Raw genomic sequence first — 55,496 nt, 5'->3', positions numbered from 1 at the left:
GTGGAGGTCCGCCGCGAGGACTTCCCGGAGATCACCGCCACGGCCACCGTCTCGGTCAAGTGATGGATCTGTACGCCGCCCTGCGGCCCCTGCTCTTCCGCCTCGACCCCGAAACCGCACACAACCTGGCCTTCCGGCTGGGGGCAGCGGCCTGCGCCCTTCCTGTCCTGCCCCGGCCGGAGCATCCCGCTTCCCTGCGCCGGACGGCTTTCGGCCTGGACTTCCCCACGCCCCTGGGCCTGGCGGCGGGCCTCGACAAAGGTGCGACCCTGCTGCCCCTGTGGCAGAGCCTCGGCTTCGGCCACGTGGAGATCGGCACGGTGACCCCGCGCCCCCAGCCCGGGAACCCGAAGCCCCGCCTGTTCCGCTTTCCCGAGGCGGGCCTGATCCTCAACCGCATGGGCTTCAACAGCGAGGGCGCGGAGGTGGTGGCCGGGCGCCTGAAGCGCCGCCCCGCGGGCCTGATCGTCGGCGGCAACCTCGGCAAGAACAAGGAGACACCCGAGACCCAGGCCCTGGACGACTACCGCGCCGCCTACCGGCTCATCGCGCCGCAGGTGGACTACATCGCCCTGAACGTCAGCAGCCCCAACACGCCGGGCCTGCGGAACCTCCAGGCCCCCGAGGCCCTCAAGCCCCTGCTGGGTGGCATGCTCGACTTGCGCAAGGAGATGGGCCTGGAGCGCCAGCCCCTGCTGCTGAAGCTGGCGCCGGACCTCGCACCGGAGGACCTGGACGCCATCGTCGAAGTGGCCGTGGCCTCGGGCATTTCCGGCCTCATCGCCACCAACACCACGCTGGACCGCGGCGTGGTGCCCGAACCGCTCCGAGCCCTCGTCGAATCCAAGGGCGCGGGCGGCCTCAGCGGTGTTCCTCTCAAGTCCAAGGCCCGCGAAGTCCGGCGCCGCATCCTCGCGGCCCTGCGGGATCGGTTGCCCCTGGTGGCCTGCGGCGGCCTGGGGTCGGCGGAGGACGTCCAGGGGGCCCTGGATGACGGCGCCGTCCTGGCCCAGATCTACAGTGCCCTCATCTTCGAGGGGCCGCGTCTCCCCGGACGGATCCACCGGGGATTGGCTGCGGGGCGCTGAGCGCGGGGCCTACGCGAGTCATCAGGCCCTATACTGCCTCCATGGACCATGCCCTCCCGGAAGGCCCCGCCGCGCGCCGCTGGAGCCCCGCACTGATCGCAGGAACCGGTGCCGCGGTCCTGGCGGGTGCCGCGATCCAGTTCGGGCTCTCGGGCCGGCCACGGACCGCCGCCATCCTGGCCGGCCTTGTCGTCCTGGTCTTCACGGCTTCTGTTGCCTCGGCCCGGCGGGCCGGCCGCTTCCCGTCCGAGGCCCGGGGGTGGTGGATCCTCTCCCTGTCGCTGGCCATCAACGGGCTCATCCAGGCCACCCGCATCCCCGTGATGCTGGGCCTCCCGCTTCCGCCCGCGGCCCACAGCGCCTCCATTGCCCTGCAACTGGTCGGGACCTTCCTCCTGGTGGGCGCCCTGTTGAGCTGGCACCTCGGGCCCCGAACGCGGTTCCGGCGGATCCGCCACGGCCTGGACGGTCTGCTCTTCGCCCTGTCCGTGTTCTTCGTTCTCTGGGGCCTGGTGCTGGGGCCCGTCTTCCTGGGCGGCCAGTTCCCACTGGTGGACCGCCTGATGTGGCTGGGCACCTTCCTGGTCTACGACCTCCTGTTGGGACTGACCGTCTATTTCGGCATGGAGGAGCCGACCCGCTTCAGAGGGCCCATGGGCTGGCTCGCGGTGGCCTTCCTGCTCGCCAGCCTGCACAACTTCATCTGGCTCATGGACGTGCTCTCAGGCGCCGCCGTCTTCCACCTGGCCGTGGGTCCGCTGATCTGGGCCGTGCCCCTGGTCCAGCTCGCCGCGGCCCTGTCCCCCCGCCCCGTGGATGTCCCGCCCGGAAGCGCCGCGGTCAAGGAGCGCCTCGTGCCCCTGCTGCCCTACATCCCCGTCCTGGGAGCCACCTTCCTGGGAGTCTGGCTGCTGGCCACGGGTGGCGGACTGGGCCATCGGGTCGTCCTGGTGTGGCTCGCCTTCGGGCTGGTGGTGGTCCTCCTGGCGCGCCAGTACTTCGCCCTGAGGGACATCGCCTCCCTCTCGCGCCATCTGGAAACGCGGGTCACAGAGCGCACCGAGGCGCTGGAGAAGGCCCAGGCCATGCTCCTCCGCACCGAGCGCATGAACTCCATCGCCACCCTGGGCGCAGGCTTGGCCCACGACATGAACAACCTGCTGACCGCCGTCCTGAGCCGCGCGGAGCTCCTGGTCCTCCAGGTGGACGAAGGCCGGCCGCCGGATCGCCGCGACCTGGCCAAGCTGCAGGAGACGGCCCACCGCGCGGCCTCCCTGAGCGCCCGGCTCCTGGCCCTGGGCCGTCAGGTGCCCGACCCTCCGGGCCCCATGGACCTGGCTCATGAACTGCACGCCGTCCAGCCCCTCCTCCAGGCCCTCCTGCACCGGGGCCAGGTGCTGCGCCTGGGCTCGGCGGACGGTCCACTGCCCTTCCGGGGCACTCAGGGAATGCTGGAGCAGATCCTGGTCAACCTCATCAGCAACGCCCGGGACGCCATGCCTGGGGGTGGCGTCATCACCCTGCGGGCCCGGGCACCACAGGTCCACGAATCCGGGTTGGGCCCCCTGCTCGAGGTCGAGGACACCGGCTGCGGGATCCCCGAGGAACTCCAGGACCAGGTGTTCCAGCCCTTCTTCACCACGAAGGGCTCCGGCGCGGGCACGGGCCTGGGCCTGGTCTCCGTCAAGTCGCTGCTGGAGAAGGCCGGGGGCGACATCCGGTTCATCAGCGTCCCCGGGGCCGGGACCCTCTTCAAGGTCCGCCTGCCGCGAGCTTCCTGAGCGGCCCTCCGAATCCGGCCTCGGAGCCCAAGCCCCACGGCGCTACACTGGGGGTTCGAGGTTTCGATGTTGTCACTCCATTCGAAGATCCGCGACCCGCGCCTGCTGCCCCTGGCGGACAAGGTGCTGGGCGGCGAACGCCTGACCTTTGACGACGGCCTGCTGCTCTACGAGACTCCGGATCTCACGGGCGTCGGCGCCATGGCCCACCACGTGCGCCTCCAGAAGAACGGCCGCGCCGCCTATTACGTGATGAGCCGGCGGCTGTCCTACACCAACGTCTGCTTCACCCATTGCCAGTTCTGCGCCTTCCAGGCCAAGCCGGGCGATCCCCGGGCCTACGCCCTCTCGGCCGAGCAGATCATCGCGGAGCTGGAGAAGCCCGAGAATGCGGGCGTCCGCGAGCTGCACATGACCTCGGGCCACAACCCGAAGCTGAAGATCGACTACTTCGAGGACCTGTTCACGAAGATCAAGGCGCGCTTCCCGTCCATCCACCTCAAGGTCTTCACCATGATCGAGATGGACTACTACGCCCGCATCTCGGGCCTCAGCACCGAGGCCTTCCTGGACCGCTGCATGGCCGCGGGCCTGGAGAGCTGCCCCGGCGGCGGCGCGGAGATCTTCGACGAGGAACTCCGCGAGAAAATCTGCATCGGCAAGAAGGACGCCCAGGTGTGGCTCGACACGGCCGAGCTCTGCCACCGCAAGGGCCTGCCCACGAACTGCACCATGCTCTACGGCCACATCGAAGAGGCGAAGCACCGGGTGGACCACCTGCTGCGCCTGCGGGACCTGCAGGATCGTTCCCAGGCTGCGGGCTACCAGGGGTTCCTCGCCTTCATCCCCCTGGCCTACCAGAACGAGGACAACGAGCTGAGCGCCACCCACGTGATCCACGAGACCACGGGCACCCAGGACCTGCGGGAGATCGCCGTGGCCCGCCTGCTCCTCGACAACATCCCGCACATCAAGGCGTACTGGGTGATGATCTCGCCAGGCCTGGCCCAGGCGGGCCTGAGCTACGGGGCGGACGACGTGGACGGCACCGTCATCGCCGAGGAGATCGCCCATGACGCCGGCGCCAAGACGCCCCAGGGCCTGAAGCGGGACGAGCTGATGCGCCTCATTGAAGACGCCGGTTTCGAGGCGCTGGAGCGGGACAACCTCTACAACGTCTACGCCCACGTCTAGGTCGGCTGCCTAGTCCACCTTGCGCTTCTCGTAGGTCTTCACCGGGTCCAGCGGGAAGGCGTAGGGGCTGTTCCACAGACGCTCATGGATGCGCGCCGCCTGGGCGGCCAGGGGCGAATCCCGGAAGATGAGCTCGACGTTCCGCGAATCCGTGAAATAGCTCTCCTCCCAGTTGCTGGTGCCCAGGGCCAGGTGCATGCCGTCCACCACCAGGTACTTGCTGTGGACGGTGCGGGCGAAGGGAATGTGGCCCTCCTTGGCCTCGGGAATGGAGACCACCCTCACCTCCAGGTTGGGGATCAGCGTCAGGGCCTTGAGGTGCGGCAGGGCGCGGCCGCCCAGCACCCAGTCGGACACCATCAGGCGCACATGGACCCCACGCACCGCGGCGGCCCGCAGGGCATCGTCCAGCACGGGCCAGAAGCGGTCCTGCCCCGCGATGGGCGAATAGGTCAGCAGCTGCACCCGCACGCTCTGCCTCGCCTGGCCGATCAGCTCCACCAGGGCGTCGATGGCGGGCCGGATGTCCTTCGGCGTGAGGAAAGGCGGGCTGGCCACCAGCTCCGTGTCGGGCCGGAGGACGGGGACGGACCGGCCCGGAAGGTCCGGCAGTTTCCGGCTTCCGGCGAAGGCCCAGTCGAGGGCGAACAGTTCCGTGAGCCGGGTGACGATCCGGGGATCCGTGGTTCGGACACCCAGCTCATGGATCTGCTCCAGGGCCCTCCAGTCGAAGTTCTGGCTGCCCAGGGCCGCCTCACGGCCGTCCACCACGAAGTACTTGGCGTGGAGGATGCCCCGGGAGACGCCGGCCAGGTCGAAGCTCCGTACCTCCGCGCCGGGAATGGTCCGGATCCGGGCCACCGAGGCGGGGTCCTGGTCGAGCATCTTCGCCGAGAGCAAGAAGCGGACCTTCACCCCGCGGGCCCCGGCCTTCTCCAGCTCCGCCAGCACGGGCTCCAGGGCGCTGCCGGGGCGGTTGGTGACGTAGAACTCCGCGGCATCCACGCTGGTCTTCGCCTCGCGGATCATCGCCACCCAGGCATCCTTGGCGAAGGCCAGGGTGGGATCCGCCAGGCCCGTTTCGGCCGGAACGGACTGCACGAGGGAGGTGCTGGGGACCGGGCTCTGGTCCCCGGGTTGCGCCCGGGCGGGCTGGAAGGCACCGAAAGCCAAGCTGGCGGCGAGGGGCAGCAGCAGGGAACGTGGGGTCATGGCGGCGTCGCTCCAGGTGCGAGGATACTCCGTTGACGGGGCGGGCGCTGGTCTGGTGAGGTGAAGGCGTGGAAACCAAAGCCGAGTACCGCGCCCACCTCAAGGCCCGCCGGGACGCGCTGCCGGCGGAATCCCGCGCCGACTGGTCCGCGGCCATCGCCACCCACCTCGACCGCTTCTGCCGCGACCGCCGCCTGACCCGCGTGGGAGCCTTCTGGCCCTTCGGCTCCGAGATCGACCTGCGCCCCGCGGTGGCGGCCCATCCGGGCTGGCTCTGGTTCTTCCCGAGAGTGGCTTCAACCCAGCCCCCCCGGCTGGCCTGGGGCACGGAACCCCTGGAGAAAGGCCACTGGGGCCTCCTCGAGCCGGCCCTGGCCCAGCACTTCCTTCCGCCGGTACAGCTGCTGCTCGTCCCGGGACTCGCGTTCGACGACGAGGGTTACCGCATCGGCTACGGCCGCGGCTTTTACGACGCCCTCCTCGCAAAGCTGCCGGAGGAAATCCTGACCGTGGGCGTGGGCTTCGAGGCCCAGATGCACCTGCCCGTCCCCGTGGACCCCCACGACTGGCCTGTGCAGGCCCTCCTCAGCGAGCGCGGCTTCCGACAGCTGAGAGCTGAGAGCTGAGAGCTCCCCTACCCCAGCTTCAGGATGCTCGACCCGTCCGCATAGCCCTCCGTGGGCGTCTCCCGCATCTTCTGCAGCACCTGCACCAGGCTCTGGATGCGGTCGACCATCTCGCCAATCTTGGCGAGCTTGGCCTCCTCGGGGTATTTCCGCTGGAGCATCTCCACCTGCATCGAGATGACCGCCAGGGGGTTGTTGATCTCGTGCTTGAGGGTGCCAGCCATCTGGCGGAAGGATTCCAGGCGCTCGGCCGCCAGGGCCCTCTGCCTCAGCTCCGTGTGGCCCCGCAAAACCCGGAGGCGCTGGTGGAGCGTCTCCCAGCGGAATCCGTCGGCGAGCCAATCCGTGGCGCCGGCTTCCATGAGGCGCTGTGTGTCCTCATCCGAGCAGCGGACCACCAGAATGGGCGTGGTGGCGAAGGACGGATGGCGCCGGTAGGCCCGGATGGTTCCTTCGGGCTCCTGGTCGCCCTTGGCGTCGATCACCAGGAACCGGTACATCGGCTGGGGCGGGGCGGGCGGCTCGGCCTCCAGCGGGTGGAGCATCAGATCCCCCGCTTCGGCCACCGTCTGGAAGAGGCCCACCAGGCCCAGATCTTCACTGACCAGCCCCAGGAGAGGCCGAGCGGGCTCCTCCGGCATCTCCTCGGGCCCTTCGGGCAGGAGCACCTCCAGCGCCCGGTCCGTCCAGCGCCACCGGAGGCCCGCTTCCTTCAGGATCCGCTGGCTCCATCCGTCGGCAGGGCTCCGCCCCACGGCGGGGAGGCTGATCCGGAGCACGTGGTACCCCGGCTCGCGCTCCCACTGGAGGGCGACCTCGGCCCCGCGGGGCACTTGCATGATCAGGGGCTCGACCAGGCCGTCCAGGGCCTGGAGAAGCGGACCTTCCGGCCACCACGCAGCGCCGTCCGGCGGCGGGGCGACCCTCCACTCGACCTGGCGGAGGGCCAGGAGCGGGGCCCAGCGCCTGGCCAGCTCCTCCTGCAGGGCCGCGAGGGCGAAGGGATGGCCGCCCACTGCGCCGGCCGGGTCGTCGCATGGGCCCTGGTCCAGCAGAGTGAACAGCCGCTCAAGCTGGAACCGGATGACCCCGCCAGCCGCCTCGGGCAGTTCCTGCACGCAGCCCTGGATGCGCCGGAAGGACGCCGCCATGGCCGCGAACAGCTCGCCTCGGCATTCCTCGGCACGCTGCACCTGGCTCCGGAGGCGCAGCAGCTCCCCCTGCTGTTCCGCCTGGTCGATGGCCCGGCGCTGGAGCCGGGCCTGGTGGATCACCAGGGCCCCGCGGCGGGAGAAGGCCTGGAGGGTGGCCAGCTCGAGGCGGCTGAAGGGCCGCCCGCCGGCCTCGCGCTCCAGGTACAAGGCGCAGACGCCGTGGCCCTCCACCCTCAGGGGCGCGCACAGGAAGGGGCCGGGCCCGACCTCCAGCGGATCGGCCCGTTCGAACCTCGGGTCCGCCGAAGGCTGATTGGACAGGACCGCCGTGTGTTCCCTCGCCACGTAGTCCAGGACGGAAGGCGGCGGCACCGTCCCGGCCCCGTCTGCACCCACATGGTGGACGGCGCGCCAACCGCCCGGCTCGTGCCGCATGACCAAGGATCCACGGTCGCTTGCCGTCAGGCGGAGGGATTCCTCCAGGAGCGCCCTCTCCAGGTCGCCCGAATCCACCTCCGCCAGCAGCCTCTCGGTGGCGCGGTAGAGTTGCTGCAGGTCGGCGAAGCACCAGTCGCCCCGTTCCGGGTGGAGCCGGATCTCGTCGAAGAGGTCTCCCACCCGTTCCGCGAAGGTGACCCCATCCAGCCCAGGGAACCCCTCCGTATAGGACATCCGCCAGGAGCCGAGGACCAGCTCGTCCCCGTCCTTCAGGGGGCGGGCCTGGGAAGGGTCCACCGGAACCCCGTTCAGCATGGTGCCATTGGCCGATTCCAGATCCCTCACATGCCACACGCCACCCATGAGGGTCAGGGCCGCATGAGCCGGCGACACGGTGCCGAGGGCCGGCTGCGCGACGGCGCTAGCCACGGAATCGCGGCCCAGGACGCAGGGATCCTCCACCACGGCATGCCTGAAGGGCTGGCTCCCCTCCATCCATGACAAGTAGGGCATCGGAACTCCTCGGGCGGGCTCCTGGGGTGGATGGGCGTCGGACTCGGATCAGGCGGGCAAAGGATACCGCGTGTCGTGGGTGCGGCTGGGCCGGAAGAACAGCATGGTGTGGCCGATGGTCCAGACATGCTCCAGCCCCGGCACGGCGGCGCAGAGGGCCACGGCGGCCGAGGCTTCGTCCTCGAAGCTGTTCTGGTTGATCTTGATCTTCACCAGTTCGAGGCTGTCCACCATCACGTCCAGCTCCGCGGCCTGGGCCGGCGACACGCCGCCCTTGCCCACATGCATGACGGGCTTCAGGTGATGGGCTTCGGCCTTGAGGAACTGGCGCTGTTTCGAGCTGAGCATTTGGATCTCCACGGACCAGTCTATCCTCGAAGGCGAGGTGCCCCCATGATCCGTCGCCTGCTGCTCTCCCTCACGGCCCTGGCCTGCCTGGCTGCCCCGCCCCGCACCCTGCGGGTGGACTACGGCCACACCGGTGACGCGGCCTCGGAACGCTTCGGCGTGGACCGCGTGGTGCTGGAGCCCCTGCCCTGGCCCGGCGACCTCGCCAAGGCCGTGGACACCAGCAACCTCGGGAAGTACTGCTTCGAGGTGGCCGACAAGGCCACGGGGAAGCTCCTCTATTCCCGCGGCTTCGCCAGCATCTTCGGGGAATGGGAGACCACGGACGAGGCCAAGGCCCTCAGCCGGAGCTTCTCCGAATCCCTGCGCTTCCCCCAGCCCGACGCGCCAGTGCGCATCCAGGTGAAGAAGCGGGATGCCAAGAACGCCTTCCGGACCCTCTGGACCTTCGACCTCGATCCGAAGGACCCCCTCATCGAGCGGGCCCCGGCTCCCGAAGCCGGCGCCCTCCTCGCCCTCCAGAAGGCCGGCGATCCGGCGGACAAAGTGGACTTCCTCATCCTGGGCGACGGCTACACGGCCGCCGAGCGGGGCAAGTTCGAGCAGCAGGCGCGCAAGGTCATGGAGCTGCTCTTCCAGCAGACGCCCTTCAAGGAGCACCGCAACGACTTCAACGTCTGGGCCCTCTGCCCGCCCGCGAAGGAGAGCGGCATCTCCCGGCCTTCCACCGGCGTCCACAAGCGCTCTCCGCTCGGCGCCACCTATGACGCCTTCGGCAGCGAACGCTACGTGCTGACCTTCGACAACCGGACCTGGCGCGACATCGCGGCCCAGGCCCCCTACGAGTTCGTGGAGATCCTCACCAACTCCGAGACCTATGGCGGCGGCGGCATCCACAACCTCTACAGCACGGCCTCCGCGGGCAACAGCACCATCGGCTACCTGTTCGTGCATGAGTTCGGCCACCACTTCGCGGGCTTGGCGGACGAGTACTACACCTCCGATGTGGCCCTCACCAACAGCCCCGAGCGACCCGAGCCCTGGGAACCCAACGTCACCGCCCACCCGAAGCAGCCCAAGTGGGGCACCCTCCTCAGCCCCGGCGTCCCCCTGCCCTCCCCCTGGAAGAAGGATGAATTCGAAGCGCACAGCCACGCCTACCAGAAGGAGCGCCGCTCCATCCGCGCCGCGAACAAGCCCGAGTCCGAGATGGACGCCCTCTTCGCGCGGGAGAAGGTCTTCGAGACGAAGCTCCTGGGCACCGACGCCCACAGCGGGAAGGTGGGCGCCTTCGAAGGTGCCAACTACGAGGCCAAGGGCTACTTCCGAAGCCAGGAGGACTGCCTCATGTTCACCCGCGACGAGGTCGGGTTCTGCGCCGCGTGCCGGGCCGCCATCGAGCGGGTCATCCGGCAGTACGCAAAATAGCGGACGCGGGTCTGGAAGTTCGGCTTGGATTATTCTTTAATCAAAGCCACAATCTTCCCACTCCCATGCTCCCGCCCGGAACCCGGCTTGGCCCTTATGAGATCCAGTCTCCCCTCGGTTTGGGCGGCATGGGGCAGGTCTACCGTGCCCTGGATACCCGCACCCAGCTCCCCGTGGCCCTCAAGGTCCTGGGGCATGCCTCGGCCCAGGCCGACGAGCGGCTGGCCCGCTTCCAGCAGGAGGCGCGGACCCTGGCGGCCATCGAGCACCCCGCCCTTCCGGCGATCTACGGGTGGGACACGGAAGGCGTGACACCCTACATCGCCATGGAGCTCCTCGAGGGCGAGACCCTCCATGAGCGCTTGCTGCGCGGGGCCCTCCCGCCTGATGAGGCCATGGACCTGGCCCACCAGTTGGCCCTTGGCTTGGCCGCCACCCACGAGCGGGGGATCATCCACCGCGACCTGAAGCCGGGGAACCTGTTCATCACCACGGAGGGCCGCCTCAAGATCCTGGACTTCGGCCTGTCGAAGGCGCTCCCGACCCTACTGGATGAGCAGACCCTGATCCAGCGCCCCGAGACGAGCCACCAGACCCAGGTCGGAACCATGATGGGCACCGTCGGCTACATGGCTCCGGAGCAGATCCGGGGGCGGGAGGTGGATCCCAGGGCCGACCTCTTCGTCTGCGGCATTCTGCTGTACGAAATGCTGTTCGGCCGCCGCGCCTTCTCCGGAGAGTCGCCGGTGGAAGTGCTCAACGCCATCCTCAAGGATGAGCCGCCGATGCGGACCGCGTCCCCCAGCCCCTATTCGCCCGAGCTCATCAACCTCCTGAAGCATTGCCTGGAGAAGAATCCGGAAGACCGCCTCCCCACGGCCCAGCAGCTGGCGTCGCGCCTGGCGGCGCTGCAGCGCAAGGGGGTGACGCTCCAGGGGCTGGCCCGGATCTTCCAGGGCCGGGTGGGCTGGGTGGCCCTCGCGCTGGTCCTGGGAGGCCTGGGCTTCGGCCTCGGCCATCATCTGGACCACCGGGAACCGCCCACGTTCAAGCGGCTCACCTTCCGGCAGGGGCTGATCCGGAACGCGCGGCTGAGCCCTGATGGCCAGGAGGTGCTCTACAGCGCCGCCTGGTCCGGCGGACCGCTCATGGTCCACTCCACCCGCCCCGACAGCCCCGAGAGCCGCACCCTTGAACTGCCCGAAGCGGATCTCCTGGGCCTCTCCCGCACCGGGGAGCTCGCCATCGCCCTGGGCAGCCGCCCCATCCAGAGCTGGATGTGGCGGGGCACCCTGGGGGTGGTCCCCCTGGCGGGAGGCGCCCCGAGGGCCCTGATGGAGCAGGTGGTGGCCGCCGACTGGAGCCCGGACGGATCCGAGCTGCTGGTGGTCCGCAACGCGGACGGCAAGGCCCGCCTCGAGTTCCCGCTGGGACACCCCATCGCCGAATCCTCCGGATGGATCAGCCATCCCAGGGTCTCGCCCAAGGGCGATCGGGTCGCCTACCTGGAGCATCCGGTGTCCGGCGACGATGCCGGCTATCCCGTCGTGGTGGACCGGCAGGGGAACCGCCATCCCCTGACCGGCGCCTGGCCCAGCATCCAGGGGCTGGCCTGGAAGGGGAACGAGGTCTGGTTCACGGCCGCCACGCACGGTGTGGCCAGGGGCCTCTATGCCGTCGGCTCAGGCGAACCGCGGCTCGTCCTGAATGTGCCCGCCCCCCTCACGCTCCATGACATCTCCCGCGACGGGCGCCGCGTGCTCCTCGCCAAGGAGGTGATGCGCACGGGCATCCAGAGCCTGCGGCCCGGCGCCGACCGCGAACGCGAGCTTTCCTGGCTGGACTGGTCCCTGGTGCAGGATCTCTCCGCGGACGGGTCCACCCTCATCTTCAACGAGCAGGGTGAAGGTTCGGGAATCCAGTACGACATCTACCTGCGGAAGACGGATGGAAGCCCGGCGGTGCGGCTGGCCAAGGGCGCCTACCCCATCCTCAGCCCCGATGGACACCGGGTGGCGGCGCTCTCTCCCGGAACCCGCAACAAGATCCAGATCTTCCCGACGGGGGCCGGGGAGGTCCTGACCCTAGCCTCCTCCGGCCTGGAGACCATCCACCGCCTGCGCTGGTTCCCGGATGGCCGCCGCCTGCTCGTGCAGGCCAACCGCCCCGGCGAGGGAACCCGGCTCTTCGCCATCCCCCTGGACGGCCGACCGGCGGAGTCCCTGACCGCGCCGGGGTACCAGTTCTTCGGGCAGCCCATCAGCCCGGACGGGCGCCGCATCACCACCCGCCTCAGCGAACAGGAGGACCGGATCCTCTCTCTGGAGGACGGCAAGTCCCAACCCATCCCGGGCCTCCACCCCTTGGAACGGGTGGTCCGTTGGGCGCCCGATGGCAAGGGATTATGGGTGGTGGACCTGCACGAGATGCCCTGCACCGTGACGCACCTCGACCTCACCACCGGCGCCCGGAAGAAGCTTCTGGAGATCGCCCCGGAAGACCTCGCGGGGATGACGGTCAGCAACTTCCTCCTCACGCCGGACGCCAGGGGCTACGCCTACGCCTACCGCCGCGTGCTGTCCGAGCTCTACCTCTACGAAGGGCTTCGCTAGGCCTGCCTTCCCGCGGGAGAGCGGCCCCGGTCAGCGGAGCAGGCGACGAAACAGCAGACCCAGCAGGGCGGCACCCGCCGCCAGGCCGAAGGCGAAAGCGCCCGTGAGGGCCACCTCGAAGGGCCACAGGTTGTGCGAGGTCGGATCCTTCGCGGTATCCACGATCACCCGGATCATCACCGCCGCCGGCACCGCCGCGCCCGCGGCCAGGACGGTGCGGCCGAAGCCGAGCTCCGTCCCCCCGGCGAACCAGGCCGCCAGGACCACGAAAGCCAGAAAGCCGAGGATGGCCGCCGGATGGGAGAAGGTGAAGCGGTTGTAAGGCGCCAGCCACCAGGGAATCCCCGAGGCCAGGAAGGCCCCGATCATGCATGTCGCGAAAGTCCTGGAGGGCAGGAGGCCGCGGTCCATCACTCCACCACCGGCCCGGAAGCCATGGCCAAGGGCGAATCGCCGGTGCCCAGCAGCCGCTCCCGTCGGGCGTGCAGGATGCGGTCGCGGAGTGCTGCGGCATCCTCGAACTTCATCTGCGAAGCCAGCTCCTTCATGCGCTTCTCCAGCTTGGCCACCTCGCGCTCGAACGCCTTGTCCTCCAAGTAGAGCAGCGGCTCCTCGGCCGCCTGCTCCTCCTTGGTGACGTTGATGAACTCCCGCGCCAGGGCCTCGCCCATGACGTCGTCCAGGTTGCGCTTCACAGTCTCGGGCGTGATGCCGTGGGCGGCGTTGTGGGCCAGCTGTTTCTGCCGGCGCCGCTCGGTCTCACCGATGGCCTGCTTCATGGAGCCCGTCATCACATCGGCGTAGAGGATGGCCTTGCCGTTCACGTGACGGGCCGCGCGGCCGATGGTCTGGATGAGGCTGCGGGTGTTGCGGAGGAAGCCTTCCTTGTCCGCGTCCAGGATGGCCACCAAGCTCACCTCCGGCAGGTCCAGACCCTCCCGCAGCAGGTTGATACCCACCAGCACATCGAAGACGCCGCGTCGGAGGTTCTTCAGCAGCTCCACGCGCTCCAGAGTGTCGATCTCGCTGTGCAGGTATTCCGCCTTGATGCCCAGCTCCTGGTAGTAGGCCGTGAGCTGCTCCGCCAGCTTCTTGGTGAGCACCGTCACCAGCACCCGCTCGTCCCGGGCCACGGTCTTGCGGATCTCCTCCAGCAGATCGTCCACCTGGCTGCCCACGGGACGCACCTCAACCAGGGGATCCACCAGGCCCGTGGGCCGCACCACCTGCTCCACGAAGGCCCCGCCGCTTTGCTGCAGCTCGTAATCGCCGGGGGTGGCGGAGACGTAGACGACCTGCTTCACGCGGCTCTCAAATTCTTCGAATTTGAGAGGACGGTTGTCGAGGGCGGAGGGCAATCTGAAGCCGTAGTCCACGAGGGTGGTCTTGCGGGAGCGGTCACCGTTGTACATGCCGTGGAGCTGGCCCGTGGCCACGTGGCTCTCGTCCATGAAGACGATGAAGTCCTCGGGGAAGTAGTCCAGCAGGGTGTGGGGCGGCTGGCCGGGCTGGCGGCCGTCGAGGAAGCGGCTGTAGTTCTCGATGCCGCTGCAGTGGCCCATCTCCTTCATCATCTCCACGTCGTAGATGACGCGCTGGTGGAGGCGCTGGAGCTCGACGATCTTGCCCGCGGCGCGGAATTCCTCCTCCCGAGCCTCCAGCTCGTCCTTGATGTCGCGGATGGCGGCCTTGAGCTTGTCCTCGGGGGTCACGTAGTGGGTCTTGGGCCAGATGGTGAGCTCGTCCAGCTTCTCGATGACCACGCCACGGAGGGGGTCGATCTTCGACAGCCGCTCCACCTCGTCGCCCCACAGCTCGATGCGGTAGGCCACATCCTCGTAGGCTGGATAGACCTCCACCACGTCGCCCCGCACGCGGAAGATGCCCGGCTCGAAGCTGAGGTGGTTGCGCTGGTACTGGATGGCCACCAGATCCCGCAGCAGCATGGCGCGGTCGATGCTCTGGCCGGTCTTCAACGTCACCGACAGGTTCAGATACGAGCTGGGATCGCCCAGGCCGTAGATGCAGCTGACGGAGGCCACCACGATGGTGTCCCGCCGCTCCAGCAGGCAGCGGGTGGCGCTGAGGCGCAGCTTCTCCAGCTCCTCGTTGATCTTCGCGTCCTTGTCGATAAACAGGTCCCGCTCGGGCACGTAGGCCTCGGGCTGGTAGTAGTCGTAGTAGCTGACGAAGTACTCGACGGCGTTCTCGGGGAAGAACTGCTTGAACTCGCTGAAGAGCTGGGCGGCCAGCGTCTTGTTGGGCGCGAAGATGAGCGCCGGCCGGCCGGCCCGGGCGATGGTCGAGGCCATGGTGTAGGTCTTCCCGGAGCCCGTCACCCCCAGCAGCGTCTGGGCCCGGTCCCCCCGCTCGAGGCCCGCCACCAGCTGGGCGATGGCCTCCGGCTGGTCTCCGGCGGGAGAGTAAGGCGACACGAGCTTGAAGGGGATTGCCTTGGCCATGGGAAGAAAAGGAAAGCACGAAGACGCGAATAAAAAAAGAAAGAATAACCACTCACGCAGAGGACCGCGGAGAGGGCGGAGACTGCGGAGAAAAGCCAGGCCTTCCTCCTCCGCGATCTCCGCTCATCTCCTCTTTTCTCTGCGAGTGTCTTCGTCCGTTCTGCTTTCGGTCTTCTTGGCGAATCGGCCTGCTGTTCAGACCTTCCGCAGGATCAGGCACCCGTTGGTGCCGCCGAAGCCGAAGCCGTTGTTCATGACGTATTCGGAGTCCAGCTTGCCCGCCACGTTCGCGGTCACGTCCAGGTCGCACTCGGGGTCCTGGTGGTCCACGTTGATGGTGGGGGGGATCTTCCCGGTCTTGACGGCCATGACGGCGACGATGGTCTCCAGGCCGCCGGCGGCACCCAGCAGGTGCCCGTGCATGGACTTGGTGCTGCTCACCTTGATCTTCTTCGCGTGGTCGCCGAAGACCTTCTGGATGGCCATGCACTCCAGCTTGTCGCCCACGGGCGTGCTGGTGCCGTGCATGTTCACGTAGCCCACTTCCTCGGGTGCGATGTCCGCATCCTTGATGGCCGCGCGCATGACCCGTTGGCCACCCTCGCCCTCGGGAGCCGGGCTGGTGATGTGGTTGGCGTCGCCGCTCATGCCGTAGCCGGCAACCTCGGCGTAGATCTTGGCGCCCCGGGCCTTGGCCAGTTCGTATTCCTCGAGGATGACGATGCCCGCACCCTCGGCCATGACGAAGCCGTCACGGTCCACGTCGAAGGGCCGGGAGGCACGCTCGGGCTCGTCGTTGCGGGTGCTGAGGGCCCGCATGGCGGCGAAGCCGCCCACGCCCAGCTGGTTGACGACCGAATCGCTGCCGCCGGCCATCATGCGATCCGCATAGCCGAAGGCGATGAGGCGGGCCGCGTCTCCGATGGCGTGGGCGCCCGTGGCGCAGGCCGTTGCCACCGCGCTGTTGGGCCCCTGCAGACCGTACTTGATGCTGGCCTGGCCGCTGGCCATGTTCACGATGAGGCTGGGAATGAAGAAGGGGCTGGTGCGGCGGGGGCCGCGGTAGCCGTTGGCCTCGTCCCAGATGGTGCTGAGGCCGCCGATGCCGCTGCCGATGTAGGCCCCGAACACCTCCCGCTCGGCCTTGGTGAGTTGCACCTGGTCGAAGCCTGCATCCACCCACGCCTCGTGGGCCGCGCCCAGGGCGTATTGGATGAAGATGTCCATCTTCTTCTGTTCCTTCTTGTCGATGAAGGGGTCCGGGTTGAAGCCCTTCACCTGCCCTGCGATCTTGCAGGCGAAGTCCGTGGCGTCGAAGCGATCGATGGGGCCGATGCCGCTTTTCCCCGCCAGCAGGTTGTCCCAGGTTTCGGGCACGGTGAGGCCGCAGGGGTTAATGGTCCCCATGCCGGTGATGACGACGCGGCGACGCTGGACGGTCCTGGTCATGGATTCACCTCTTGAAACGGAAAACAAACGTGCCGCAGGGCCGTGGGGGCGCTGCGGCACGTCACGATCGCGATGGATCAGGCCTTCGCGTGCTTCTCGATGTAGGCGATGGCATCGCCCACCGTGCGGATCTTCTCCTGCTCGCTCTCAGGGATCTCGAGGCTGAAGGCCTCTTCGATGGCCATGATGATCTCGACGGTGTCGAGGCTGTCGGCGCCGAGGTCGTCCACGAAGTGGCTGGATTCGGAGATGGAATCTTCGGGCTTGGCCAGCTGCTCAGCAATGATCGCAATGACCTTCTTACGCACATCAGCCATCGTGGGCTCCTCCAAACGAACCTGGAAACCCTAACACACCCCCGCCCCATTGTCCAAACCCGGAGTAAAGACGCCCGTACCCTTGCTCGGAGGCTGGCAGAAGGATTGCGCCTGGGCCCGCGCTGTGGAGGATGGACCCATGCCCCGCCCCAAGACCCTTGAAGAACCCGAACATGGATGGCCCCTGGGCTGGGGCGCCAGCCTGCGGGAGTTCCGCACATTCCTGGCCGTGGAACGGGGGCTTTCACCCCACACGGCCTCGGGCTACCTCTCGGACCTGAACCACCTGGCCGCCTGGGCCTGCGGCCGGGAGGTCTCCCCCACAGATCTCGCGCGGGACCACCTCACGGCCTTCCTGGTGGCCCAGCAGTCCGAGGGCAAGGCTCCGCGCAGCCTGGCCCGGCTGAGCTCGAGCCTGCGCGCCTTCCTGTCCTTCCTGCGCATGGAAGGCGGTGAGGGCGCGGGGCCCGAGGCGGTGGTCAAGCCGCCGCGCCCGCCCCGCATCCTCCCCCGCACCCTGGGCGAAAGCCAGGTGGAGGTCCTGCTGCAGGCCCCGGACACCACCACCCCCCTGGGCGTGCGCGACCGCGCCTGGCTGGAGCTGCTCTATGCCTCGGGCCTCCGCGTGTCCGAGCTGGCCGAGCTCCCGGCTCTGTCCGTGTTTCTGGATGAGGGCTTCCTCAAGGTCATGGGCAAGGGCCGCAAGGAGCGCCTGATCCCCTTCGGAGCGGGCGCCGAGCATTGGATCCGCGCCTGGCTGGCGCTGCGCCCGGGCTTCAAGCCCAAAGGCGCGGAACTGTTCGTGGGCCAGCGGGGCGAGGGCCTCACGCGCCAGCACCTCTGGCGTCTGCTGAAGGGCTACGCGCGCACCGCGGGCCTCCGCCCGGAGGCCGTGAGCCCGCACGTCCTGCGCCACGCGTTCGCCACGCACCTCCTCGACCACGGCGCCGACCTCCGTGCCGTCCAGGCCATGCTCGGCCATGCCGACATCAGCACGACCCAGATCTACACCCACGTCCACCAGGCCCGGCTCCGCGCCCTCTACGACCAGATGCACCCCCGATCTGGTGGATGAGGGGCTTCACAGCTGCGTCAGCAGCACGCCCCCCAGTACCAGCGCGGCGCCCACCGCGAAGGCCGGAGTGATGGCCTGCCCATAGAAGATCCAGGCGAGGATGGCCGTGGCCACGGGCTGGCCATTGGTGGCAATGGCCACCCGGCTCGGCTCCTTGATGGAGAGGGCATGGAACCACAGCAGGTAGGACACCACGCTGGTCATCAGGCCGAGGTAGACCAGGCCCACCCAGGCCACGGGAGGGACGGCGGCCACCTTCAGGCCCGGGAGGCCCAGGGCGCCGAGGGGCGCGAAGACCGCGAGGCCGAAGAGGATGGATAGGGTGGTGGCACGCTGGGCCCCGTGCCTCTGCACCAGGGGTCGGCTCATCACGGTATAGCCCGCCCAGGCGACCACCGCCACCAACACCAGCAGGTCGCCCAGGATCCACCGGGGCGGCAGGACGCCGCCCGCCTTGCCGGAGAAGAGCACCAGCGCGCCGGAGAAGGCCAAGACCAACCCGCCCAGTTTCCGTGGGCCAGGCCGCTCCTGGCCCCGGGCCCAGGCCAGCAGGAGCACCACGGTGGGCGTCAGTGCATAGAGCAGGGCCGCATGGGATGGCAAGGTGAAGGCCAAGCCCCCGAGGAAGGCCAGCTGGTTCAGCGTCACGCCCAAGAACCCCGCCGACAGGTAGGCCCGCCATTCCGACCGGGCCACGGACCACAGCTCCAGGTGCCGCAACCGCGCCAGGATCAGGAATCCCGCGCCGGCGATGAGGAAGCGCAACAGGCCCAGAGCCAGGGTCGGGATCGCGTCCGCGGCGGGCTTCCCTAACAGGTAAGTGCCTGCGGAGATGAACGTGTGGAGCCCCATGACGGCGGCGAAGCGGAGGTTGCGATGACCCATCCCTCCAGCATGGCTGCGGACGGGCAGGATGGCCCCCGCGGATTTGTGAATGGACCGCCCCTGGCGGAATGGGCGATGATGGGCCAGGAGCCGCGAACCCATGGCCGTCACCAAGACCCCCCGCAAGAAGCCCACCGCTACAGCCGCCGGAGTGGAGAAACCCGCCCCCAAGGCGAAGGCCACCCCCGCGAAGAAGGCCCCCGCCAAGAAGGTCGAGGCCGCCGAACCCAAGGCCAAGAAGGCCGCCAAGGCCCCGGCGAAGGCCAAGGGCGCGAAGGCTGTCGAGATCGTGCCGGCACCGCCGGAACCCATCGTCCCTGCCGCTCCGGCCCCGAAGCCGGTCGCGAAGAAGGCCGCGGTCGCCGCCGCGCCATCGGCCCTGGTGGATGCTCTCCTCGCCGCCATCCGCGAGGGTCGCGCCGTGGAGTTCATCTTCGCCGATGCGGATGCCAACGCGCCGCGCACCTTCGAACCCCGGCAGCTCACCTTCGACGCCCTCAGCCAGGCCTGGTATGTGTGGGGCTGGGACCGCCGCTACAACGCCGAGCGCCACCACCGGGTGGACCTCCTGGCCGAGGTGAACGAGGTGGAGGGCGTGGGCCGGGCAGCCCAGGGCCCCTACGCCGAGGGCACCGCCGCCAACCAGATCGGCGGCTGGCTGGGCGGCGAGCCCATCGCCGTGAAGGCCACTCTGCTCAAGCAGTGGGTCTTCGCCGTGAAGCAGGCGCCCCCGGCCTTCCCCCGCTTCAAGATCGAGGAGCAGGGCGACGGACAGGCCCTCGTGTCCTTCACCGCCACGGACCTGCGCGCCATCGCCCGCTGGGCCATGCAGTTCGGCGACGGCATCCAGGTGCTGGAACCCGCCCGGCTGGTGGACCGCATCAAGCAGGTGGGCGCCGTGTGGGCTGGCCGGGACCGCCAGGCTCCGGCCCCAGCGCCGAAGCCCGCGCCTCGGCCCGAGCCCGAACCTCGCCGGCACGAACCCAAGCATCACGCCGAGGCGAAACCCGAAGCGCGGCCCGAGCCCAGGCCCCATCGCGAACCCCGCCCCGAGCGGGAGCGGGAGGAAACCTCCAAGGGCAAGCCCGGCAAGGTGGAGGTCATCCACTTCGACCGGCTCTGACCCAGGTCAGGGCTGGGCATCCTCCAGTTTCCAGCCCCGCTTGCCGGGCCAGAAACCGTAGGCTTGTCCCAGCACATTGAAGGACACCCCGCGAAGCCGGGCGTCCGCGAGCACCCTCACGAGAATGTAGTTGAGGGGGATCACGGGCTTGTCCCGCCAGATGATCTCCGAGAGTTTCAGGTAGATCTTCCGGCGGGAGACCCGGTCCAGCGTGTAGCGCCCCTCTTCGAACAGCCGGTCCACCTCCGGATTCAGGTAGCTGCTCACGTTCGCCTTGGTGCGATAGCCCTCCTTGGTGAACAGGGGGGCATCCACGTCGGGATCCAGAGAGGTCGTCCATCCATAAGACCAGATGTCCCCATCGTGATTCGTGGACTTCTCCGTGAGCGCCTCGAAGGTCAGCCGCCGGACCTCGATGCGCATGCCCACCTTCGCCGCCTCCTCCGCGAGGAGACGCGCCGTGCTGCGGCTGACGGAGGTGTTCTGCTCGTAGGCCACCAGGGTGAGGGGCCGGCCTTGCGCGTCATGCCGGATCCCATCCGCACCCATCCGCCATCCGGCGGCCTCCAGGATCGCTTCGGCCCGTCCAATCTGGGGCAGCGGCCGCGGCGTATCGTCGTGAGCCCAGTTCTCGGGGGGCCAGAAGGCGGAGGCAAGGCGGGCCGGGAAGAAGCGCCGGGCACGCGCCAGCTCCTGCCAGGGCACCAGTTCCGCCAGGGCTTGGCGCAACGCGACATCGCCCAGCAGACTCAGCTTGGGGTCACAGTTGAGGAAGAAGGCCCCGAAGGCGGCCTGGGGCACCGAGAAGGCCTGGAGGCGGCCTCCGCCCTGGGCGCCCTTCCGGACCAGGTAGTGCGGCAGAGCCCTCACCAGAGCGTAGTGGTACCGGCGCTCCAGAAGGGCCTGGACGAGGTTCGTCTCCTCCGACGAATCAATGAACTCGAAGGTGGGCCAGGCCCCAGGGTGGACCCCGTGGTAACCCGGCCAGAGCTCCAGCCTCAGGTGCGTGGTGGTGGCTTTGCCGACGACCCGATAGGGGCCCGAACCCACCGGCTGGAAGTTCACGGGGGCTGATTGGGGCTTCGGGCCGATCTGGTAGTGGCGCCGGGGCACGGGGATGAAGTTGTAGAGGTCGGAGAGGAGCGTGCCGCGGGGCCGGGCCAGGTGGATGCGCACCCGCAGGGGACCCTCGGCCACCAGACTGTCCAGAGACGCCACCCCGCCGGCCGTGTCCGCGATGGCCCGGACCTGGGGCATGCGGAGGGCCTTCCAGGTGAAGACGAGATCCTCCGCCTCGATGGGGGTCCCATCCTGCCAGGTCATGCCCGGGCGCAGGTCGAGGACGACCTCCCGTCCGCCCTTGAGGACCGTCCACCCCTGCAGCAGCCCGGGGATGAAGGTCCCGTCGGCGTTCATGGTCACCAGGCGATCGAAGACGAGGTCCACCGCCTCGCCATCCGTGTCCCGGGTCATGAGCAGGGGGTTCAGCGTGGTCCAGCCGTCCACCGCCACCCGGATGGGCTCAACGGCACCCAGGCCCCAGAAGAGGCAGACGGTCAGGAGGAGGGAACGCCAAGGCATCGTGCCCCTTCCATCGGTCGGATCACGGTGGGACTGAAATCTAATCCTTGGCGGCGGTTTCCACCAGCTCCACCAGGGCCTCCGCCATGCGCTCACCGGCTCGGGGCGGATTCTCCACCACGGTCCCCACCAGCTTCTGCCCGCCCCCTGGCTGGGTGGCGAACAGGTAGAAGGTCGGCACGCGGACCACCGGCTGGGGGGCGCAGCCCTTGGGCCACTGGGCCTCCGTGAGCAGTTTGTCCCGATAGACGCCCAGGTAGTGGACCTCGATGAACGAACTGGGCTCTGCTTCCAGGGCCAGCAGGTCCGGCAGTTGATACTGGCTGTCGCCGCACCAGGATCCGAAGACGGCGACCAGCGTGAGGGGCCGGCGCACGGCCTTCCATCGGGCCGTCAGCTCCGCCGGCAGTTGGATGCCCGCGACCGTGTCCCGGAAGACGGCCCGGTGGGCCAGGATCTCCTTCGCGGTGGTCGGCCCCAGCAGCAGGGGCTGGTGGTCCTTGGCATCGCAGGGCAGGCCTCCCGGCGTGGTGGCCGGGATCGGTGGCGGGACCGCAGGCGGCTCCGCCTGCAATCCCAGGGTTCCTAGGGCCAGGAAGACAGCTTTCATGGGAATCTCCGGATGCCAGTCTAGTCTTGCGATAAACTTGACTCAATCACTCAAGAATATTAGCCTGGAACCTGGAGAAGGTTTTGTGAAGATCTCGGCCCGAGGCAGGTACAGCATGCAGGCCCTGTTCGACCTGGCCCACCACAGCCACGGCCAGCCGGTGCCCCTGCATGTGATCGCCGAGCGCCAGAAGCTCTCCCTGCCCTTCCTGGAGCAGATCTTCAACAAGCTCAAGAAGGCCGGCGTCGTGGCCAGCGTGCGCGGCCCCAAGGGCGGCTACATCCTCACGCGGCCCTGCAACCAGGTCAGCGTGGGCGAGATCCTGCGCCTCACGGACAGCAGCTTCTACGCCGTGGCCAAAGATGATCCCCGCGCCGCCAACCAGGTGCTCATGGCCGACGAGCGCATGAGCCTCATGCTCTGGAACCGGCTCTCCGATCACATCTCGGCCTTCATGGAGAAGGTGACCTTCGCGGACCTCTGCTCGGAGACCGCCAGCAACACCTGCCCCGACTGCACCTGCCCCGAATACGTGAAGGACGTCCAGGGCCAGATTGTCCGCGGCGAGCGCAAGGCCTGCGGCGTGATGTAGAGTCGTGAGCAATCCCTGCGCCCTCCCCAGCCTGGCCCTGCCACCCACCGAAGCTGAGCTCAAGACCCTGCCCCGGCTCGAGAAGAAGATCGCCCGCCGCCTGGGTGAGACCAACGCCGCCTACCGGCTCATCGAGGGCGGCGACCGCATCCTGGTGGCCGTGAGCGGCGGCAAGGATTCATGGGCCCTGCTCGACGTGCTGGAGCGGCTCCGGAAGCGCGCCCCGGTGACCTTCGCCGTGGAGGCCGTCACGGTGGACCCGGGCTTCCCCCAGTTCAACCCCGACCCCATCGCCGAGGTGTGCGAGCGCCTCGGCGTGCCCCACCACATCATTCCCGCCCCCATCGACAAGATGGTGCGCAGGAAGCCCGAGGAGCTGCCCTGCATCATCTGCTCGCGGCTGCGGCGCGGCGTGCTCTACTCCTTCGCCAAGCAGCGCGGCTTCTCCAAGATCGCCCTGGGCCACCACCTAGACGACCTGCTGGAGACCCTGCTCATCAACCTGTTCTTCGAAGGCCGCCTGAGCACCATGCCCCTGCGCCTGGAGAGCGACGATGGCGCCAACACCGTCATCCGCCCCCTGGGCACCTGCGAGGAGAAGGACCTTCAGCGCTACGCATGGCTGCGGGGCTTCCCCATCGTGCCCTGCGGCTGCCCCCTCTGCGGCTGCTCCAGCCTGGAGAGTCGCCGCAAGCAGGTGAAGGAACTCATCGCATCCATGGAAGGCAGCATCCCGCGCCTCAAAGCCTCCATGCTCGGCGCCATGGGCAACGTGAAGCTGAGCCACCTGCTGGATCTGAGCCAGGGGGCGCTGAGCGCGAAAGGCGTGGACGAGGCCGTGGAACGGCTGGGGTAGACGCCCGGAAACCGGATCAGAACATGCCGGGCCTGGCCTGCCGGATGGCCTGCATGATGGTGTCCCCGGCGAACCAGAAGGCCAGGCCGAGGCAGGAGCCGAGGCAGAACAGGAAGATGAGGCCGGGGATCCAGGCGCCGGCCACTCCGCGCCAGGTCTCCACCCGGTGGGTCCGCGCCAGCATGATCCCCTGATAGGTAGTGGGCAGGAGGAACAGCAGCAGTCCCGCGAGCGCCTGGAAGACCTGGCCCGCGAAGCCCGGAAGCGACTTCCCGAGGTTGAAGGGGAAGAGGATCCAGGCGAACACGCCGGCGGTGTACAGCGTGGACCGGAGGGACGAGCTCAGCCCGTGGCCATGCTTCGTACCCCGCGCCATCCACAGCCCCGCGTGGTTGAGCAGGCCCCCGACAAGGCCACCGATCAGCAGGCCCACGGGCGCGAACACCAGGACGGACACGATCGCCATCACCAGCAGGAATCCCTGGGCCGGGCGGGCAGGCGGCAGATGCAGCCAGGCCATCCAGAACGGTGTCCGGGGCAGGAACACGGCCAGGAGACCCGGGATCACGGCCGGCAGGTACCCCAGGAGGCACATGAACCAGAGGGGCGATCCGAGGCCATCCGTCTCCCGGAACGCCTCACCGGCCCGCTCCCGGTCGCGGAGGATCCAGCGGAAGGTCTCCAGGATCCGGGTCCCCAGGTCCGGGTAGGTGGCCTTGTCTTCGAAAGGCACGAGCGGACCCGTGGCAGGGGACGGGACATCCTCCAGGAACGCCTGGGGGGGTGCATAGTGATCGTGATCCATGGAGGCCTCGGGGGGGTATCACTCCACCCTAAGCCACAGCCCCTTGAGATAGAACCCCTCCGGATGGTTCAGCGCGTAGGGATGGTCCGCGGGCTGCCCCAGGTGGGCCAGGACGCGGGCCTCGCGGCCGGTCTCCAGCAGGGCTGTCCACACGGCCTCCTGGAAGCGCATGCGGTCCAGGTGCTGGCTGCAGGAGAAGACCCACAGGAAGCCCCCGGGGGCCGTGGCGCGGGCGCCCAGGCGGAAGACATCCTTGTAGGCCCTGAAGGCCTTGTCCACGTCCTTGCGCTGCTTGGCGAAGGCGGGCGGATCCACGATGACGCGGTCCCAGCCGCCGGGCTCCAGCTGGCGCATGAGCTCGAAGGCGTCGCCCTCCATGCGGACATGGACCGCCGGGTCCAGGCCGTTCGCCACCCAGTCCCGTTCCGCCTGGTCCAGGGCCGGAGCGCTGATGTCCAGGGTGGCCACCTGCGAGGCGCCGCCCAGGCCCGCGTGGATGCTGAAGCCGCCGGTGTAGCCGAAGGTGTTGAGCACACGGCAGCCCTCGGCGTGGGCACCCACCTGCAGCCGGTGCACCCGCTGGTCCAGGAAGAAGCCCGTCTTCTGCCCCTGCAGCAGGTCGACGCTCAGCTTCGCGGCACCTTCATGCACCGTCACGGGCCCACCCAGGCTGCCCTTGAGCAGGCGGTTCACGGGCTCCAGCCCCTCCTCCTTCCGGCCGGACTGGCTACGCTCCACGAAGGCGGTGATGCCCTCGCGCTTGCCGAGCTCGAAGAGGATGGGCCACCACGTGTCGCGCAGGGCCTCCAGGCCGGCCGTGCCCACCTGGAGCACCAGCGCCTGGGCGTAGCGGTCCACCACCAGGCCCGGCAGGCCGTCGCCCTCGCCGAACACCCAGCGGCAGCCACCTTCGGCGCTCCACAGGCCCAGATCCTTGCGCAGCCTCAGGGCGGACTCGAACCTCGACCGGAAGAAGGCTTCGTCCAGGGGCGCGTCCTCGAAGCGGAAGATCCTCGCCGCCAGCGGATTCGCGGGGCTCGCCGTGCCCACGCCCAGCACCTGGCCGGAATCATCGGCGAGGCGCACCAGGGTCGATTCCGAGGGCCGCGCCAAGGCGCCAGAGAACACCCAGGGGTGGCGCTTGGAGAGGAGTCCCTCCTTGCCGGGCTTGAGGCGGAGCAGCGGGTAGGGCCAGCGGGGCACGTTCATGGCTTCAGATTAACTTGATAGCCTAGAGCGATGCGCCGCTTCGCCCTGCTCGCCCTCCTCCTCGCCCTTCTGCCCCTCCGGGCCGGGGCCCCGAAGCCCGAAGCGGGTCCGGTGCTCCTCATCAGCGAGGACGGCCTGGGCGCCGACCAGTTCCGCCCGGACACCATGCCGCAGCTCTGGGCCCTGGCTCAGCAGGGACGACGCGCCGCCGTGCTCCCGCCCTTCCCCGCCACCACCTTCAACGGGCACGTCACCCTGGCTACGGGCTGCTGGCCCGAGCACCACGGCGTGGTGGCCAATGGCTACCTGCGGCCGGAGGACCGGCAGCGCGTCCCCGCCGCCAACCGGGTGGAGGACATCCTGCGGGAGCCACTGTGGGTGGCGGCCACCCGCAGCGGCGTCCGCACCGCCGTCTTCCACTGGGTGGGCGCCTCCGGCCCCTGGGAGGGCGTGACCCCCTGGCGCATGCGGCCCTTCCAGCTCGGCGTGCCGGACGCGGAGGGCCTGGCCTTCTGCGAATCGGCCCTGGCGGACGGCGCCAGGCTGGTGATGGCCTATCTCTCCGGCAGCGACGAGGAGGGCCACCTCAAGGGCCCCGGCAGCCCCGAAGCCCTGGCCAAGCTGCGGGCCATCGACGCGGAGCTCGCCCCCTGGCTCACGCGCATGCGGGCCGCCCATCCGGACCTGCGGGTGATCCTCACGGCGGACCACGGCATGGTCCCCATGAAGCGCCGCGTGCATCTGCCGAGCGTCCTCGACGGCATCCCGGTGGACCTCATCACCCACGGCGGCAGCGCCTACGTCTACCTGAAGCAGCCCGGGGACCGGGCCCGCGCCCTGGCCCGCCTCCGCAAAGCTGGCCTGAAGGCATGGCCCCGCGAAGCGGTGCCCGTCCGCTACCACCTGGGCGGCAGCCCGCGGGTGGGCGATGTGGTCGTCCTGGCTCCGCTGGGCACCTGGCTCTCCCAGGCCCGCAGCAGCCGCGAGGATGAATCCGAGCGTCACGGCCGCGCCGGCGCCCATGCCTATGGCCCGGAATCCGCGCCCATGCGGTCCTGGCTGGTGGTGCTGGGGGCGGGCCAGGGCCCCCTGGCGGACGTGCCCGCCTGGGACATTGCCCCCACCGCGGCATCGTGGCTGGGCGTCCGGTGGGCTCAGGCTCCGGACGGAAAGCCCGTGGCGGCGCTGCTCGCCCGCTGACTCAGAGTGCCTAACAAAACCCCGACGAGGCCGCGAGAAAGCCAGGTGGGATGCACCGCAGATATCAGTTTGTCTCGCGTATCGCCGAAGGCGATACCGAGAAGGAAGGGCCCGCAGGGCGATGCGGGACATCGTTCAAGGGCCCTGACGCCGCGGAACGCCCACCTGGCTTTCTCCCTCCGGGCGAGGGCCGGCGGGGAGGCTCCACCTCCGCGAGCTTGCGAGCGGGAGGGCCCTCCGAGGCAGGGACCGTCAGGTGGAGGGCGATGCCGCTACACCCTCCGTCTGACGGCACGCTCTGCGTGCCTCCCACTCGCCTACGGCTCGTGGAGCCGGAGCCTCCCTCGCGTTCCTCGCCTCGCTCGCCCGGCGCCCCTCGCGCGGCCCCGTGGGGGTTTTGTTAGGCACTCTCAGCGGATCAGCGCCAGCAGCACCTGGGCCAGGACGATCTTGAGGATGGTGGCCAGCGGATAGACCGTGGCGAAGCCGACGTTGGGCAGCTCGTTGCCCGTCTGGTGGTTCGCGTAGCCCAGCACCACGGGCTGGGTGTGCGTTCCGGCCACGATGCCGAACATCACGTTGAGGGGGATGCCGAAGCCCTTGTACCCGATCAGCATGGTGAGCGAATCGGCCATCAGGCAGACCAGGAAGGCCGCGCCCAGGAAGAGGGGCAATACGCCGGCGTTGCCGGCCACGATGGCCCGGAAGCCCTCGCCGGAGATCACGCCGATGCCCGCCGCGAAGAGCACCAGCCCGAACTGCCGGACCGTGTGGTTGGCGCTGTAGGGGAAGTTCCAGACCAGAGGTCCGATCCGGTGGAAGCGGCCGAGGATCAGCGCCACGGCCAGGGGCCCGCCCGCGAAGCCGAGCTTGAAGACGATGCCGTGGCCCAGGGGGATGGGCAGCTGGCCCAGGGCCAGGCCCGCCGCCAGGCCCATGGCGAAGGTGAGGAAGCTCACCTCGCTGAGGGCGCGGTAGCTGTCCCCGAAGAAGGCCTCGATGGCCTCGATGTTGTCCCGGCGGGTGGTGACACGAACCCTGTCGCCCAGCTCCAGCACCGTGTCGCCCGCCGGCACGAACCAGAGATCTCCCCGCCGCACGCGGGTGATGATGGCCTGGCGCTTGTTCACCAGATCCAGCTTGCCGAGCGGCACACCCACCACCTCCCAGTTGGAGACGAAGACGCGGGTGGCATCCAGCGCGCTCTGATCCCGGTCCAGTTCCACATAGCTGCGCTCCCCGATGAGTGCCGCCACCTGGACGAGATCGTCCGGCGCGCCCACCACGGTCACCAGGTCGTCCAGCTTCAGCCGGAAGTCAGGCCCCGGCAAGAGCAGCTCCGCGTTGCGCAGCACCCGCCCGAAGACCACCTGGAACCGGCCGGCCGCGCGGACCTCCCGCTTCGTCAGGGACTCCGCCTCGGGTCTCGTCACCCTCAGAGTCCAGACCTCCAGCTTGTGATGGCCCGTCTGGTAGTCCTTGAGGCCGTCCGCCTCCTCCTGCAGGTTCACCCGGAAGAGCCGCGGGCTCACGAGGATGACCAGCATGGGCACCAGCACTCCGATGGGGTAGGCGATGGCCGAGGCCACCGTGGGCTGGGCCAGCTCCAGGGGACCTGCGCCCATGGACTTCACGCGCTCGATGACGCCCGCCAGGGCCGGCATGTTGGTGAAGCTGCCCGTGAGCAGGCCCGCGGCGTAGCGAGCGTTGAAGCCCATCAGGCGGGCCAGGAGCACCACGAAGGCCATGGAGGCCACCATCACCAGGACGACCACGGCGTTCTTCTTCATGCCCTCGCGGCTGAAGGCGGCCCAGAAGCTGTGGGAGATGGAGAGTCCCATGGCGTAGACGAACACGGCCAGGCCCAGCTCGTAGACCAGCTTCATCTCGCGGGAGATGTCCTTCTTGAGGCCGGGATCCAGGCCGGGCGCCATCACCAGGGCGCCCAGGGCGATGCCGGCGAAGAGGATGCTGGCGATGCCGAAGGAGGCGCCGGCGATCCGGATCTTGCTGATGGGATAGCCCAGTGCCACCACGGCGAACAGCATCAGGAGCGGGTTGTGCGCGAAGAAGAAGAGAGTCTGCTCGATCATGCCCGCCCCGCTCAGGATCACCTGGGGATCATGTCAACCGCCGGATGGCCGCCGCCAGGGCCTCCACCTCGTCGGGCCGCGCGTCCGGGAGCATCGAGAAACGAAGCACCGAGCGCGCGTCGTCCGAACTATACCCCAAGGTCATGATTGCGTGACTGGGCTTCACGGCCCCGCTGTGGCAGGCGCTTCCCGTGCTCACGGCAAAGCCGGCGAGGTCCAGGGCCACCTGCAACGCCTCGCCGTTACGACCCCGGAACAGGACGCAGCTTGTATTCGGCAGACGGGGTGAGCCCTGGCCGATGATCTCGATGTCGCGATCCCAAGCGGTGATTTCCGCCTCGAAGGCATCGCGAACCGAGGCCAATGCGCCGTTCCGGGCTTGACGCTCCGTCAAGTGTCGCGCCGCCGTTGCCAGGCCCAGGATCGCCGGGAGATCCTCCGTGCCGCCCCGACGGCGCCGCTCCTGGGGGCCTTCCATGACGGGCTCCCAAGGCAGACCCGGCCGGAGCCACAGGAGGGCCGCACCCCGAGGGCCGCCCATCTTGTGGCCACTGAACACGGCGGCATCGCAGTCCGAAAGGTCCACGGGCACCTTGCCCCAGGCCTGGCAGCAATCCTTGATCCTCACGGCATCCAGCACTGACGGCATCGCGTAGAGGATGCCCGTCTCGTTGCTGGCGGCCATCTGCACCACCGTGGCGCAGTCCGCGGGGGTCTCCGGCAGCCAGGCCACCCGGGACCAGTCCCGCAGGGGGTTCAGGCAGGCGCTGTGTTCCCCCGGGAACACCGCCGCGGGCCGGTCCCCCAGAGCCGGATGAAGGCCGCGGATGAGCAGGTGAAGGGCCTCCGTGGCGCTGGCACAGAACACCAGCTCCCCCGGCGCCACCTTCAGGGCGGTCGCGAGCTCCCGGCGGGCCTCCTCGAGGCGGAACCGCGCCCGCTGACCCTCCCGGTGCGTACTGGTGGGGTTGGCCCAGTCTTCCGTCATGGCCCGCCGCACCGCCTCCACAGCCTCCGGATGGGGCGGGGTCGTGGCGTTGGCATCGAAGTAGAGCCTGGACATGACATCAATGTACCCTGGGCCCATGCCCAAATCCCTGGAAGGCAAGCTCGTCGTCGCCATCTCAAGCCGGGCCCTCTTCGACTTCGAGGAGGAGAACCGGGTGTTCGAGGAATCGGACGACCGGGCCTACATGGAGCTCCAGCTCTCACGGCTGGATGTGCCCGCCCAACCCGGCGTGGCCTACCCGCTGGTGAAGAAGCTGCTGGCCTTCAACGCCGGGAACGAGGGCCGGGTGGCCGTGGTGATCCTCTCCCGCAACGACCCCGTGAGCGGCCTGCGGGTCTTCCGCAGCGCCCAGGAGTCGAACCTCCAGCTGGAGCGCGGCGTCTTCACGCGCGGCCGGAACCCCTACCCCTACCTCACCTCGCTGGGGGCGAACCTGTTCCTCTCCGCCAAGGAGGAGGATGTCCGCGCCGCCCTCAACGCGGGCTTCGCCGCGGCGCGGGTCTATCCCGACAGCGCCCTGGCCGCGGACCGCCATCCGGAGGAGATCCGCATCGCCTTCGATGGCGACGCGGTGCTGTTCAGCGACGAGGCGGAGCGCGTCTATGCCCAAGGCGGCTTGGCCGCCTTCCAGGCCCATGAGATCGAGCGGGCGGCGGTCCCCCTGCCCCCGGGCCCCTTCAAGCCTCTCCTGGAGGCTCTGCAGCCCCTCCAGGAGGCGGCTCCGGACGCGCCCATGCGCATCCGCACCGCCCTCGTCACGGCCCGCAGCGCCCCCGCCCACGAGCGTGCCATCCGCACCCTCATGGCCTGGAACATCCAAGTGGACGAGGCCATGTTCCTGGGCGGCCTGGAGAAGGCCGACTTCCTGCGGGAGTTCGAGCCGGACTTCTTCTTCGACGACCAGACGGGCTACTGCGACACCGCCGCCAAGGTGGGGCCGACGGGGCATGTGGTGAGCGGCGTGAAGAACGAGGCCGCGAAGAACTGACGCGAGCTCAGGCGCCTTCCGCGGCCTTGGCCAGGGCCGCGTGGAACTCGGCCTTGCCCATGAGCTTCCGGACAGCGCCCGGCAGGGCCTGCTCATAGGCCTGCTTCACGTTGCCTCCTCCGAACACGCCGGCAGCGTGCTTGAAGGAGTCCATGACCGTGTCGGTGTACACCTCCCGGCCCTGAGCGTCCCGGATGCGCACCAGGAAGCTCACCTCGGCCAGGCTGTCGCCGGAGAAGAACCCTGAGTTGTAGCGGTGGATGAAGGTCAGCAGTTCGATCTGAAGGGGCACCTTCCCGCCTTCAAGGTCGTATCCGCGGGCCCGCAACTCCATCTCGACCGCCCGCTTCAGCAGCGGGAGCACATCCTCATCATTGAAGATGGGGGCGGTCTCCGCGCCGAAGGCGTTGATCTTCTTGGCCACCTCCCGCGTCGGGTTGGGCCGCAGGTCCTTGACCTCCACCTTGACCTTGATCGCCTCGGCGCCCTTCACCTTCTCGACCGAGACAGGTCCCGGGTAGGCGATGTGGATGGTCTCCGTGGTGAAGGCACAGCCCAGGCCCATCGCCAGGCAGACCCCCGCGCCAGTGCTTCTGAGGAACAGGCGTGCATCCATGGCTCCTCCTGGTATAAAACTGACTTCATTTTACACCTTGTCGTCAAATACGCGGGCCGCTGTGCGCTTCAAACCCGCGCCACTGCTAGACTCGGACCATCCGGAGGATCCATGTCCCGCAAGCTGGTGGAGTGCGTACCGAATATCTCGGAAGGCCGGGATGCCGCGAAGATCAAGCAGGTGGTGGATGCCATCGCCGCGGTGCCCGGCGTGCGGGTGCTGGACGTGGACCCGGGCGCGGACACCAACCGCACGGTCATCACTTTCGTAGGCGAGCCCGACGCCGTGCTGGCGGGCGCCTTCGCGTGCATCGCCGAAGCCGCCAAAGCCATCGACATGCGCCAGCACCACGGGGCCCACCCCCGCATGGGCGCCACGGACGTGGTGCCCTTCGTCCCCGTGGAGGGCGTGACCATGGAGGACTGCGCCGAGCTGGCGCGGCGGCTGGGGAAAAACGTGGCCGCCGAGCTGGCCATCCCTGTCTACCTCTACGAGTCCGCCGCCTCGCGGCCCGAGCGCCGCAACCTGGCCGAGGTGCGCCGGGGCGAGTACGAGGGCCTGGAGAAGAAGCTGCGGGATCCCCAGTGGGCGCCGGACTTCGCCGCCCCCTACAACCCTGGCGCTGGCGCCACCATCATCGGCGCCCGGGAGTTCCTGGTGGCCTACAACGTGACGCTGAACAGCGCCGACAAGGCCCATGCGACGGACATCGCCTTCGAGCTGCGCGAGAAGGGCCGCGTGGCCCGCCGTGGCCGAGTGAAGCCCTACTACCAGGCCGGCGAGCTGATCTACTACGCCGAAGGATCCTTCCCCTGCGGCAACTGCGACTTCACCGGTGCCACGTGGCAGGAAGTGGTGGACCACTGCGCCTCCGCCCACGGCTACGACCTGCCCACCCTCATGCGCTTGAACGATGTGGATCCAGCGAACCCCGTGGGCCAGAAGGTCCGCCGCCGGGGCCTCTACGACCACTGCAAGGCCATCGGCTGGTACGTGGACACCTACCGCCGCGCCCAGATCAGCATCAACCTCACGGACTACAAGCAGACGGCTCCCCACACGGTGCTGGAGGCGGCCCGCCGCCTCGCCGGCGAGCGGGGCCTGGTGGTCACCGGCAGCGAGATCGTGGGCCTGGTGCCCTTCCAGTGCCTGCTGGCCTCGGGCCGGCACTACCTGAAGGCCATGGGCAAGTCCACGGGCGTGCCCGTCCAGGACATCCTCCAGACCGCCGTCTTCTCCATGGGCCTCGGCGATGTGGCTCCCTTCGAGGTGGAAAAGAAGGTGCTGGGCCTGCCCACCTACGATGCGAAGGCCCTCGTCGCCATGCCCGTCCACGCCTTCACGGACGAGGTCAGCCGCGACACCCCGGCCCCGGGAGGCGGTTCCATCGCGGCCCTGGCCGGCAGCCTGGGCGCGGCCCTGGCCAGCATGGTGGCCAATCTCGCCCAGGGCGGAGCGGACGCCGGGAAGGACGCCAAGCTCATCGTCCTCGCCGAGAAGGCCCAGAGCCTCAAGGACCGCCTCATGGTGGCCGTGGACGCAGACACCAACGCCTTCAACGCCTTCATGGATGCGCGCCGCCTGCCGGACGCCACGCCCGAGCAGAAGGCCGCCCGGCACGAGGCCATGCAGGCCGGGCTCAAGGTGGCCATCGACGTGCCCCTGGACACCGCGAAGACCAGCCTCGAGGCCCTGGAGCTGGCCGGTGAGGCCGCGCGCCTGGGCAAGGTGGCCTCCATCACGGACGCGGCCGTGGGCGCCCAGATGGCCCATGCGGGCGTGCGCGGCGGCATCTGGAATGTCGTGATCAACCTCAAGGACATCACGGACACCGCCTATGTGGCCAACATGCAGGCCCAGTGCACGGATCTGCTCGCACGGTCCACGGAGAAGCTGGCCGAGGTCACCGCCTACGTGGATCAGAAGCTGCTGGACCGGCTGCAGAAGGCCAAGAAGTAGCCTGACCCGCCCTTGAAGGCCCTGTCGGATCCACGCAAACGCCTCCTTCACGGCCTTTCCTCCGCCGACCGCCTCTCCTGGAGTGATCAAGCATGAAGTTCATCATCGTGGGCGGAACCTCGGGAATCGGCCTGGCCACGGCCAGGATGGCCGTGGAAGCCGGTCATTCGGTGGTCGCGGCGGGCCGCGATCCCGAAAAATTCGCCGCGGCCCAGTCCATCGGGGCCAGCACGGCGCAGCTCGATGCCGGCGATCCGGCGGCATGCAGCCGCCTGTTCTCGGCAGCGGGGCCCTTCGACCACCTGGTGCTCTGCCCTTCGGGCTCGGCCGGGGCCGGTCCCTTCCGCAACCTGGCCCTTGATGACCTCCGGAAAGGCTTCGAGGGCAAGTTCTGGCCGCAATTGACCTGCGCACAGGCCGCGCTGCAGACGCTGAAAGCCGGAGGATCGATCACCTTCGTCGGCGCCATCTCCTCGCGCGCGCAGAAACCTGGGACCTCTGGGCTCGCCGCCATCAACGCGGCCCTGGAGGCGATGGTCCCCATCCTGGCTTCGGAGCTCCGGCCCACGCGGGTGAATGCGATCGTCCCCGGAGTGGTCGACACGCCATGGTGGTCGCGCGTCTCCGAGGCGGCCCGAAAGGACCTGTTCGAACAGCTCGCCCGCGAGGTCGCCGTGGGCCGAATCGGAACCCCGGAGGATCTGGCCAGCGGAATCCTGTTCCTGGCAGCCAACACTTTCGTCACCGGCACCATCCTCGATTGCGATGGTGGATGGAAGCTGAAGAACGCCTGACCCCCGGGCAGCACCCTGCGGCCCGCCTCCGGTTCAGTCCGCCATCCAGAAGAACAGCGCCGTCATGCGCTTGGTGGCGAGGTCGTGGCCGAAGTAGCCGCTGGCGGAGTGCACCAGGTCGGCCCGGTAGAGCAGCAGGCGGTTGAAGGCGTTCGGCACCGAGACATCGGGGTGCCAGGCCTGAAGGGGCAGTCCGGTCACACCCAGGGCCTCTCGCAGGTTGGCATGCGGCGGCGGGCAGAGGTTCCCGCCCAGGGCGCCGTTGGGATAGCGCAGCCGGAAGAAGGTCGTGCCCGCGGCCGCCGGCGCCTTTGGCGTCAGGTAGATCACGGCGGCGTAGCGGCAGAGCCGCCGGGAGTCCGTATGGGGCCGGGGGCCGGATTCCCGGGCACCCACCACCTGCACCACGTTGTGGTTGAGGAAAGCGCCATCCGGCGCGGTCTCCGACCACAGGCGCCGAGCGCCGGTCAGCTCGCGGACCTTGGCTTCGACCAGGGCCAGTTCCTCCGGCGCCAGGGCGTCCCGCGAGCGCATGCCCGGCCAGGTTTCCTGGGTGTACGGGAAGCCCATCTCCCAGGCTTCCAGGGCCCGGAAGCGCTCCACCAGGGCCATGGGATCCGGCAGGATGCCGTCCACGATCCAGTAGTCCCGCCCTTCGCTGGGCTTGCGGTACGGAAGCCGCGGCGGGGCCGGAGGGGGCATGGTCATGGATCTCGCTCCAGTGCGGAAAGCCCACAGCCTACCCTGACCACGAAAAAAGGGGGGCTTTCACCCCCCCCACTCCCCCCCCCCGGGGAGAGTTTCTAGGAACCCCTGCTGCCAACCCCTGCGTGCGGCGCTTCCTACCCTACGGCCATAGAGTGGCGCAACTTGAGTAAAGGTGTCAGAAAAAAACGTGTTGCCATTTGCAATATTTAATCCCTATCCCAACACCTTTTCTGGGCTTAGCGATACCAAGGCATCATGGAATTCCGGCGAGTCCGGAGGGGCGGACCACCACATGGGGCTCAACCAGGGTTACATCCACCGGGAGCAGTCGGGCGCCGCGGCAGCCGGACAGACCTTGCTGGCCCACTTGGCCGCTCGGCACCCCTTGGCTGGCCCGGACCTGTGGCGGACCCGGATCCTGGAGGGCCTGGTGCGCCTTGATGGGGCCCCGGCCCTTCCCGATGCGGTCCTCCGGGCCGGCCAATGGATCACCTGGGCCCGCCCCCCCTGGGTGGAGCCCGAGGTTCCCCTCGCCACGGCGGTGCTCTACGAGGATGAAGACCTGCTCGCCGTGGCCAAACCCAGCGCGCTGCCCACCTTGCCCGGGGGCGGCGAATTCCTGGAGCACACCCTCCTGGCCCTGGTGCGCCGCCGGGCCCCAGAGGCCAGCCCCATGCACCGGCTCGGCCGGGGCACCTCGGGGCTGGTGCTCTTCGCGCGCACCGCAGCCGCCCGTGGCCCGCTACAGGCGGCCTTCCAGGATGAACAGACGCGCAAGGTCTACCGGGCCCTCTGCCAGGGCCACCCCGCGCAGGACGCCTTCGAGATCACCACGCCCATCGGGGCGGTGCCCTACGGCCCCCTGGGCACCCTCCATGCCGCCACTCCAGAGGGACGCCCCTCTCTGAGCCGGGTTGCCGTCCTGGAACGGCGGGCCGATGCGGCCCTCCTGGACGTGGAGATCCTCACGGGCCGTCCGCACCAGATCCGCATCCACATGGCTTCCGCCGGCCATCCCCTGGTGGGTGACCCGCTCTACGGCCCCGGCGGAGGCCCGCTCCCGGACACCGAGGCCCTGCCCGGCGACCCGGGCTACCTGCTGCACGCCCACCGGCTGGAGCTGAGCCACCCCCGCACCGGCGCCCGGCTCACCCTCGAGTGCCAGCCGCCGCCCTTGCTGCGGACTTTGGAGAAAGACAACCACCCTCGCTGAGAGCGCAGAGGCAACAGAGGGCCGCGGAGGAAGAAAAGGGGCTGGGGTTACTCCGCGACCCTCAGCCTTCTCAGCGGCCTCTGCGTGAGTTTTCCTGATCGCTCAGTTGTGCACGCCCGGCGCCTCGCGGCCGGTGCGCTCCACGTACTCGGCGTAGGTGCCCGGGAACAGCAGGGGGGCCTCGTGCTCCTCCCCCGCGAGCTCCAGGACGCGGTTGGCCAGGCCCCGCAGGAAGGTACGGTCGTGGGAGACGAAGAGCATGGTGCCCTCGAAGTCCTTCAGGGCCTCGATGAGCATCTCCTTGGTGGCCAGGTCCAGGTGGTTGGTGGGCTCGTCCAGCACCAGGAAATTCGGCGGGTTGAAGAGCATGCGGGCCATCACCAGCCGCGACTTCTCGCCGCCGGAGAGCGCGCGGATGCGCTTGTCCACGTCGTCACCGGAGAACTGGAAGGCACCCAGCAGGTTGCGCAGCACGCCGAGGCCCTCCATGGGAAAGTCCTTCTGCATCTGCTCGAGCACGGTGAGCTCCGGGTCCAGCAGGTCCAGGGCCTGCTGGGAGAAATAGCCCAGGCTGAGGCTGGCCCCTAGCTTCACGATGCCCGTGTCCGGCTGGAGGGCCCCCGCCACCATCTTCAGCAGGGTGGACTTGCCGGCGCCATTCCGGCCCATGACGCACCAGCGCTCGCCGCGCCGGATGTGGAGGGCGAACTGGTCGTAAAGCTTCTTCGGGCCGTAGGCCTTGCAGACACCCTCCAGCATGGCCACGTCGTCGCCGGAGCGGCCGGGGATGCGGAAGTCCCACTTCACGACGCGGCGCCGCTTGGGCGGCTCCACGCGCTCGATCTTGTCCAGGGCCTTGATGCGGCTCTGCACCTGGGCCGCCTTGGCGGCGTGGGCGCTGAACCGCTCGATGAAGCGCTGCTCCTTGGCCAGCTTGGCCTGCTGGCGGGCGTAGGCGGCCTCCTGGTTGGCTTCGCGCTGCTCCCGCTCCCGCACGTAGAAGTCGTAGTCGCCGGAGTAGGTGACGATGTCGCCGCCGTCGATCTCCAGCACCTTGGTCACCACCCGGTTCATGAAGTCGCGGTCGTGGCTGGTCATCAGCAGCGTGGCCGGCACGGACTTCAGGAAGGACTCCAGCCAGAGGATGGACTCGATGTCCAGGTGGTTGGTGGGCTCGTCCATGAGCAGGACATCGAAGTTCCCCAGCAGCACCTTGGCCATGGACACGCGCATCTTCCAGCCGCCGGACAGGGCGCCCACATCACCATCAATCTGCTCGTCCTCGAAGCCGAGGCCATGCAGGCAGGCCCGGGCCCGGGCCTCCAGCTCGTAGCCGCCCAGGTGCTGGTACTCCTCCTGGACGTGGCCGAACCGCTCCAGCACCGCCTCGAAATCCGGCGTATCCGGGTTCGACATGGCGTGCTCGAGATCCAGCAGCTCGTGGTGCAGGTCGCCCAGGCGGCCGCTGCCCGCGATGGCCTCGTCCAGGACGGGACGGCCCGCCATCTCGTCCACTTCCTGCCGGAAGTAGCCCAGGGTGAGTTTCTTCGGCAGGGTCACGGAGCCTTCATCCGGAGATTCTTCGCCCATGATCATGCGGAACAACGTGGACTTGCCCGCCCCGTTGGGCCCCACCAGGCCCACCTTCTCGCCGGGGTTGAGCTGGAAATCCGCCTCGATGAAGAGGACCTGTTTGCCGTACTGCTTGCTCACGCTGGAGAACGAGATCATGGGAATCCGATGCGCAGAATGGGTCGCCCGGCAGGCCTGGGCGGCGGCAAATCCAGAGACAGGGGATCGAGGTCGCGGAAAGCAGGATCCTCAAGCCTACGGTGCCTCCAGGGTACCACAGGGGCCCCGCCGCGCTTGGAGGCCAGGCAGGCCTCAGGCTGAAGCGCCCGCCCGCGGACCGTGCATCAGCTCGACCACCGCCTGGTTCATCCGGAGCCGCGTCTCGTGACGCTCGAAGGCGCGGGTGAGGTAGCGGGCCCGGACTTCCATGCCGTTGGGGCCCGGCACCACCTGGACGCCCGGGATGGCCGAGAAGGCCTTCACCTTGTAGCGGGCGGCGGTCTGCTGCCATTCCGCCTCGGCGATCTTGGCGTTGGCTGAGGTCTGCTGCTCCACCAGCTTCTGAACGCCATCGATGACCAGGTAGGGATCCTGTCCCGCCGGGACGACGACGTTGAGCTCGTCCCACATCCACTTGCCCGAGGTGGAGAAATTGAAGAAGTGGCCCTCGATGGCGAAGTTGTTCACGAAGGCCACCCGGCGGCCCGTGGGATGGCCCGCGTCGCTCCAGCTGCCCGTTTCCAGGATCACCGTGCGGAGCAGGCCGATCTCGACCACCTCGCCGCCCACGCCCCGGATCTCCACCCAGTCGCCCAGGCGGATGCCGTTCTTCCCCATGAGGATGAACCAGCCGAAGAAGGCCACGATGAAGTCCTTGAGGGCCACGGTGAGGCCGGCGCCGGCGAGGCCGAAGACGGTGGTGGCCTGGGCCGGCATGCCCACGACCATGAACCCGATGGTGAGCACGGCCACCACCCGGATGATCACCTTCAGCACGGACTTCGAGGCGCCCACGGAGGCCCGTTCCACGGCGGCGGGGCGCCGGTGCAGCCAGTCGATGAGCAGGCCGAGCAGGTAGGCGGCGACCACCACGCCGAGGATGGCCAGCCCCTGGGACAGCAGCTTGTGCAGGGCGACGTTGCGGTAGCCATCGGCCAGGCCGAGCCACGTTCCGTAGGTTTCCGCCAGGCCCTGCTGATCCTGGATCCGCTTGGCCATGGTGGCCAGCCTCCGCTGCACATCCCCGAACTGCTTCAGGGAGGACACGGCGGCCTTGGCCTCCTCCCGGCCCAGTCCATGGCTCGAGGCGCCCCTCATGAGGGTCGAGGCCGCGCTGCGGGCCGCCTCACGGTCCTCCTGCTCCTTCTTCGCCTGGGCCTCGACTTCGGCCCGGCGCTTGGCCATGGCCTGCTCCTTGACCTGGGCCTCGGCCCGGGCCTTCTCCAACCGCGCGCACTTGTCCCGCTGGATGCGCCATTCCAGCACCCGGCCAACGAGGCTGCCGGGCTGGAAGGCGCTGGGGGGCTTGGCCGCCGCCATGATCTGGGAGGATTCCCGGTCGGCGGCCTCGTGAGCCTCCTTCAGCCGCCGGATCTTGGCCTGGGGATCCCCGCCAGCCTGCGCCAGGTCGTTCGAGGCCGTCTCGAGTTCATCCTTGTCCAGCTCCAGCTGGGCCTTGGTGAGGTCGATCTGGTCTTCCAGCGCATCCTTCTTGGATTCCGGGGCCGCACCGAGCAGCCGGCCCAGGCGGGCCAGCTGCTGCTCCCCGGCCTCCACAGCGGCCTGGGCCTTGGCTTTGGCTTCCGAAAGTTCCTTGATCTCCGGCGTGTTCGGCACAGAGGCGGTGGCCGCCGTCCGGAGCGCATACGAGAAGGCGAGGTCCACCGAGTGGTTGCCCAGGCGCTCCGCCTGGACCGCCAGCTGCTTTTCCTCGAAGGTCGTGGCCAAGGGCACCAGGCTCCGCGCGGTGAGCAGCGGCGACTGGTCCACCAGGCGCTGCTGCACGGGCGCGCCCCGGCGGCCCCGCTTCTGCGGCTGGACCGGCGCCTCCTGGCCTTGGGGTTGCGGCACATCCCGGGTCCACATCCAGCCGGCCACGGTGCCGGCCGTCAAAGCCAACAGGATGGCGCCAGGGAGCAGGGTGCGGATCTTCATCCCATCCAGACAATCACGAACCGGGCCGGAACGCAAAAACCCCGGAGTTTGGCTCCGGGGTTTTCATATTCCGGAGCGATGAGGCACCGGAAAAGGGATCATCAGCCCTTCTTGGGAGCGGCATCCTTCTTCTTGCAGCACTCGGTGCAATCCTTGCAAGAGGCAGCCTTGTTCTTTTCGCAGCAGGCCATCCCGCAGCCCTTCTTGGGCTCGGGCTTCTTCTCCTCGGCGGCGTAGCCCGCCAGGGCGAAAGAGCTCATCAGGACCAGCGCCAGCATCTTCTTCATGGGATTCTCCGTCTGCGTGGGACACGGCCCCACCGGAGCAACATAGCCGCACCCGGGGCTTTGTCCAAATGAATTGGGATCAGTGCCCGAACAGGTTCTTCAGCACCATGGCGGCCATGGCCGGATTGGCCCCCAGCCGGCGCTTCATGTAGGCCACGGCGTACTTCCAGTCCTCGGCGAAGGGGACGTAGAGGCGCATGACCTGGCCGCGCTTGACGATCTCCTGCTGGATCTCCGCGCGGGGAACGCCCATCAGCATCTGGAACTCGTAGGCGTCCTTCGCCACGCCGCGCTTGTCCAGGGATTCGATGCAGCGCCGGATGAGGGGCTCGTCGTGGGTGGCGATCTCGGGGTAGTGCCCGTGGTCCAGCAGCAGGTGCACGTACTCGAACAGCTTCTCCTTCATGTCCCGCTTGTCCTGCAGGGCGACCTCCGCGGGCTCCCGGTAGATGCCGATGCAGATGCGGACCTTGCAGGGCTTGAGGTGGAGGGCCTTGATGTCCTCGCCGGTGCGGAACAGGCGGCTCTGCAGCACGATCCCGAAGTTGTCGAACTCGTTCCGGATGGCCTTGAACATGCGCAGGGTGACATCCGTGAAGTGCCGGTCCTCCATGTCCAGCGTGATGTGGACGCCATGCACGGCCGCGGCGGCCACGATGCGGCGGAGGTTCTCCTGGCAGTAGGCCTCGCTCTCGTTGATGCCGAGCTGCGTGGGCTTGAGGCTGATGCTGGCGTTGCGGCGGTCCTTCACCGCCTCGATCATCCGGAAGTACACCTGGACCGTGGCTTCCACGTCCTCCCGCTTGAACACCTCCTCGCCCAGCAGATCCAGGGTCGAGTAGAGCCCACCCTTGGTGTGGATCTCGTCGACCTTGGCGATGCCGCTGGCGATGCCCTTGCCCGCGCAGTACGGCGCGGCGAAGGTGCGGACGAGCGCGTCCGGCATGAGGTCCAGAACGATGCGTTTCAGATCCACGGTGTTCCTCCCGTCATTCCTGCGTTTCCCGGTCCTTCGACACGACCGGACAGCCCTACAAATATACCGGCCTCCGTCCACCGCATGGCGCCGCGCGCCGCGAGATGTGATCGGAGAGACAGCGCGAAAAAGCCCGCGGACTTTGGATCCGCGGGCTTCTGGTCTGGTGGTCCCTCCCGGACTCGAACCGGGGACCCTCTGATTAAGAGTCAGATGCTCTAACCAACTGAGCTAAGGGACCACGAGCAAAAGAGAGTCTACCAGGATGGGAACGGAACGCAAGCGCTCGTTCCCCGCCCCATTCCTAGAGGCCGGGCATCTTCATGGCCTGGCGGACCTCCACCATGGTCCCGGCGGCCACGGCGCGGGCCCGGGCGCTGCCGTCCTGGAGCACGGCCTCCAGGTCCGCAGGGTGCGCCAGGGACGCTTCGATCTTCTCCCGCAGGGGCTCGATGCGCTGGATCATCGCCTCGGCCACCCGCTTCTTGCAGTCGAAGCAGCCGATGCCCGCCCGGCGGCACTCGGTGTTCACCATCTGCACGGTGGCGTCGTCGCTGAAGAGCTTGTGGAAGTCGAAGACGGGGCAGATGTCCGGGTTGCCCGGATCGGTCTTGCGCACGCGGGCGGGATCCGAGGCCATCTGCCGCGTGCACTTCTCCAGGATCGTGGCGTTGCTGTCTCGAAGGTAGATGCAGTTCCCGTAGCTCTTGGACATCTTGCGCCCGTCGAGGCCGGGCACCTTGGGCGTCGGGGTGAGCACCGCCTCGGGCTCGGGGAAGACCTCCTCCTTGTAGAGGAAGTTGAAGCGGCGGAGCACCTCGCGGGCCAGCTCGATGTGGAAGAGCTGGTCCTCGCCCACGGGCACCTTGTGGGCCTTGTAGAGGATGATGTCCGCGGTCATCAGCAGGGGGTAGCCCAGGAAGCCGTAGCTGCCGAGGTCCGCCACGGCGTTCTGCAGCTTCTCCTTGTAGGTCGGCACCCGCTCCAGCCAGGAGAGCGGTGTCACCATGGACAGCAGCAGGTGCAGCTCCGCATGCTCCTTCACCAGGCTCTGCACGAAGATCGTCGCCTTCTGCGGATCGAGGCCCGCCGCCAGGTAGGTGGCCGTGAGCTCCAGCGTGGCAGGCCAGATCTCCTCGACGGCCTCGTACTTCGAGGTCAGCGCATGCCAGTCCGCGATCATGTAGAAGGCCTCGCCCTGGCCCTGGAGCCGCGTGAAGTTGTCCAGGGCTCCCACCAGGTGGCCGATGTGCTGGGAGCCCGAGGGCTGGATGCCGGAAAGGATGCGTTGCATGACTGCTCCGAGGGTGCGCGTGGATCAGAAGTGGAGGACGAGGCGGGCGACAAGCTCGATGCCGTAGAACACCAGCCCGAACACGGGGCCCAGGACGTAGCCCAGGAGGCCCGTGAGGGCCAGCACGATGAGGATGCCGCCCATCCAGGGCTGGACCCGGTCGAACTTCGGCAGCCAGCGCCAGGGCAGGAAGCCCCGCAGGATGCCCGCCCCGTCCAGCGGTCCCATGGGCAGCAGGTTGAAGAGGGCCAGGCCGATGTTGATGAGCACCAGGCGGCCGAGCAGGGCCAGGAAGAGCGTGGCGGTCGTACCCAGCTGGAGCACCTGGAGGCTCTCCACCTTCGCGGCCAGGAGGGCCCGGGCGAACACCCGGAATTCCTGCTCGGGGACCGGCACCACCGCCTTCACCGCCAGGAACATGATTCCCAGGAAGACCACGGCCTGGACCAGGTTGGAGGCCGGGCCGGCGCTGGCCACGAAGGCATAGCCCACCCGCTGGGTGAACCGGCGGGTCAGCTTGCGGGGATCCACGGGCACGGGCTTGGCCCAGCCGATGAAGGGGAAGCCGGTGGCCATGCCCAGCAGGGGGAACACGAAGGTGCCCAGCAGGTCCATGTGGGCGAGGGGGTTCAGGGTCATCCGGCCCAGCCGCGCTGCCGTGTCGTCCTCCAGCAGGTAGGCCGCCGTGGCATGGCTGGCTTCGTGCACGCTCAGGCTGAAGAGGAGGGCCACATAGCTGACGAGGATGGTGGGGATGGAAAGGCTGTCGAACACCTGGGCTCCGGCAATCCCTCAGTGTACAGGCTGGACGCCGTGCCCTGGGGCCCGAGACGACCCTGCAGCGACGCGACGGCTTTCGGGACCGTTCAGAGCCCCAGGGACTCGAGGGCCGGCCCCAGGCTCCCGGCCGGGACGTCCAGACCGAGCCTGAGCAGGAACTCCGTGTTCCCCTCGCCGCCCTTGATGGGGCTCTCGGCCAGGTCCAGGGGATGCAGCTCCGTGCCCTCGAAGAAGGCCCAGGTCTCCATCAGCACCCGCCGGTGGACGGCGGAGTCGCGGACGATGCCGCCCGCCCCCACGTCCTCCCGGCCCGCCTCGAACTGCGGCTTCACCAGCAGCACCGCCTCGGCGCTGGGTTCCAGGCTCGGCAGCACGGGCGGGATGGCCAGCCGCAGGGAGATGAAGCTCAGGTCGGCCACCAGGAGGCTGCAGCGCTCGGGGATGGCGGCCGGGTCCCAGGTGCGGAGGTTCACCTGCTCCATGGAGACCACCCGCGGATCGCTCCGCAGCTTCCAGTGGAGCTGGTTGGTGCCCACGTCCACCGCGTAGACCTTCGCCGCCCCACGCTGGAGCAGGCAGTCGGTGAAGCCGCCCGTGCTGGCCCCGGCATCGAAGCAGATCCGGCCCGTGGGATCGATGCCCCAGCGGTCCAGGGCCCCAGCCAGCTTGAGCCCGCCCCGGCTCACGAAGGGGAGCGCCTCACCCCGCAGCCGGATGGCGGCCGCCTCGTCCACGGCCGTGCCCGCCTTGGTGACGGGCCGGTCCGCCACCAGCACGTCGCCCGCCAGGATGCGCGCCTGGGCCTTGGCGCGGGTCTCGCACAGGCCGCGCTGCACGAGGAGCTGGTCCAGCCGGACCTTAGCCACGAGTCGCCTTCTTCTGCCGGGCCAGCTCCTTGCGGTAGGTCCCCACGTTCCGGTTGTGGTCGCGGAGGTTCGCCGCGAAGCTGTGGCCGCCCCTGCCCGTGGCCACGAAGTAGAGGTCCTTGCCGGAGAGCGGCTCCTTCGCCGCCGCGATGGCCGAGGGGCTGGGAACGGCGATGGGCGTCGGCGGCAGGCCCTTCACGGTGTAGGTGTTGAAACGGCTGGGCCGCCGGATGTCTTCCGGCGTGGGCGCTGTGAAGCGCAGGTCGCCGGTGACCCAGCGGGCATAGAGGCTGGTGGGGTCGCACTGGAGGCGCATGCCGATCTTCAGCCGCTTCAGGTACACGCCCGCCACCCGGGGTTGCTCCTCCGGCAGCTTCGTCTCCTTCTCCACCAGGCTCGCCAGGATCAGGGTCTCGTAGGGCGGCAGCGGCCCCCCCTCGAGCTTGGGCCGTACGTGGTTCCGGAATGCCTCCACCAGCATGAGCATGATCTCCTCGGGCTCCATGGCGTGGTGCAGCTTGTAGGTGGCCGGCGCCACGAGGCCTTCCAGGCTTTCCGCATCCTCGAATCCGGCGGTGCGGGCGAGGCGGGGGCTCTTCCACAGGGTCCAGAAGACGTCCTCCGGCACGAAGTCCTTGAGGCGCTTCTGCACGGCCCATGCGTGGGCCCCCTCGGGGATGGACACCGGGGTGAAGTGGATCTCCGCCCGGCGCAGCTTCCCCGTGACGTCCGACAGGCTGGCCCGGGGCTCGAAGGTGTACTCGCCACGGATGAGCTGGAGCTTACGGGCCCGGGCCCAGAGCTTGAAGAGCGAGGCGGACCGGATCACCCCGTCCCGCTCCAGCTGGTCGGCGATCTGGTTGATGCTGGCGCCCTTCTTCACCAGGACCGTGGCCTCCTGCCGGAGCGGGCCGCGTCCTTTCCAGGCCCACCAGCCGCCCGCCACCGGAGCCACAGCCAGGATGAGGATGGCCAGAAAGAGCCTGAGGGACATGGAAGATCGCGCCATGCCTCCAGAATGCCGTGATAGCGTGGATCCATCCACCCAAGGAACCCAATGAGCGCCCCCGGCTACCGCCGTCACGTCGGATTGTTCTCGGCCACCATGCTCATCGCCGGCTCGATGATCGGCTCGGGCGTGTTCATCGTCGCCGCCGACATGGTGCGGACGGGGGGCTCGGGAGGCTTCCTGCTGGCAGCCTGGGGCCTCACGGCAGTGCTCACGCTCTTCGCGGCCCTCAGCTACGGCGAGCTGGCGGGGATGTTCCCCCAGGCCGGCGGCCAGTACACCTACCTCCGGGAGACCTACGGCCCGGCCGTGGGCTTCCTGTACGGCTGGACCTTCTTCGTGGTCATCGAGTGCGGCACCATCGCCGCCGTGGCCGTGGGCTTCGGGAAGTACCTGGGCAGCTTCCTGCCGGCGGTCACGGATTCGGCCTGGATGGGGCCCCACCTCGACGTGCCGCTCATGAAGGTCACCCATGCCATCGCCGTGGGACCCTACCACCTGGGGCTCACGCCCTCCCGCCTGTCCGGCATCGCCGTGGTGGTGCTGCTGAGCGCGGTGAACCTCTACGGGGTGAAGCTGGGCTCCCGCATCCAGGACCTCTTCACCGTGGCCAAGATCGGCGGCCTCGCGGCCCTGGTACTGCTGGGCCTGCTGCTGAAACCCGCCGCGGCCCCTTCCCAGGCCCCCTTCATCGCCGGAGACAGCGCCGCCCTGCCCTTCCTCACGGCCCTGCTGGTGGTGCAGACCGGCAGCCTCTTCTCCGCGGACGCCTGGAACGCCATCACCTTCATCGCTGGGGAGGTGAAGGAACCGAGGCGGACCATCCCCTACGCCCTGCTCGTGGGGACCACGCTGGTCTGCGGCCTCTACATCCTGGCGAATGCGGCCTACCTGCGGGTGCTTGGCCCGTCCGGCATCGCCCACGCCCCCCAGGACCGCGTGGGCAGCGCGGCCCTCCAGGCCCTGCTGGGTGGCGGCGGCGGGCTCATCATGGCCGGCAGCATCCTGATCTCGATGTTCGGCTGCCTCAATGGGCTCATCCTCTCCGGCGCGCGCGTCTACCAGCGCATGGCGGAGGACGGCCTGTTCTACCCGAAGGCGGCCACCCTCAACGAGCACGGTGTCCCGGGCTTCGGCCTGTGGATCCAGGCGCTCTGGACCTGCGGGCTCACCCTCACGGGCACCTACGGCCAGCTGCTGGACTTCGTGATGCTGCCCACGATCCTCTTCTACGTCCTGGCCGTGGGCGGGATCTTCCTCCTCCGCTGGCGACGGCCCGACCTCGAGCGCCCGGTGAAGGTCTGGGGCTACCCCTTCGTTCCGGGGCTGTACCTCTTCGGCGCCATCGCCATCATCGGCGCCCTGTTTATCCATCGTCCCAGCTATTCCTGGCCGGGCTTGGCCCTGGTAGCCCTGGGCTGGCCGGTCTACCTCGCCGTGAAGCCCCGCGCCGCGGCCCCTGAAGGGAGTCTCCCATGACCCACGTCGTCGTTCTTGGAGCCGGCCGTGTCGGCGGCGCCATGGCCAAGGACCTGGCCCCGGATTTCAAGGTGACCGTCGCCGACCGGTCCGAATCCGCCCTGGCCCGCATGCGCGGGGCGGGCCTGGCCACGCGGCCCGCGGACCTGGCCGCGCCGGCCGGCGTGAAGGCCGCCGTGGCGGACGCGGACCTGGTGGTGGGTGCCGTGCCCGGCTTCATGGGCTTCGCCACGGCCAGGGCCGTCCTGGAGGCCGGCAAGCCCCTGGTGGACATCTCCTTCTTCGACGAGGACTGCTTCGAGTTGGACGCCCTGGCCAAGGCCCAGGGCCTCACCGCCATCGTGGACTGCGGCGTGGCGCCCGGCTGCGGGAACATCATCCTCGGCGACACCGCCCGGCAGTGGGACCACGTGGACGCCTTCGAGTGCCTGGTGGGTGGCCTGCCCGCGGTGCGGACCTGGCCCTACGAGTACAAAGCGGGCTTCAGTCCCATCGATGTCATCGAGGAGTACACCCGGCCCGCCCGCTATGTGAAGGATGGCCGCACGGTCACGCTGCCCGCCCTGTCCGAACCCGAACTCCTGGACTTCGAGGGGCTGGGAACCTTGGAGTCCTTCAACACCGACGGGCTCCGCAGCCTCATCCGGAGCTTCCCGCAGGTGCCGGACATGAAGGAGAAGACGCTCCGCTACCCCGGTCACATCGAGAAGATGCGGATGCTGCGGGAATCCGGCTTCTTCCGGAAGGAGAAGCTCCAGGTGGCCGGTGTCGAGATCAGCCCGCTGGACCTCACCACCGCCCTGCTCTTCCCCATGTGGTTCATGGAGGAGGGCGACGAGGACTTCACGGTCATGCGGGTCACCGTGTCCGGCCTCAAGGACGGCCAGCGCATGCGCCGGGAGTTGAACCTCCTCGATCGCTACGATCCCGCCACGAAGACCACCTCCATGGCCCGGACCACCGGCTACACCTGCACCGCCGCCGTACGGCTCCTCGCCAGGGGCGGCTTCGTCCATCCGGGCATCAACCCACCGGAGTTCCTCGGCCAGGAGCCCGGGGCCTGGGACTTCATCCGAGCCGAACTGGCGAAGCGGGGCGTGGTGTTCACCGAGGGCTGATCAGCCGTTCAGCTCCCGGTGGCGCACCGTGAGGGCGGCCACGTCGTTCCGTAGCCGGTGGGCGAGCAGCTCCACCAGGGCCACGGAGCGGTGCTGGCCGCCGGTGCAGCCGATGGCGAGGGTGTGGTAGGCGCGGCCTTCCTGGCGCACCAGGGGCATGGACCAGCGCAGCCAGGACTCCGCCCGCTCCAGGAACTCGCGGAAGTCCGGGGACTCCAACAGGTACTCCTGCACGGCGGAATCGCACCCCGTGAGCGGCTTGAGGGCCTCGACGTAGTAGGGATTGGGCAGGAAGCGGGCATCCAGCACCACGTCCGCATCGGCGGGCACGCCCTTCTTGAATCCGAAGCTGAGGAGCCGGACCGCCGTGCCCCGGGTGGGAAGCTGGGGCACCAGGGCCGCGATGCGCTGGCGCAGCTCCGCCAGGCTCAGGCCCGTGGTGTCGAGGATGGTGGTGGCAAGGGCGCGGATCGGGGCCAGCAGCTCCCGCTCCCGCTGGATGCCTTCACCGGCGGAGCCCAGCAGGGCCAGGTGGTGTGGGCGCCGGGTCTCGGAATACCGGCGCAGCAGCACGCTATCGTCTGCTTCCACGAAGACCACCTGCACCGGAACCTGGCTGGCGCCCAGCCGCTCCAGCAGGGGGCCGAACTCCTGCGCGAAGTCCGCCTGGCGGCTGTCCATCCCCACCACCAGCCGCTCCCGGCCCGGCCGGAGCTTCGACTCCAGCTCGATCAGGGGTTCCAGGAGCCGGGGCGGGACGTTGTCCAGGGCCGTGCAGCCGCTGTCCTCCAGCGCGCCCAGCACCGAGTGGCGGCCGGCGCCGGAGAGTCCCGTGACGACGATGAGTTCCATGGACTAGAAGCTATCAGCTGTCAGCTGCCAGCCATCAGTAAAAACAGCGGGCCCCAGCCGGGGCCCGCCACAATGCGTGACTGAGAGCTGATAGCTGACGGCTGACAGCCAGGAATTCAGTCTTCCAGCCCACCCGCCGTGAACCGCAGCACCCGCTGGATGCCCTCGGGAGCGTTGCCCTGCTCGTCGGGGCCCAGCTCGATGGTGTCGCCGGGACCCCGGAAGAGATCCTCGTCCGGCGTATAGGCGGGCTGGGGCTCCACCCGATAGAGGTAGGAGATGATCTCGTCCTCGTAGCCGAACCGCATCTGCTCGAAGTATTCGTAGCTCTCGCGCTTGTACTCCACGAGGGGGTCCTTCTGGCCGTAGCCGCGGAAGCCGATGGCCTCCTTCAGGTGATCCATGACCAGGAGGTGGCGCTTCCAGGCGGCATCGATGATCTGCAGGATGGACCAGCGCTCGTAGCTGCGCATGCCTTCTCCGCCCAGCCGCTCGTCCTTGCCCTCGTAGTACTTCTGCACCAGCGCGATCAGCGCCTCGCTGGCCTGGGCCTGGGGCATGTGGCCGACGGCATCCACCTCCTCGCCGGAGAGCGTGAAGAGCTGCTCGACGCGCTCGCGGAAGCCGGCGAGATCGCGCTCGCCCTTGTCCTGCAGGAAGTCGTTGGCCAGTCCCTCGGCGATCTCCCCGGCGACGCGCAGCACGTAGTCCTTGGTGTTGCCCTTGAGGATCTCCGTGCGCAGCCCGTAGAAGAAGATGCGCTGCTTGTTCATCACATCGTCGTACTCGAGCAGGTGCTTGCGGATCTCGAAGTGGTGGGCCTCCACCCGCTTCTGGCTGCGCTCGATGGCCCGGGTGACCATGCCGGCTTCGATGGGCTCGTCATCGTTCATGCCCATGGCGCCCATGAGGTTCTTGATGCGGTCGCCGCCAAAGATCCGCATCAGATCGTCCTCAAGGGACAGGTAGAAGCGGCTGCTGCCGGGGTCGCCCTGGCGGCCCGCGCGGCCGCGGAGCTGGTTGTCGATGCGGCGGCTCTCGTTGCGCTCGGTGCCCAGGATGTGAAGGCCGCCGAGGGCAACCACTTCCTCATGCTCGGCCGCCGTCTGTTCCCGCATCTGGTCCACGAGGGCGGTGAACTCGGCCGTTTCCAGGCCCTCTTCGTTGTAGAGGGCGATGCCCTTCTTCTTGGCCTCCACCCGGGCCAGGCCCTCCGGGTTGCCGCCCAGGATGATGTCCGTGCCGCGACCAGCCATGTTGGTCGCGATGGTGACCGCGCCCTTGCGGCCCGCCTGGGCCACGATCTCGGCTTCCCGTTCGTGGTGCTTGGCGTTGAGCACCACGTGGGGGATGCGGGCCGCCGAGAGGGCATCGGCGACATCCTCGCTGCTCTCGATGCTGGCGGTGCCCACCAGGACCGGCTGGCCCTTGGTGTGAAGCTCCCGGATCTCCTCGACGATGGCCTTCTTCTTCCCCTTGCGGGTCGAATACACCGTGTCCGCGAAGTCCTTGCGGACCATGGGCATGTTGGTCGGGACGATGATGACGTCGAGCTTGTAGATGGAGTGCAGTTCCGTGGCTTCGGTCTCGGCCGTGCCGGTCATGCCGGCGAGCTTGCCGTACATGCGGAAGAAGTTCTGGAAGGTCACGGTGGCGAGGGTCTGGTTCTCGGCGTTGACCTCCACACCTTCCTTGGCCTCGATGGCCTGGTGCAGGCCATTGGACCAGCGGCGGCCCGGCATGAGCCGGCCCGTGAACTCGTCCACGATGACCACTTCCATGCCCTTGCCGTCCTCCTTGGGGCGGACCATGTAGTCCACGTCGAGCTTGTAGAGGTTGTGGGCCAGCAGCGCCTGGTTGAGGCCGTGCAGGGTCTCGATGCTGCCCGGATCATAGAGGTTGGCCACGCCCAGCAGCTGCTCCGCCCGGTGGATACCGTCGTCGGTGAGCATCACCTGGCGGTCCTTCTCGTCGATCTTGTAGTCGATCTCGGCCTTGAGCTTGGGGACCACCGCGTCGATGCGGAAGTACTTGGAGGTGTCCTCCTCGCTGCTGCCCGCGATGATGAGTGGCGTGCGGGCTTCATCGATGAGGATGGAGTCCACCTCGTCCACGATGGCGTAGTGGAAGCCGCGCTGGGTGAACTCCTCCAGGTCCCACTTCATGTTGTCGCGGAGGTAGTCGAAGCCCAGTTCGTTGTTGGTGGCGTAGGTGATGTCGCAGCCGTAGGCGTCGCGCCGCTCCTGGTCGTCGAGCCCGTGCTGGATGACGCCGATGGTGAGGCCCAGCCATGAGTAGAGGCGGCCCATCCACTCGGCGTCACGCCGGGCCAGGTAGTCGTTCACGGTGACCAGATGGGCGCCCTTGCCGGCCAGGGCGTTGAGGTAGAGGGGGAGCGTGGCGGTGAGGGTCTTGCCCTCGCCCGTCCTCATCTCGGCCACCTTGCCCTCGTGGAGCACCATCCCGCCCACGAGCTGGACATCGAAATGCCGCATCTTGAGGACGCGCTTGCTGGCCTCCCGGGCCACGGCGAAGGCCTCGGGCAGGATGTCCTCCAAGGTGGCGCCGTTGGCCAGTTTCTCCTTGAGGTAGGGCGTCTTGGCCTTCAGGGCCTCGTCGCTCAGCGCCGAAATCTCAGGTTCCAGAGCGTTGATGGTCTGGACCTTGGCCCACAACCGCTTCAGCTCCCGGTCGTTCTTGGAACCGATGAGTTTCTTCAGGAGATTGTCGATCATGGAGCCGTCCAGTCGCGTAAACCGTTGATTGTAGCGTGACAGGTGGCCCATGCCCAGTGGAGGCGCGGCATCCCAAGCCTCCTTGGTTGCCGAAGTTACCCTGTCCAGGCAAACTGATCGTTTGGAAAATGGAGAAACCATGGCCCTCGAACGCACATTTGCCATCGTCAAGCCCGACGCCGTCAAGGATGGCCACATGGGCGAGATCCTCACCGCCATCGAGAAGAGCGGCCTGAAAATCGTGGGCCTGAAGCTGACCCGCCTGACGCCCGCCATCTGCCAGGGCTTCTACCACGAACACGTGGGCAAGGGCTTCTACGCTGAGCTGGAGGCCTTCATGACCGAGGGCCCCGTGGCGATCATGGTGCTCGAAGGCGAGAACGCCATCCTCCGCTGGCGCGACCTCATGGGCGCCACCAACCCCGCCAACGCCGCCGAGGGCACCCTCCGCAAGCGCTTCGGCGCCAGCATCGGCCGCAACGCCACCCACGGCAGCGACAAGCCCGAGAGCGCGAAGTTCGAGGTCAGCTACTTCTTCAACGCCTTCGAGCAGATGTAACCGGCCGTCGGGTGACGAAGGGCGCGCCAGTGGCGCGTTCTGAATCGGGACCCGACGAGGAGGTTATGCCACATCCATTCGCCTCCTGCGAAAATCGGCGCCGCTGGCGCCGATTTTCGTATGAACGGAAGGTGGACAGAACCTCACCCTTCCATCACCGCCTGCAGGGCGGCCTGGCAGAGGCGCCGCACTCCCATCTGCAGGTCCGCGCTCTGGAGGGTCTTCTCGCTGAGCCACTGGCCGCCGGTGGGCGGCGGGGGCACCAGATCCTCGGGCGCCTTGGTGCGGAGCAGGTGGCTCAAGTAGAGGCGCTGCTGGCCTTCGAGGCCTTCCAGGCGGAGCAGCCAGGGCGTGGGCAGGCGGCTGGTGCGCTCGTCGAACACCACAGGGAGCTTGGAGCCGTCCACGAACCGGTAGGGCATGCCCCAGCCGGCCTCGATCTGCGCGCTCAGCAAGGCGGTGGGCAGGAAGCCCGGCGACCATGGGACCTGGACCGGCATGAGCAGGCCCCGGTTCGGCGCGTGCGGCGAGGGCACGAGCAGCACGTAGGGCGTCCGTCGGCCATGGACCAGCACCCCCTCGATGAAGGTCGTGAGGTGGACACGCCCTTCGGCCATCAGCGCCCTCCCGCGGCTTCCAGTTCCTGCATGATGCGGTCCCGGGCGGCGGCCACCTCGGCGGTGGCGGCCTCGGGCTTGAGCTTGAGGACCTCCTTGGTGCGGCGGTCGCGCAGCTCCACGATGCCGTCCTTAAGGCCCTTGGCGCCCACGGTCAGGCGCAAAGGGAAGCCCAGCAGGTCCGCATCCTTGAACTTGGCGCCGGGGCTCATGCCTTCGCGGTCGTCGTGCAGCACCTCGAAGCCGGCTTTCTCCAGATCCTGCTCAACCTGGGAGGCCACCCCGGACACCTCGGGATTGGCCGGGTCCAGGCAGACGATGTGAACCTGATAGGGCGCGATGGGCCAGGGCCAGATGATGCCGTCGGCGTCGTAGTTCTGCTCGACGGCGGCAGCCACGGTGCGGGTGATGCCGATGCCGTAGCAGCCCATCACCATCGGGTTCTCCTTGCCCTGTTCGTCCAGGAAGGTGCAACCCATGCTCTTGGAATACTTCAATCCCAGCTTGAAGACCTGGCCCACCTCGATGCCGCGGAAGGCCTGGTACGTCCCCTTCCCGCAGCGGGTGCAGGTGTCGCCCTCGGCGGCCATGCGCAGGTCCGCGTAGGTGCAGCCCGGCAGGTCGCGCACGGGATCCAGGCCGAAGTGGTGGTAGTCCGTGTGGTTCGCGCCGCAGGTGAGGTTCACCGCGCCTTCCAGGCTGCGGTCGATCAGGAATTGGACCTCCTTCAGGCCCACCGGCCCCATGAAGCCGCTCTTGGCGCCGGTGAAGGCCTCGGCCTCCTCCAGGGGCATCAGCTCCATCTCTGCGGCACCCATGAAGTTCTTCACCTTCACCGGGTTCACCTCGTGGTCGCCCCGCAGCACCGCGCCCACCAGCTTCGTGGTTCCGTCCGCGAACGTGGCCCGGTAGAGGAAGAACTTGCTGGTCTGGGTGATGGGCATGCCATTCGGATGGTCGGCGTCGATCATCCCCGCCGCCTGCTCCACCTGCCCCACCACGCCCGGCGTGCGGAAGTGGTCCTTCTTCAGCTCGAAGGTCTTCCCGTGATCGCCGACAGGCAGCGCCGGAGCTTCTGTCTTCTCGATGTTGGAGGTGTAGTCGCAGCCGTCGCAGCTGAGGATGGCGTCCTCGCCGCTGCCCGCCAGCACATGGAACTCGTGCGTGAAGCTGCCGCCGATGGCGCCGCTGTCGGCTTCCACCGGGCGGAACTTCACGCCCAGGCGGCCAAAGATCCGTTTGTAGGCATTGAACATGGCCCAGTACTCGCGGTCGGCGCAGGCATCGTCCACGTGGAAGGAGTAGCCGTCCTTCATCGTGAACTCGCGTCCCCGCATGAGGCCGAAGCGCGGGCGGCGCTCGTCGCGGAACTTGGTCTGGATCTGGAAGAGGTTCATGGGCAGCTGTTTGTAGCTGCGCACGTTCTTCCGGACGATGTCGGTGATCACCTCTTCGTGCGTCGGTCCCAGGCAGAAGTTGTAGAACTCGCGCTCGTCGGGCTTCTCGCCCCGGGCGCGGCGTTCGGCCACTTCCGCTTTCGCCTTGCGGTCGCAGAAGCGCAGCAGCTCGTCGCCGTAGAACTTCCACCGTCCGCTCTCCTGCCACAGCTCGGCGGGCAGCACGGCGGGCATGAGCAGCTCCTGGCACCCGTCCTTGGCCAGCTCCTCGCGGACGATCTCCTCGAACTTGCGGATGCTCCGGAAGGCCAGCGGCAGGTAGCTGTAGATGCCGGCGGCCACTTTCTGGATCATGCCGGCCCGCATCATGAGCTGCTGGCTCACCACGTCGGCATCGCGCGGCGTCTCGCGCAGGGTCTGGATCAGGAGCTTGGACTGCTTCATCGGGGCCTCGAACCTTCGAGTCTATCTCAGGAAGGGGGGACCGCCTGCTCGCTTCGCTCGCTACGTCCCCCCTTCAACCCTCACGCGCTGTCCAGGCAAAGCCTGGCCGGCGCGTCCGTTGCCTACCCCGACATCACCCCAGCAGGCTCTGCACCAGCGCACTGGCGGCCTTGCCGTCGAAGGCGCCGCCATGGGCGGCCTGGAGGGCTTTCATCACCAGGCCCATGTCCTTCTTCGTGGCGGCGCCGGTCTCGGCGATGGCGGCCTTCACCGCAGCTTCCAGGGCGGATCCCTCAAGCATGGCGGGCAGGTAGGGCTTCAGCAGCTCGATCTCCGCCCGCTCCTGGGCGGCCCGATCCGCCTGGCCCACCTTCTCGAACTGGGCGATGCTGTCCTCCCGGGACTTCACCAGGCGCTTCAGCACGGCCAGGGCGTCGGCCCCCGCCAGGGTTCCCTGAGGACCCAGCCCCTTGGCCACCGCTTCGTTCTTGTAGGCGGCGAGGGCCATGCGGAGCACCTGGGTCCGGAGGGCATCCCTGGCCAGCATGGCAGTTTTCAGATCGGCCTGAAGACGGTTGAGCATGGGAACCTCCGGGGGACTTCCATGGTGACGCAGTTGCATCCCGACGTACAGAACGGGCGCCGATTGGCGCCCGTTCTCATCTGAAACGGCGAAGCCGTTTCAGCCCTAGGCCTTCTCGAACTTGATCACTTCCACAGGGCAGCCGGCCGCGGCAGCCTCGATGCTGGCTTCCAGGTCGGTGCCGAAGCTGCCGGAGAGGGGGCTCTGCTCATCCCGGTTCTCGGAATCGATGCCGTCCTCGCGCACGGAGCCGTTGATGTTGCAGCTGGTGTCGGTGACGTGGAACACGTCGGGGCACTCGGCCTCGCAGGCATTGCACACGATGCAGCCTTCGTCGATCCAGACTTTGGTGATGGCCATGGTCGTCTCCTCGAGATTCAATGGGGGCCCTGGCAGGGGCGAACCCAACCAACCTAGCATCGCGCGGGCCCCGGACCAAGCATCGCCTCGCCTCCAGGGCCGTGGGAGACTGGAGTTGTGACGGAGGTCCGCCCATGCGCCTGAAGGAAACGGGAATTCTTGCCCGTATCCGGGAGCTGCTGCCCGGCGGCGGCACGCTCATGGACGATTGCGGGGCCCTGCCCGCGACCCCGCCGGGCCAGATCCTGCTGGTCACCACGGATCTCATGGAATCCGGCCAGCACTTCCGCCTGGACTGGCACCCTCCGGACCTCCTGGCCTGGAAGCTGTTGATGGTCAATCTCTCCGACCTGGACGCCTCCGGCGCACGGCCCTTTGGCTACACCCTCACGCTCGCTCTGGGCCCGGAGATCGACGACGACTGGCTGGAGGCCTTCCTGGAGGGCTTGGCGGCGGCCTCGCGTCAAGCGGAGGTC

50 protein-coding genes and 1 tRNA gene (2 of these 51 only partly in view) are annotated in these 55,496 nt (G+C 68.5%); 20 read left to right on the top strand and 31 right to left on the bottom strand.

Annotated features, from left to right (window positions below; genetic code table 11):
- The 4 genes from MLE42_RS12745 to mqnE all read left to right on the top strand — a co-directional run.
- Window positions 1-63, top strand: partial view of a hypothetical protein gene (locus tag MLE42_RS12745; RefSeq protein ID WP_243288267.1) — the final stretch only. It extends 294 nt beyond the left edge of the window; the window shows 63 of its 357 coding nt (coding positions 295-357); its start codon lies beyond the left edge, outside the window; the stop codon is at window positions 61-63.
- Window positions 63-1,088: a quinone-dependent dihydroorotate dehydrogenase gene (locus MLE42_RS12740; RefSeq protein ID WP_243288266.1), complete on the top strand. Its 1,026-nt coding sequence runs from the start codon at window positions 63-65 to the stop codon at window positions 1,086-1,088. Before MLE42_RS12745 ends, MLE42_RS12740 begins: the two co-directional genes overlap by 1 nt.
- Before the next feature lie 41 nt (window positions 1,089-1,129).
- Window positions 1,130-2,869: a sensor histidine kinase gene (locus MLE42_RS12735; RefSeq protein ID WP_243288265.1), complete on the top strand. Its 1,740-nt coding sequence runs from the start codon at window positions 1,130-1,132 to the stop codon at window positions 2,867-2,869.
- Between the two features lie 66 nt (window positions 2,870-2,935).
- Entirely contained in the window at window positions 2,936-4,063 is a 1,128-nt protein-coding gene (gene mqnE / locus MLE42_RS12730; RefSeq protein WP_243288264.1) for an aminofutalosine synthase MqnE, read from the top strand.
- 9 nt (window positions 4,064-4,072) lie between these two features.
- Here mqnE and MLE42_RS12725 read toward each other — a convergent pair whose 3' ends face one another.
- Window positions 4,073-5,275 carry a phospholipase D-like domain-containing protein gene (locus MLE42_RS12725; RefSeq protein WP_243288263.1) on the bottom strand — a complete coding sequence of 401 codons (1,203 nt, stop codon included), beginning with the start codon at window positions 5,273-5,275 and terminating at the stop codon, window positions 4,073-4,075.
- A 68-nt stretch (window positions 5,276-5,343) separates the two neighbouring features.
- Between MLE42_RS12725 and MLE42_RS12720 the strand changes: the two genes are divergently transcribed.
- Window positions 5,344-5,901 carry a 5-formyltetrahydrofolate cyclo-ligase gene (locus MLE42_RS12720; RefSeq protein WP_243288262.1) on the top strand — a complete coding sequence of 186 codons (558 nt, stop codon included), beginning with the start codon at window positions 5,344-5,346 and terminating at the stop codon, window positions 5,899-5,901.
- Window positions 5,902-5,909: 8 nt separating this feature from the next.
- Here MLE42_RS12720 and MLE42_RS16200 read toward each other — a convergent pair whose 3' ends face one another.
- On the bottom strand, window positions 5,910-8,006 hold the full coding sequence (locus MLE42_RS16200) for an FHA domain-containing protein (RefSeq protein ID WP_275975904.1): 2,097 nt from the start codon (window positions 8,004-8,006) through the stop codon (window positions 5,910-5,912).
- 48 nt (window positions 8,007-8,054) lie between these two features.
- Entirely contained in the window at window positions 8,055-8,354 is a 300-nt protein-coding gene (locus tag MLE42_RS12705) for a YhbY family RNA-binding protein (protein ID WP_243288261.1), read from the bottom strand.
- A gap of 45 nt (window positions 8,355-8,399) precedes the next feature.
- Here MLE42_RS12705 and MLE42_RS12700 point away from each other — a divergent pair, with 45 nt between their 5' ends.
- Both MLE42_RS12700 and MLE42_RS12695 read left to right on the top strand, forming a co-directional pair.
- Window positions 8,400-9,782: an IgA Peptidase M64 gene (locus tag MLE42_RS12700; protein WP_243288260.1), complete on the top strand. Its 1,383-nt coding sequence runs from the start codon at window positions 8,400-8,402 to the stop codon at window positions 9,780-9,782.
- 65 nt (window positions 9,783-9,847) lie between these two features.
- On the top strand, window positions 9,848-12,394 hold the full coding sequence (locus MLE42_RS12695) for a serine/threonine-protein kinase (protein ID WP_275975903.1): 2,547 nt from the start codon (window positions 9,848-9,850) through the stop codon (window positions 12,392-12,394).
- A 30-nt stretch (window positions 12,395-12,424) separates the two neighbouring features.
- On the opposite strand, the gene MLE42_RS12690 is transcribed toward MLE42_RS12695, so the two are convergent.
- The 4 genes from MLE42_RS12690 to acpP form a co-directional block, all read right to left on the bottom strand.
- A complete protein-coding gene (locus tag MLE42_RS12690) occupies window positions 12,425-12,805 on the bottom strand; it encodes a hypothetical protein (RefSeq protein ID WP_243288258.1) in 381 nt (126 codons plus the stop codon).
- Window positions 12,805-14,856, bottom strand: coding sequence for an excinuclease ABC subunit UvrB (gene uvrB / locus MLE42_RS12685; RefSeq protein ID WP_243288257.1), 2,052 nt, complete (start codon window positions 14,854-14,856; stop codon window positions 12,805-12,807). The genes MLE42_RS12690 and uvrB overlap by 1 nt, the downstream gene beginning before the upstream one ends.
- A 195-nt stretch (window positions 14,857-15,051) precedes the next feature.
- On the bottom strand, window positions 15,052-16,305 hold the full coding sequence (gene fabF, locus MLE42_RS12680; RefSeq protein WP_243288256.1) for a beta-ketoacyl-ACP synthase II: 1,254 nt from the start codon (window positions 16,303-16,305) through the stop codon (window positions 15,052-15,054).
- 77 nt (window positions 16,306-16,382) lie between these two features.
- On the bottom strand, window positions 16,383-16,622 hold the full coding sequence (acpP, locus tag MLE42_RS12675; protein WP_243288255.1) for an acyl carrier protein: 240 nt from the start codon (window positions 16,620-16,622) through the stop codon (window positions 16,383-16,385).
- Window positions 16,623-16,761: 139 nt separating this feature from the next.
- On the opposite strand from acpP, the gene MLE42_RS12670 reads away from it, so the two are divergent.
- Window positions 16,762-17,697 carry a site-specific tyrosine recombinase XerD gene (locus MLE42_RS12670; protein WP_243288254.1) on the top strand — a complete coding sequence of 312 codons (936 nt, stop codon included), beginning with the start codon at window positions 16,762-16,764 and terminating at the stop codon, window positions 17,695-17,697.
- 6 nt (window positions 17,698-17,703) lie between these two features.
- On the opposite strand, the gene MLE42_RS12665 is transcribed toward MLE42_RS12670, so the two are convergent.
- Complete coding sequence (locus MLE42_RS12665; protein WP_243288253.1) at window positions 17,704-18,582, bottom strand: DMT family transporter; 879 nt, start codon at window positions 18,580-18,582, stop codon at window positions 17,704-17,706.
- Between the two features lie 100 nt (window positions 18,583-18,682).
- Between MLE42_RS12665 and MLE42_RS12660 the strand changes: the two genes are divergently transcribed.
- Complete coding sequence (locus tag MLE42_RS12660) at window positions 18,683-19,705, top strand: helix-turn-helix transcriptional regulator (RefSeq protein ID WP_243288252.1); 1,023 nt, start codon at window positions 18,683-18,685, stop codon at window positions 19,703-19,705.
- Window positions 19,706-19,711: 6 nt separating this feature from the next.
- Here the strand turns inward: MLE42_RS12660 and MLE42_RS12655 are convergent, their stop codons facing one another.
- Both MLE42_RS12655 and MLE42_RS12650 read right to left on the bottom strand, forming a co-directional pair.
- Complete coding sequence (locus MLE42_RS12655) at window positions 19,712-21,286, bottom strand: ABC transporter substrate-binding protein (RefSeq protein ID WP_243288251.1); 1,575 nt, start codon at window positions 21,284-21,286, stop codon at window positions 19,712-19,714.
- 40 nt (window positions 21,287-21,326) lie between these two features.
- A complete protein-coding gene (locus MLE42_RS12650) occupies window positions 21,327-21,896 on the bottom strand; it encodes a thioredoxin domain-containing protein (RefSeq protein WP_243288250.1) in 570 nt (189 codons plus the stop codon).
- Between the two features lie 85 nt (window positions 21,897-21,981).
- Here MLE42_RS12650 and MLE42_RS12645 point away from each other — a divergent pair, with 85 nt between their 5' ends.
- Both MLE42_RS12645 and ttcA read left to right on the top strand, forming a co-directional pair.
- Window positions 21,982-22,488 carry an Rrf2 family transcriptional regulator gene (locus MLE42_RS12645; protein ID WP_243288249.1) on the top strand — a complete coding sequence of 169 codons (507 nt, stop codon included), beginning with the start codon at window positions 21,982-21,984 and terminating at the stop codon, window positions 22,486-22,488.
- A gap of 4 nt (window positions 22,489-22,492) precedes the next feature.
- On the top strand, window positions 22,493-23,344 hold the full coding sequence (gene ttcA, locus MLE42_RS12640) for a tRNA 2-thiocytidine(32) synthetase TtcA (RefSeq protein ID WP_243288248.1): 852 nt from the start codon (window positions 22,493-22,495) through the stop codon (window positions 23,342-23,344).
- A 16-nt stretch (window positions 23,345-23,360) separates the two neighbouring features.
- On the opposite strand, the gene MLE42_RS12635 is transcribed toward ttcA, so the two are convergent.
- Both MLE42_RS12635 and MLE42_RS12630 read right to left on the bottom strand, forming a co-directional pair.
- Window positions 23,361-24,149: a hypothetical protein gene (locus MLE42_RS12635; protein ID WP_243288247.1), complete on the bottom strand. Its 789-nt coding sequence runs from the start codon at window positions 24,147-24,149 to the stop codon at window positions 23,361-23,363.
- Between the two features lie 18 nt (window positions 24,150-24,167).
- The gene (locus tag MLE42_RS12630) at window positions 24,168-25,358 is read right to left on the bottom strand and encodes a class I SAM-dependent rRNA methyltransferase (protein WP_243288246.1); all 1,191 of its coding nucleotides are present in this window, start codon (window positions 25,356-25,358) and stop codon (window positions 24,168-24,170) included.
- 30 nt (window positions 25,359-25,388) lie between these two features.
- Here MLE42_RS12630 and MLE42_RS12625 point away from each other — a divergent pair, with 30 nt between their 5' ends.
- Complete coding sequence (locus tag MLE42_RS12625) at window positions 25,389-26,558, top strand: alkaline phosphatase family protein (RefSeq protein ID WP_243288245.1); 1,170 nt, start codon at window positions 25,389-25,391, stop codon at window positions 26,556-26,558.
- A 410-nt stretch (window positions 26,559-26,968) separates the two neighbouring features.
- Here MLE42_RS12625 and MLE42_RS12620 read toward each other — a convergent pair whose 3' ends face one another.
- On the bottom strand, window positions 26,969-28,651 hold the full coding sequence (locus MLE42_RS12620) for an aspartate:alanine exchanger family transporter (protein ID WP_243288244.1): 1,683 nt from the start codon (window positions 28,649-28,651) through the stop codon (window positions 26,969-26,971).
- Window positions 28,652-28,679: 28 nt separating this feature from the next.
- The gene (locus MLE42_RS12615) at window positions 28,680-29,714 is read right to left on the bottom strand and encodes a cysteine desulfurase family protein (protein ID WP_243288243.1); all 1,035 of its coding nucleotides are present in this window, start codon (window positions 29,712-29,714) and stop codon (window positions 28,680-28,682) included.
- 22 nt (window positions 29,715-29,736) lie between these two features.
- Between MLE42_RS12615 and MLE42_RS12610 the strand changes: the two genes are divergently transcribed.
- On the top strand, window positions 29,737-30,648 hold the full coding sequence (locus MLE42_RS12610; protein ID WP_243288242.1) for a 5'-nucleotidase: 912 nt from the start codon (window positions 29,737-29,739) through the stop codon (window positions 30,646-30,648).
- Window positions 30,649-30,655: 7 nt separating this feature from the next.
- Here MLE42_RS12610 and MLE42_RS12605 read toward each other — a convergent pair whose 3' ends face one another.
- Window positions 30,656-31,264 (bottom strand): YajG family lipoprotein, encoded by a 609-nt coding sequence (locus MLE42_RS12605; protein WP_243288241.1) that lies wholly within the window; start codon window positions 31,262-31,264, stop codon window positions 30,656-30,658.
- Between the two features lie 111 nt (window positions 31,265-31,375).
- On the opposite strand from MLE42_RS12605, the gene ftcD reads away from it, so the two are divergent.
- Window positions 31,376-33,223 carry a glutamate formimidoyltransferase gene (gene ftcD / locus MLE42_RS12600; protein ID WP_243288240.1) on the top strand — a complete coding sequence of 616 codons (1,848 nt, stop codon included), beginning with the start codon at window positions 31,376-31,378 and terminating at the stop codon, window positions 33,221-33,223.
- Window positions 33,224-33,315: 92 nt separating this feature from the next.
- Window positions 33,316-34,017, top strand: a complete 702-nt coding sequence (locus MLE42_RS12595; protein WP_275975901.1) for an SDR family oxidoreductase — start codon at window positions 33,316-33,318, stop codon at window positions 34,015-34,017.
- Between the two features lie 33 nt (window positions 34,018-34,050).
- Here MLE42_RS12595 and MLE42_RS12590 read toward each other — a convergent pair whose 3' ends face one another.
- A complete protein-coding gene (locus MLE42_RS12590) occupies window positions 34,051-34,725 on the bottom strand; it encodes a DUF6445 family protein (RefSeq protein WP_243288238.1) in 675 nt (224 codons plus the stop codon).
- A 292-nt stretch (window positions 34,726-35,017) separates the two neighbouring features.
- Here MLE42_RS12590 and MLE42_RS12585 point away from each other — a divergent pair, with 292 nt between their 5' ends.
- Window positions 35,018-35,938, top strand: a complete 921-nt coding sequence (locus tag MLE42_RS12585) for a pseudouridine synthase (protein ID WP_243288237.1) — start codon at window positions 35,018-35,020, stop codon at window positions 35,936-35,938.
- Window positions 35,939-36,040: 102 nt separating this feature from the next.
- On the opposite strand, the gene MLE42_RS12580 is transcribed toward MLE42_RS12585, so the two are convergent.
- From MLE42_RS12580 to mltG, 9 genes are all read right to left on the bottom strand, one after another.
- On the bottom strand, window positions 36,041-37,669 hold the full coding sequence (locus tag MLE42_RS12580; RefSeq protein ID WP_243288236.1) for an ABC-F family ATP-binding cassette domain-containing protein: 1,629 nt from the start codon (window positions 37,667-37,669) through the stop codon (window positions 36,041-36,043).
- Window positions 37,670-37,822: 153 nt separating this feature from the next.
- Complete coding sequence (locus MLE42_RS12575; RefSeq protein ID WP_243288235.1) at window positions 37,823-39,664, bottom strand: mechanosensitive ion channel domain-containing protein; 1,842 nt, start codon at window positions 39,662-39,664, stop codon at window positions 37,823-37,825.
- A 101-nt stretch (window positions 39,665-39,765) separates the two neighbouring features.
- Window positions 39,766-39,951 carry a hypothetical protein gene (locus MLE42_RS12570; RefSeq protein ID WP_243288234.1) on the bottom strand — a complete coding sequence of 62 codons (186 nt, stop codon included), beginning with the start codon at window positions 39,949-39,951 and terminating at the stop codon, window positions 39,766-39,768.
- A gap of 79 nt (window positions 39,952-40,030) precedes the next feature.
- The gene (locus MLE42_RS12565; protein ID WP_243288233.1) at window positions 40,031-40,927 is read right to left on the bottom strand and encodes a proline dehydrogenase family protein; all 897 of its coding nucleotides are present in this window, start codon (window positions 40,925-40,927) and stop codon (window positions 40,031-40,033) included.
- A gap of 164 nt (window positions 40,928-41,091) precedes the next feature.
- Window positions 41,092-41,168: transfer RNA gene (locus MLE42_RS12560), tRNA-Lys, on the bottom strand.
- Window positions 41,169-41,231: 63 nt separating this feature from the next.
- The gene (gene trpS, locus MLE42_RS12555) at window positions 41,232-42,221 is read right to left on the bottom strand and encodes a tryptophan--tRNA ligase (RefSeq protein ID WP_243288232.1); all 990 of its coding nucleotides are present in this window, start codon (window positions 42,219-42,221) and stop codon (window positions 41,232-41,234) included.
- Window positions 42,222-42,245: 24 nt separating this feature from the next.
- Complete coding sequence (locus MLE42_RS12550; RefSeq protein ID WP_243288231.1) at window positions 42,246-42,995, bottom strand: site-2 protease family protein; 750 nt, start codon at window positions 42,993-42,995, stop codon at window positions 42,246-42,248.
- A gap of 92 nt (window positions 42,996-43,087) precedes the next feature.
- Entirely contained in the window at window positions 43,088-43,867 is a 780-nt protein-coding gene (locus tag MLE42_RS12545) for a TlyA family RNA methyltransferase (RefSeq protein WP_243288230.1), read from the bottom strand.
- Window positions 43,860-44,876 (bottom strand): endolytic transglycosylase MltG, encoded by a 1,017-nt coding sequence (gene mltG / locus MLE42_RS12540; protein WP_243288229.1) that lies wholly within the window; start codon window positions 44,874-44,876, stop codon window positions 43,860-43,862. Before mltG ends, MLE42_RS12545 begins: the two co-directional genes overlap by 8 nt.
- A gap of 48 nt (window positions 44,877-44,924) precedes the next feature.
- Here mltG and MLE42_RS12535 point away from each other — a divergent pair, with 48 nt between their 5' ends.
- Together MLE42_RS12535 and MLE42_RS12530 are read left to right on the top strand one after the other, a co-directional pair.
- Window positions 44,925-46,355 (top strand): APC family permease, encoded by a 1,431-nt coding sequence (locus MLE42_RS12535; protein WP_243288228.1) that lies wholly within the window; start codon window positions 44,925-44,927, stop codon window positions 46,353-46,355.
- Window positions 46,352-47,473, top strand: a complete 1,122-nt coding sequence (locus MLE42_RS12530; protein ID WP_243288227.1) for a saccharopine dehydrogenase family protein — start codon at window positions 46,352-46,354, stop codon at window positions 47,471-47,473. Before MLE42_RS12535 ends, MLE42_RS12530 begins: the two co-directional genes overlap by 4 nt.
- On the opposite strand, the gene rapZ is transcribed toward MLE42_RS12530, so the two are convergent.
- Window positions 47,474-48,325, bottom strand: coding sequence for an RNase adapter RapZ (gene rapZ, locus MLE42_RS12525; protein ID WP_243288226.1), 852 nt, complete (start codon window positions 48,323-48,325; stop codon window positions 47,474-47,476).
- A gap of 116 nt (window positions 48,326-48,441) precedes the next feature.
- The gene (gene secA, locus MLE42_RS12520; protein WP_243288225.1) at window positions 48,442-51,060 is read right to left on the bottom strand and encodes a preprotein translocase subunit SecA; all 2,619 of its coding nucleotides are present in this window, start codon (window positions 51,058-51,060) and stop codon (window positions 48,442-48,444) included.
- Window positions 51,061-51,199: 139 nt separating this feature from the next.
- Between secA and ndk the strand changes: the two genes are divergently transcribed.
- Window positions 51,200-51,619, top strand: a complete 420-nt coding sequence (gene ndk / locus MLE42_RS12515) for a nucleoside-diphosphate kinase (protein WP_243288224.1) — start codon at window positions 51,200-51,202, stop codon at window positions 51,617-51,619.
- Between the two features lie 143 nt (window positions 51,620-51,762).
- Here ndk and MLE42_RS12510 read toward each other — a convergent pair whose 3' ends face one another.
- The 4 genes from MLE42_RS12510 to MLE42_RS12495 form a co-directional block, all read right to left on the bottom strand.
- Complete coding sequence (locus tag MLE42_RS12510; protein ID WP_243288223.1) at window positions 51,763-52,236, bottom strand: hypothetical protein; 474 nt, start codon at window positions 52,234-52,236, stop codon at window positions 51,763-51,765.
- Window positions 52,236-54,077, bottom strand: a complete 1,842-nt coding sequence (gene proS / locus MLE42_RS12505) for a proline--tRNA ligase (protein ID WP_243288222.1) — start codon at window positions 54,075-54,077, stop codon at window positions 52,236-52,238. Before proS ends, MLE42_RS12510 begins: the two co-directional genes overlap by 1 nt.
- Window positions 54,078-54,210: 133 nt before the next feature.
- Complete coding sequence (locus MLE42_RS12500) at window positions 54,211-54,660, bottom strand: GatB/YqeY domain-containing protein (RefSeq protein WP_243288221.1); 450 nt, start codon at window positions 54,658-54,660, stop codon at window positions 54,211-54,213.
- A gap of 105 nt (window positions 54,661-54,765) precedes the next feature.
- Window positions 54,766-55,020, bottom strand: a complete 255-nt coding sequence (locus MLE42_RS12495; RefSeq protein WP_026853950.1) for a ferredoxin — start codon at window positions 55,018-55,020, stop codon at window positions 54,766-54,768.
- Between the two features lie 134 nt (window positions 55,021-55,154).
- Between MLE42_RS12495 and MLE42_RS12490 the strand changes: the two genes are divergently transcribed.
- Window positions 55,155-55,496, top strand: partial view of a thiamine-phosphate kinase gene (locus MLE42_RS12490; protein WP_243288220.1) — the 5' end (the start) only. It continues 576 nt past the right edge of the window; only the first 342 of its 918 coding nucleotides appear in the window; it begins with the start codon at window positions 55,155-55,157; the stop codon falls past the right edge of the window.

It is taken from the genome of Geothrix terrae (genome assembly GCF_022808775.1).
GTDB classification, from domain to species: Bacteria; Acidobacteriota; Holophagae; order Holophagales; family Holophagaceae; genus Geothrix; species Geothrix terrae.
The sequence above is the reverse complement of the archived record's forward strand: the minus strand, read 5'-3'. Positions and strand labels throughout refer to the sequence as shown.

What these genes read in the sequence shown, in the direction of transcription:
- acpP (WP_243288255.1), bottom strand. Translation starts at nt 16,622, where the DNA reads ATGGCTGATGTGCGTAAGAAGGTCATTGCGATCATTGCTGAGCAGCTG.
- MLE42_RS12690 (WP_243288258.1), bottom strand. Translation starts at nt 12,805, where the DNA reads ATGGACCGCGGCCTCCTGCCCTCCAGGACTTTCGCGACATGCATGATC.
- MLE42_RS12570 (WP_243288234.1), bottom strand. Translation starts at nt 39,951, where the DNA reads ATGAAGAAGATGCTGGCGCTGGTCCTGATGAGCTCTTTCGCCCTGGCG.
- MLE42_RS12575 (WP_243288235.1), bottom strand. Translation starts at nt 39,664, where the DNA reads ATGAAGATCCGCACCCTGCTCCCTGGCGCCATCCTGTTGGCTTTGACG.
- uvrB (WP_243288257.1), bottom strand. Translation starts at nt 14,856, where the DNA reads ATGGCCAAGGCAATCCCCTTCAAGCTCGTGTCGCCTTACTCTCCCGCC.
- MLE42_RS12635 (WP_243288247.1), bottom strand. Translation starts at nt 24,149, where the DNA reads ATGGATCACGATCACTATGCACCCCCCCAGGCGTTCCTGGAGGATGTC.
- trpS (WP_243288232.1), bottom strand. Translation starts at nt 42,221, where the DNA reads ATGCAACGCATCCTTTCCGGCATCCAGCCCTCGGGCTCCCAGCACATC.
- MLE42_RS12585 (WP_243288237.1), top strand. Translation starts at nt 35,018, where the DNA reads ATGGGGCTCAACCAGGGTTACATCCACCGGGAGCAGTCGGGCGCCGCG.
- MLE42_RS12530 (WP_243288227.1), top strand. Translation starts at nt 46,352, where the DNA reads ATGACCCACGTCGTCGTTCTTGGAGCCGGCCGTGTCGGCGGCGCCATG.
- ndk (WP_243288224.1), top strand. Translation starts at nt 51,200, where the DNA reads ATGGCCCTCGAACGCACATTTGCCATCGTCAAGCCCGACGCCGTCAAG.
- MLE42_RS12650 (WP_243288250.1), bottom strand. Translation starts at nt 21,896, where the DNA reads ATGAAAGCTGTCTTCCTGGCCCTAGGAACCCTGGGATTGCAGGCGGAG.
- MLE42_RS12495 (WP_026853950.1), bottom strand. Translation starts at nt 55,020, where the DNA reads ATGGCCATCACCAAAGTCTGGATCGACGAAGGCTGCATCGTGTGCAAT.
- MLE42_RS12735 (WP_243288265.1), top strand. Translation starts at nt 1,130, where the DNA reads ATGGACCATGCCCTCCCGGAAGGCCCCGCCGCGCGCCGCTGGAGCCCC.
- MLE42_RS12615 (WP_243288243.1), bottom strand. Translation starts at nt 29,714, where the DNA reads ATGTCCAGGCTCTACTTCGATGCCAACGCCACGACCCCGCCCCATCCG.
- mqnE (WP_243288264.1), top strand. Translation starts at nt 2,936, where the DNA reads ATGTTGTCACTCCATTCGAAGATCCGCGACCCGCGCCTGCTGCCCCTG.
- MLE42_RS12610 (WP_243288242.1), top strand. Translation starts at nt 29,737, where the DNA reads ATGCCCAAATCCCTGGAAGGCAAGCTCGTCGTCGCCATCTCAAGCCGG.
- MLE42_RS16200 (WP_275975904.1), bottom strand. Translation starts at nt 8,006, where the DNA reads ATGCCCTACTTGTCATGGATGGAGGGGAGCCAGCCCTTCAGGCATGCC.
- MLE42_RS12700 (WP_243288260.1), top strand. Translation starts at nt 8,400, where the DNA reads ATGATCCGTCGCCTGCTGCTCTCCCTCACGGCCCTGGCCTGCCTGGCT.
- MLE42_RS12655 (WP_243288251.1), bottom strand. Translation starts at nt 21,286, where the DNA reads ATGCCTTGGCGTTCCCTCCTCCTGACCGTCTGCCTCTTCTGGGGCCTG.
- MLE42_RS12620 (WP_243288244.1), bottom strand. Translation starts at nt 28,651, where the DNA reads ATGATCGAGCAGACTCTCTTCTTCTTCGCGCACAACCCGCTCCTGATG.
- MLE42_RS12625 (WP_243288245.1), top strand. Translation starts at nt 25,389, where the DNA reads ATGCGCCGCTTCGCCCTGCTCGCCCTCCTCCTCGCCCTTCTGCCCCTC.
- MLE42_RS12665 (WP_243288253.1), bottom strand. Translation starts at nt 18,582, where the DNA reads ATGGGTCATCGCAACCTCCGCTTCGCCGCCGTCATGGGGCTCCACACG.
- MLE42_RS12725 (WP_243288263.1), bottom strand. Translation starts at nt 5,275, where the DNA reads ATGACCCCACGTTCCCTGCTGCTGCCCCTCGCCGCCAGCTTGGCTTTC.
- fabF (WP_243288256.1), bottom strand. Translation starts at nt 16,305, where the DNA reads ATGACCAGGACCGTCCAGCGTCGCCGCGTCGTCATCACCGGCATGGGG.
- MLE42_RS12705 (WP_243288261.1), bottom strand. Translation starts at nt 8,354, where the DNA reads ATGCTCAGCTCGAAACAGCGCCAGTTCCTCAAGGCCGAAGCCCATCAC.
- secA (WP_243288225.1), bottom strand. Translation starts at nt 51,060, where the DNA reads ATGATCGACAATCTCCTGAAGAAACTCATCGGTTCCAAGAACGACCGG.
- MLE42_RS12595 (WP_275975901.1), top strand. Translation starts at nt 33,316, where the DNA reads ATGAAGTTCATCATCGTGGGCGGAACCTCGGGAATCGGCCTGGCCACG.
- proS (WP_243288222.1), bottom strand. Translation starts at nt 54,077, where the DNA reads ATGAAGCAGTCCAAGCTCCTGATCCAGACCCTGCGCGAGACGCCGCGC.
- MLE42_RS12590 (WP_243288238.1), bottom strand. Translation starts at nt 34,725, where the DNA reads ATGACCATGCCCCCTCCGGCCCCGCCGCGGCTTCCGTACCGCAAGCCC.
- MLE42_RS12740 (WP_243288266.1), top strand. Translation starts at nt 63, where the DNA reads ATGGATCTGTACGCCGCCCTGCGGCCCCTGCTCTTCCGCCTCGACCCC.
- MLE42_RS12605 (WP_243288241.1), bottom strand. Translation starts at nt 31,264, where the DNA reads ATGGATGCACGCCTGTTCCTCAGAAGCACTGGCGCGGGGGTCTGCCTG.
- MLE42_RS12580 (WP_243288236.1), bottom strand. Translation starts at nt 37,669, where the DNA reads ATGATCTCGTTCTCCAGCGTGAGCAAGCAGTACGGCAAACAGGTCCTC.
- MLE42_RS12660 (WP_243288252.1), top strand. Translation starts at nt 18,683, where the DNA reads ATGGCCGTCACCAAGACCCCCCGCAAGAAGCCCACCGCTACAGCCGCC.
- MLE42_RS12535 (WP_243288228.1), top strand. Translation starts at nt 44,925, where the DNA reads ATGAGCGCCCCCGGCTACCGCCGTCACGTCGGATTGTTCTCGGCCACC.
- mltG (WP_243288229.1), bottom strand. Translation starts at nt 44,876, where the DNA reads ATGGCGCGATCTTCCATGTCCCTCAGGCTCTTTCTGGCCATCCTCATC.
- rapZ (WP_243288226.1), bottom strand. Translation starts at nt 48,325, where the DNA reads ATGGAACTCATCGTCGTCACGGGACTCTCCGGCGCCGGCCGCCACTCG.
- MLE42_RS12630 (WP_243288246.1), bottom strand. Translation starts at nt 25,358, where the DNA reads ATGAACGTGCCCCGCTGGCCCTACCCGCTGCTCCGCCTCAAGCCCGGC.
- ftcD (WP_243288240.1), top strand. Translation starts at nt 31,376, where the DNA reads ATGTCCCGCAAGCTGGTGGAGTGCGTACCGAATATCTCGGAAGGCCGG.
- MLE42_RS12670 (WP_243288254.1), top strand. Translation starts at nt 16,762, where the DNA reads ATGCCCCGCCCCAAGACCCTTGAAGAACCCGAACATGGATGGCCCCTG.
- MLE42_RS12695 (WP_275975903.1), top strand. Translation starts at nt 9,848, where the DNA reads ATGCTCCCGCCCGGAACCCGGCTTGGCCCTTATGAGATCCAGTCTCCC.
- MLE42_RS12510 (WP_243288223.1), bottom strand. Translation starts at nt 52,236, where the DNA reads ATGGCCGAAGGGCGTGTCCACCTCACGACCTTCATCGAGGGGGTGCTG.
- MLE42_RS12500 (WP_243288221.1), bottom strand. Translation starts at nt 54,660, where the DNA reads ATGCTCAACCGTCTTCAGGCCGATCTGAAAACTGCCATGCTGGCCAGG.